42 protein-coding genes and 1 pseudogene (1 of these 43 running past the window's edge) are annotated in these 44796 nt (G+C 59.5%); 21 read left to right on the top strand and 22 right to left on the bottom strand.

Annotated elements, in window-relative coordinates:
- Together ACR0CG_RS11735 and ACR0CG_RS11730 are read left to right on the top strand one after the other, a co-directional pair.
- Window positions 1-80 (top strand): EF-Tu C-terminal domain-related protein (locus ACR0CG_RS11735; protein ID WP_480525033.1); only part of this gene is annotated, 80 nt, incomplete at its 5' end.
- A gap of 238 nt (window positions 81-318) precedes the next feature.
- Complete coding sequence (locus ACR0CG_RS11730) at window positions 319-2031, top strand: amidohydrolase (RefSeq protein ID WP_480525018.1); 1713 nt, start codon at window positions 319-321, stop codon at window positions 2029-2031.
- 218 nt (window positions 2032-2249) lie between these two features.
- Here the strand turns inward: ACR0CG_RS11730 and ACR0CG_RS11725 are convergent, their stop codons facing one another.
- Window positions 2250-3506 carry a surface lipoprotein assembly modifier gene (locus tag ACR0CG_RS11725; protein WP_480525016.1) on the bottom strand — a complete coding sequence of 419 codons (1257 nt, stop codon included), beginning with the start codon at window positions 3504-3506 and terminating at the stop codon, window positions 2250-2252.
- Window positions 3507-3743: 237 nt separating this feature from the next.
- Here ACR0CG_RS11725 and ACR0CG_RS11720 point away from each other — a divergent pair, with 237 nt between their 5' ends.
- Window positions 3744-4682: a transferrin-binding protein-like solute binding protein gene (locus ACR0CG_RS11720; protein WP_480525013.1), complete on the top strand. Its 939-nt coding sequence runs from the start codon at window positions 3744-3746 to the stop codon at window positions 4680-4682.
- 131 nt (window positions 4683-4813) lie between these two features.
- Here the strand turns inward: ACR0CG_RS11720 and rpe are convergent, their stop codons facing one another.
- A complete protein-coding gene (rpe, locus tag ACR0CG_RS11715; RefSeq protein ID WP_480525011.1) occupies window positions 4814-5500 on the bottom strand; it encodes a ribulose-phosphate 3-epimerase in 687 nt (228 codons plus the stop codon).
- Window positions 5501-5707: 207 nt separating this feature from the next.
- Between rpe and phnC the strand changes: the two genes are divergently transcribed.
- From phnC to ACR0CG_RS11690, 5 genes and pseudogenes are all read left to right on the top strand, one after another.
- Window positions 5708-6529, top strand: a complete 822-nt coding sequence (gene phnC, locus ACR0CG_RS11710; RefSeq protein WP_480525009.1) for a phosphonate ABC transporter ATP-binding protein — start codon at window positions 5708-5710, stop codon at window positions 6527-6529.
- Window positions 6530-6592: 63 nt separating this feature from the next.
- Window positions 6593-7495 carry a phosphonate ABC transporter substrate-binding protein gene (phnD, locus tag ACR0CG_RS11705; protein ID WP_480525007.1) on the top strand — a complete coding sequence of 301 codons (903 nt, stop codon included), beginning with the start codon at window positions 6593-6595 and terminating at the stop codon, window positions 7493-7495.
- A 66-nt stretch (window positions 7496-7561) separates the two neighbouring features.
- Window positions 7562-8443: a phosphonate ABC transporter, permease protein PhnE gene (gene phnE / locus ACR0CG_RS11700; protein ID WP_480525005.1), complete on the top strand. Its 882-nt coding sequence runs from the start codon at window positions 7562-7564 to the stop codon at window positions 8441-8443.
- Window positions 8440-9807, top strand: a complete 1368-nt coding sequence (phnE, locus tag ACR0CG_RS11695; protein WP_480525003.1) for a phosphonate ABC transporter, permease protein PhnE — start codon at window positions 8440-8442, stop codon at window positions 9805-9807. Before phnE (ACR0CG_RS11700) ends, phnE (ACR0CG_RS11695) begins: the two co-directional genes overlap by 4 nt.
- A 23-nt stretch (window positions 9808-9830) precedes the next feature.
- Window positions 9831-10142, top strand: a pseudogene (locus ACR0CG_RS11690) (LbetaH domain-containing protein); the annotation flags it as partial.
- Between the two features lie 156 nt (window positions 10143-10298).
- Here ACR0CG_RS11690 and phnF read toward each other — a convergent pair.
- A complete protein-coding gene (gene phnF / locus ACR0CG_RS11685) occupies window positions 10299-11009 on the bottom strand; it encodes a phosphonate metabolism transcriptional regulator PhnF (protein WP_480525001.1) in 711 nt (236 codons plus the stop codon).
- A 103-nt stretch (window positions 11010-11112) separates the two neighbouring features.
- On the opposite strand from phnF, the gene phnG reads away from it, so the two are divergent.
- From phnG to phnN, 8 genes are all read left to right on the top strand, one after another.
- Entirely contained in the window at window positions 11113-11574 is a 462-nt protein-coding gene (gene phnG, locus ACR0CG_RS11680) for a phosphonate C-P lyase system protein PhnG (RefSeq protein WP_480524999.1), read from the top strand.
- The gene (gene phnH / locus ACR0CG_RS11675) at window positions 11571-12146 is read left to right on the top strand and encodes a phosphonate C-P lyase system protein PhnH (protein ID WP_480524997.1); all 576 of its coding nucleotides are present in this window, start codon (window positions 11571-11573) and stop codon (window positions 12144-12146) included. The genes phnG and phnH overlap by 4 nt, the downstream gene beginning before the upstream one ends.
- A 3-nt stretch (window positions 12147-12149) precedes the next feature.
- A complete protein-coding gene (locus tag ACR0CG_RS11670) occupies window positions 12150-13241 on the top strand; it encodes a carbon-phosphorus lyase complex subunit (protein WP_480524995.1) in 1092 nt (363 codons plus the stop codon).
- The gene (locus ACR0CG_RS11665) at window positions 13238-13834 is read left to right on the top strand and encodes an HAD family hydrolase (protein WP_480524993.1); all 597 of its coding nucleotides are present in this window, start codon (window positions 13238-13240) and stop codon (window positions 13832-13834) included. The genes ACR0CG_RS11670 and ACR0CG_RS11665 overlap by 4 nt, the downstream gene beginning before the upstream one ends.
- 262 nt (window positions 13835-14096) lie before the next feature.
- On the top strand, window positions 14097-14957 hold the full coding sequence (locus tag ACR0CG_RS11660; RefSeq protein ID WP_480524991.1) for an alpha-D-ribose 1-methylphosphonate 5-phosphate C-P-lyase PhnJ: 861 nt from the start codon (window positions 14097-14099) through the stop codon (window positions 14955-14957).
- Entirely contained in the window at window positions 14954-15724 is a 771-nt protein-coding gene (gene phnK / locus ACR0CG_RS11655; protein WP_480524990.1) for a phosphonate C-P lyase system protein PhnK, read from the top strand. The genes ACR0CG_RS11660 and phnK overlap by 4 nt, the downstream gene beginning before the upstream one ends.
- 24 nt (window positions 15725-15748) lie before the next feature.
- Complete coding sequence (gene phnL, locus ACR0CG_RS11650) at window positions 15749-16432, top strand: phosphonate C-P lyase system protein PhnL (RefSeq protein WP_480524988.1); 684 nt, start codon at window positions 15749-15751, stop codon at window positions 16430-16432.
- Window positions 16429-16977, top strand: a complete 549-nt coding sequence (phnN, locus tag ACR0CG_RS11645) for a phosphonate metabolism protein/1,5-bisphosphokinase (PRPP-forming) PhnN (RefSeq protein ID WP_480524986.1) — start codon at window positions 16429-16431, stop codon at window positions 16975-16977. The genes phnL and phnN overlap by 4 nt, the downstream gene beginning before the upstream one ends.
- Here phnN and ACR0CG_RS11640 read toward each other — a convergent pair.
- Window positions 16959-17642: a DUF1045 domain-containing protein gene (locus ACR0CG_RS11640; RefSeq protein ID WP_480524984.1), complete on the bottom strand. Its 684-nt coding sequence runs from the start codon at window positions 17640-17642 to the stop codon at window positions 16959-16961. The genes phnN and ACR0CG_RS11640 overlap by 19 nt on opposite strands.
- Before the next feature lie 53 nt (window positions 17643-17695).
- On the opposite strand from ACR0CG_RS11640, the gene ACR0CG_RS11635 reads away from it, so the two are divergent.
- Complete coding sequence (locus ACR0CG_RS11635; protein WP_480524983.1) at window positions 17696-18838, top strand: alpha-D-ribose 1-methylphosphonate 5-triphosphate diphosphatase; 1143 nt, start codon at window positions 17696-17698, stop codon at window positions 18836-18838.
- 20 nt (window positions 18839-18858) lie between these two features.
- Here ACR0CG_RS11635 and ACR0CG_RS11630 read toward each other — a convergent pair whose 3' ends face one another.
- From ACR0CG_RS11630 to ACR0CG_RS11600, 7 genes are read right to left on the bottom strand one after another with little or no spacing between them, the layout of a single operon-like run.
- Window positions 18859-19335, bottom strand: a complete 477-nt coding sequence (locus ACR0CG_RS11630; RefSeq protein WP_170678362.1) for a class I SAM-dependent methyltransferase — start codon at window positions 19333-19335, stop codon at window positions 18859-18861.
- Entirely contained in the window at window positions 19322-20107 is a 786-nt protein-coding gene (locus ACR0CG_RS11625; RefSeq protein WP_480524981.1) for a polysaccharide deacetylase family protein, read from the bottom strand. The genes ACR0CG_RS11630 and ACR0CG_RS11625 overlap by 14 nt, the downstream gene beginning before the upstream one ends.
- Window positions 20104-21246: a glycosyltransferase family protein gene (locus tag ACR0CG_RS11620; RefSeq protein WP_480524979.1), complete on the bottom strand. Its 1143-nt coding sequence runs from the start codon at window positions 21244-21246 to the stop codon at window positions 20104-20106. The genes ACR0CG_RS11625 and ACR0CG_RS11620 overlap by 4 nt, the downstream gene beginning before the upstream one ends.
- On the bottom strand, window positions 21243-21827 hold the full coding sequence (locus tag ACR0CG_RS11615; protein ID WP_480524976.1) for a histidine phosphatase family protein: 585 nt from the start codon (window positions 21825-21827) through the stop codon (window positions 21243-21245). Before ACR0CG_RS11615 ends, ACR0CG_RS11620 begins: the two co-directional genes overlap by 4 nt.
- Complete coding sequence (locus tag ACR0CG_RS11610) at window positions 21824-22900, bottom strand: glycosyltransferase family 4 protein (RefSeq protein WP_480524974.1); 1077 nt, start codon at window positions 22898-22900, stop codon at window positions 21824-21826. Before ACR0CG_RS11610 ends, ACR0CG_RS11615 begins: the two co-directional genes overlap by 4 nt.
- Complete coding sequence (locus tag ACR0CG_RS11605) at window positions 22900-24147, bottom strand: glycosyltransferase family 4 protein (protein ID WP_480524972.1); 1248 nt, start codon at window positions 24145-24147, stop codon at window positions 22900-22902. The genes ACR0CG_RS11610 and ACR0CG_RS11605 overlap by 1 nt, the downstream gene beginning before the upstream one ends.
- Window positions 24144-25358 (bottom strand): glycosyltransferase family protein, encoded by a 1215-nt coding sequence (locus tag ACR0CG_RS11600; protein ID WP_480524971.1) that lies wholly within the window; start codon window positions 25356-25358, stop codon window positions 24144-24146. The genes ACR0CG_RS11605 and ACR0CG_RS11600 overlap by 4 nt, the downstream gene beginning before the upstream one ends.
- Before the next feature lie 371 nt (window positions 25359-25729).
- Here ACR0CG_RS11600 and ACR0CG_RS11595 point away from each other — a divergent pair, with 371 nt between their 5' ends.
- Complete coding sequence (locus ACR0CG_RS11595) at window positions 25730-28111, top strand: mechanosensitive ion channel domain-containing protein (RefSeq protein WP_480524969.1); 2382 nt, start codon at window positions 25730-25732, stop codon at window positions 28109-28111.
- Window positions 28112-28300: 189 nt separating this feature from the next.
- On the opposite strand, the gene ACR0CG_RS11590 is transcribed toward ACR0CG_RS11595, so the two are convergent.
- Genes ACR0CG_RS11590 through ACR0CG_RS11570 form a run of 5 tightly spaced genes read right to left on the bottom strand, consistent with a single transcriptional unit; the run spans window position 28301 to window position 35524 of the window.
- A complete protein-coding gene (locus ACR0CG_RS11590) occupies window positions 28301-29656 on the bottom strand; it encodes a CoA transferase (protein ID WP_480524967.1) in 1356 nt (451 codons plus the stop codon).
- Window positions 29653-30807, bottom strand: coding sequence for an ABC transporter permease (locus tag ACR0CG_RS11585; RefSeq protein WP_170678343.1), 1155 nt, complete (start codon window positions 30805-30807; stop codon window positions 29653-29655). The genes ACR0CG_RS11590 and ACR0CG_RS11585 overlap by 4 nt, the downstream gene beginning before the upstream one ends.
- A complete protein-coding gene (locus tag ACR0CG_RS11580; protein WP_480524965.1) occupies window positions 30804-31832 on the bottom strand; it encodes an ABC transporter permease in 1029 nt (342 codons plus the stop codon). The genes ACR0CG_RS11585 and ACR0CG_RS11580 overlap by 4 nt, the downstream gene beginning before the upstream one ends.
- 13 nt (window positions 31833-31845) lie before the next feature.
- The gene (locus ACR0CG_RS11575; protein ID WP_480524963.1) at window positions 31846-33759 is read right to left on the bottom strand and encodes an ABC transporter substrate-binding protein; all 1914 of its coding nucleotides are present in this window, start codon (window positions 33757-33759) and stop codon (window positions 31846-31848) included.
- Complete coding sequence (locus ACR0CG_RS11570; RefSeq protein ID WP_480524962.1) at window positions 33752-35524, bottom strand: ABC transporter ATP-binding protein; 1773 nt, start codon at window positions 35522-35524, stop codon at window positions 33752-33754. Before ACR0CG_RS11570 ends, ACR0CG_RS11575 begins: the two co-directional genes overlap by 8 nt.
- Window positions 35525-35757: 233 nt before the next feature.
- On the opposite strand from ACR0CG_RS11570, the gene ACR0CG_RS11565 reads away from it, so the two are divergent.
- Window positions 35758-36255, top strand: coding sequence for a class I SAM-dependent methyltransferase (locus ACR0CG_RS11565; protein WP_480524960.1), 498 nt, complete (start codon window positions 35758-35760; stop codon window positions 36253-36255).
- Between the two features lie 24 nt (window positions 36256-36279).
- Window positions 36280-36909: a glutathione S-transferase family protein gene (locus ACR0CG_RS11560; RefSeq protein WP_480524958.1), complete on the top strand. Its 630-nt coding sequence runs from the start codon at window positions 36280-36282 to the stop codon at window positions 36907-36909.
- A 10-nt stretch (window positions 36910-36919) separates the two neighbouring features.
- Here the strand turns inward: ACR0CG_RS11560 and ACR0CG_RS11555 are convergent, their stop codons facing one another.
- Window positions 36920-37309, bottom strand: coding sequence for a DUF3307 domain-containing protein (locus ACR0CG_RS11555; protein ID WP_480524956.1), 390 nt, complete (start codon window positions 37307-37309; stop codon window positions 36920-36922).
- Between the two features lie 214 nt (window positions 37310-37523).
- On the opposite strand from ACR0CG_RS11555, the gene ACR0CG_RS11550 reads away from it, so the two are divergent.
- On the top strand, window positions 37524-40520 hold the full coding sequence (locus ACR0CG_RS11550) for a cyclic nucleotide-binding domain-containing protein (RefSeq protein ID WP_480525031.1): 2997 nt from the start codon (window positions 37524-37526) through the stop codon (window positions 40518-40520).
- On the opposite strand, the gene ACR0CG_RS11545 is transcribed toward ACR0CG_RS11550, so the two are convergent.
- The 5 genes from ACR0CG_RS11545 to ACR0CG_RS11525 form a co-directional block, all read right to left on the bottom strand.
- On the bottom strand, window positions 40517-40810 hold the full coding sequence (locus ACR0CG_RS11545; protein WP_480525030.1) for an ArsR/SmtB family transcription factor: 294 nt from the start codon (window positions 40808-40810) through the stop codon (window positions 40517-40519). The genes ACR0CG_RS11550 and ACR0CG_RS11545 overlap by 4 nt on opposite strands.
- Before the next feature lie 112 nt (window positions 40811-40922).
- Window positions 40923-42155 (bottom strand): mandelate racemase/muconate lactonizing enzyme family protein, encoded by a 1233-nt coding sequence (locus tag ACR0CG_RS11540; RefSeq protein ID WP_480524955.1) that lies wholly within the window; start codon window positions 42153-42155, stop codon window positions 40923-40925.
- A gap of 24 nt (window positions 42156-42179) precedes the next feature.
- Complete coding sequence (locus ACR0CG_RS11535) at window positions 42180-43274, bottom strand: Zn-dependent alcohol dehydrogenase (protein ID WP_480524953.1); 1095 nt, start codon at window positions 43272-43274, stop codon at window positions 42180-42182.
- Between the two features lie 81 nt (window positions 43275-43355).
- Window positions 43356-44555 carry a TCR/Tet family MFS transporter gene (locus ACR0CG_RS11530; protein ID WP_480524951.1) on the bottom strand — a complete coding sequence of 400 codons (1200 nt, stop codon included), beginning with the start codon at window positions 44553-44555 and terminating at the stop codon, window positions 43356-43358.
- A 96-nt stretch (window positions 44556-44651) separates the two neighbouring features.
- On the bottom strand, window positions 44652-44796 hold the 3' portion of the coding sequence (locus ACR0CG_RS11525) for an alpha/beta fold hydrolase (RefSeq protein WP_480524949.1). 569 nt of this gene lie beyond the right edge of the window; 145 of the gene's 714 nt are visible here — the last part of the coding sequence; its start codon lies beyond the right edge, outside the window — the gene reads right to left on this strand; it ends in the stop codon at window positions 44652-44654.

Below are 44796 nucleotides of genomic sequence, written 5' to 3'. Positions count from 1 at the left end.
TGGAGAACGGTCTGCGTTTCGCCATCCGCGAAGGCGGCCGCACCGTCGGCGCCGGCGTTGTGTCGAAGATCATCGAGTAATTCGCATCTGCAAAAAGCTACGGAAAGGGCGTCCCACGGGACGCCCTTTTTTTTGTTTTTGCTAAGCCTTCTGTAATGCTAACTTCTTTCGTATTGAGACATTGCAATTAGAAAGAGTCATAAGATGCATTTTTCGGCGCGTTCATTTTGTCTTGTCATAGCAGTTGTTTTCTCATCTACCTCAGCGTCTTCACAACAGATTGCGGATAAGATCTATCACGGAGGGCCCATCGTAACGATGAACGATACGGCTCCGTCCGCCGAAGCTGTCGCAGTTAAAGATGGGCGCATTCTTGCCGTTGGGTCGCTGTCTGACTTGTCGGCGCATCAGGGTGAAGAAACCGAAACCTATGATCTGGAAGGGCGCGCGATGCTTCCAGGTTTCGTAGACAGCCACGGGCATGTCGTTTTGGGGGGGGTGCAGGCTTTGTCCGCCAACCTTCTTGCGCCACCGGACGGGGAGGTCACTGATATCGCCAGTCTGCAATCCACACTGACAGACTGGGCCGAGGAGAATGCGCAGGCTGTTGAAAAGGTCAAAATGATCATCGGCTTTGGTTACGACAATGCGCAACTAAAGGAACTGCGCCACCCTACGCGGCAGGAGTTGGACGTGGTGTCCGAGGACCTGCCGGTCGTCATTATTCATCAGTCTGGGCACCTGGGTGTGGCAAACTCGAAAGCCCTGGAGTTGGCAGGCATCACAGCCGCCTCAGAGGCTCCTCCGGGTGGGGTCATTCAACGCGATGAGGCCGGGGAACCAAATGGTGTTCTGGAAGAATACGCGTTCTTTTCGGTTCTGGTGCCGATTTTGGGGAATCTGGGCGAGGAAGGTCTGGCGGCTTTTGCCCGAGCCGGAACCAAACTTTGGGCAAAGTTTGGATACACGACCGGGCAAGAAGGCCGGTCATCGGGTGAAATAGTCGAAGCTCTCAAGAAAGTTGCCGCAGAAGAAGGGCTTCCTATCGACGTTGTCGCGTTTCCAGATGTTCTCGAGTCGAGGGAGTATATTGGCGCAAACACCTCGGCGGATTATGACAACCGGGTTCGGGTAGGTGGCTGCAAGTTGACAATTGACGGATCGCCGCAGGGCTTTACAGCTTTGCGGGATCGACCCTATTACGATCCGGTTGGAAACTATGCCGCCGGGTATGCAGGATACTCCGCCATCACAATGGAGCAACTCCAGGATGCCGTGAACTGGTGTTTCGAGAACGGTTTCCAGATCCTCGTACACTCCAACGGTGAAGGGGCATCGGACATGCTGATTGCGGCCCTCGAAGAGGCGCAGATCAAGTATGGGGATCCGGGCAATCGGCCTGTTCTGGTTCACGGTCAATTTCTGCGAGAGGATCAGGTCGCCAGCATCAAACGGTTAGGAGTGTTCCCGACGCTTTTCCCTATGCACACATTCTACTGGGGTGATTGGCACCGGGAACACACAGTCGGTCCAGTGAATGCCGACAATATCTCTCCAACAGGGTGGCTGCATGAGCGGGACATGATGTTCGGCACGCATCACGATGCCCCGGTCGCCTTTCCGGACAGTATGCGTGTCCTTGCGGCGACGGTTACACGTCGAACACGGTCTGGTGACATTCTTGGGCCGCACCAGAGGGTTGATGTGATGACTGCGTTGAAAGCCATGACAATTTGGCCCGCCTGGCAACATTTCGAAGAAGATCAGAAGGGCTCAATCGAAGTTGGAAAAGTCGCCGATTTCGTCATTTTGTCCGACGATCCAACTGCTGTTGATCCCGAGAAGCTGGCCGAACTTGAAGTACTTGTGACCATAAAGGGGGACGAGGTTGTCTATGAGGCCGAAGACGGTATCAGGGAAGGCAATCTGCAATTCTCGCCGTTTTCGAAGGATCCAGTAATCGCGCATCTTTTTCTGCATGCGGTTTATCAAGGGATGAAGGTCGAAACCCCATGGCTCGTGCGGAATTAACATGAGTTTTTTCGCGGAAAGCTGAGGCGTTTTGTCGAAGATCATCGAGTAAATCGCATCTGCAAAAAGCTACGGAAAGGGCGTCCCGCAGGACGCCCTTTTTTGCTTCGTGCACGGCCGAGACTACTTCGCGAATGATCTCGGGGTGCGGACTCTGCTGAACATAAGGCCGTTCCACTCCTGCAAGCGGTTTGCCCTGCGGACGTGACCGCCCATTTTCAGAAACGCCGCTCGAAGCCCAGCTCAAACTCGGTTTCCGTATAGCTGTAGGCCCGGATATCAGACTGAGTTCGGTTGTATTCCAGTTGCAGGAACGGCGAGAAGCCGTTGCCGAAAAACAGATCGTTTTTTTCGACCCTGACTGCCGTACCCCATGACGTCTCGTCCGGTGAAGCGGTGAGGATCGGGCTAGGGGTCTGGAATGTCTTGTTTTCAAGATAGACGGACGGACGAAACGTGAAGCCGCCGCGAGTGTCAACCTGACCAAACAGGGTCAATCGCTTGCGCAAGTAATTATCCAGATCGCCTTCGACTGACTTGTCCTGGATCAGTGCGCTCAACCCGATGGATCCCCGCCCGCCGATGGACCGGCGAACACCAAGTTCGGCCTGAAATTCATGACCGTCCAGCGCGCTGTTTGTCGGGTTGTGCAGGCGCGACGCAGACAGCAGACCAAAGACAGATCCCCCGAGCAGGTTTCTGCGTTCGAATGCGGTTTCCAACGCGATGCGGTTTTCGAACACATTGCCGCCGACCAGTCGGGTCGAGAGGGCCGGCCCGAAAGACACGGTGGTCAACGGGGCGAGGGTGCGCAGACCGAACCTTCCAACGAAAATGTAGTCATCGTAGTTCGAGGTTCGCGCCTCGGTCACGTCAAACGCCAATGATGCAAATGCAACGGTATCGAGGTTGGAAAAGGAAAGGTCGACCGGTTTGCGAAAATTCGCCGCTCCGGTGATGCGCAGGCCGAGTTCAGTCGAGGTGTCGCGGTCCAACGTGAACGGCAGATTCAGCCCGAACAGGTTCAGTGTGATCTGGTCCGTGTCGTATTTGCGCGGATTGCCGACGGTGGTCAGGCCGAGGCTGAGATCCCAGTCGAACCCCCGGTGGGCGTCGATCTGCCGGATGTAGCTGAGAACACGGGCGCGCACAGGGTCCGGCAGATCGCCAGAAAGAACGACAAAGAACTCGTTTCGTGACCGGTCCCACTGACGGGCCAGAAAGAATGCGCGGGCCAATTCCAGCCTGACCCGCACGAGATATGGATTGGCCGCGAGTATCGAGGAGAACTTTTCGATTGCAGCTTGCGGTTGTCCGCGTTGCAGATCCGCAAGGCCGCTTAGAAACAAAGCTTCGATTTCCGTTTCGTCGACGAACGCAGCAACTGGTACTTTGTTTTCTGACTGGGCGCGGACGTCGGTATTGGGTAACAGGACAAACAGTAAGCTGAAGGCGGTAAGCAGAATACGGGTCAAGAACAAGCCTTTTTGAACGTCATCCGGCGCCAGAACGAAATTGAGTGGCGCGGTCTATTTTTGTTGTTGTGGGAAATCATTTTTGCCTTGAAAACAATATTGTGCGTCAATCCGGCCCACAGTGCCTATCGCATTTTCAGCAACAAAAACATTTCCTATAGATTGCACGGGCGGCATCACTTGCGCCGTATGGGTGAGTAACTAATGTGCCGTTTCAGATTTGACTATGGAGCAGTTATGAATTCCCAAACACGTTGCCTGATTGCAGCATTCATCCCCGTATTATTCCTTGGCGCATGCGGCGGAGCCGCCGGTCTTGATTTTGATGGCGGCGGCGGCGGTGAGTCGTCCTCTGGTGGTGGAAATTCCGCCGAAGGGCCGATTTCAACAACACCGGCCCAGAAAATCAATCTGCCGCAGGATGGCACCGCAACTTTGAACGGCAGGGCAGTCGTGCAGGCGTATTCGTCAAATCAGGCCAATGGTCAGGTCATCGTTCAAAACCAGACTGGCCCCATTCCATCGGATCTGACGCTGATTACAAGCGGCGGAAACATCGTTGCGGCGACGGCTGTTTCGGGGGGGTCCAGTTTCAATCTGGACAGCCGCAATGGTGACAGGATTGATCAAGGTACGGCGGCGGTCACCTTCAACTCTCCGGATTTGAATTCCGGTGCAACCATTCTGGACCCAACCCGGACACGGTTTGAGTATCAGACCTTTGGAGCGTGGTTGCATGACCGGAACCAGCCGTCCGGTACTGCGGGCGCCGGGTCCTATGGCTCGGTTACGCCGACCGCCGACATGCCGCGCGGGCAGACCGCCAGCTATCAGGGTGCAAGCACCGGGATTGCACGGCGCGCCGATGGAACCCACTATCAGACGGTTTCCGAAGTCAATGTGTCGACAGATTTCTCCACCGTTTCGATGAGCAGCACCAATACCGTGGCAGACAGCCTGCTGGTCGGAGGGAGCACCGGTCTCGCCCCAGAGTTGGATTTCGCAGGTACCGGCAGCGTTTCGAACTCAGGCTTCGTGGCGAATGTCGCCGGTTCGGGAACCAGCGGTCAGGCTCATGGTGTATTCTACGGCCCCAATGCAGAAGAAGTTGGCGGGACCTTTCAGACCACTGGCGCGAACGGAGTGTCATATATCGGGGCGTTCGGCGCAGATTGATCACCCTGCAAGAGCCTTTCTGTGTAAAGGCTCTTGCTGTCAGGGCTGAATGCAGGTGTCCCAAGCCTGTTACTTATGGGCTTGGGTTTCGTTGCCAAGAGTTCCTCGTGTTTATCTGGCCGCCATGACGCCTAGAGTGCGGAGTTTGCGGCCGACCGGACTGCCTGAATGTTTGCACCGTATACTTCGGGTCTGGAGACCGAGCCGCCCTTGAATACGGCGGAACCGGCGACCAGTACGTCCGCCCCGGCGGCAGCGACCAGCGGTGCCGTCTGGGGATCAACGCCCCCGTCAATCTCGATGTGAACCGGGCGATCACCGATCATCTGCCGCAGGTGGCGGATCTTTGCGGTCATATCGATGAATTTCTGGCCACCAAATCCAGGGTTCACCGTCATGACGCAAACGAGGTCCGTCAGGTCCAGCAGATGCTCGACCGCCTCGGCAGGGGTTCCCGGGTTCAGCGCAACGCCAGCCTTCATCCCGGCGGCCCGGATTGCCTGCAAGGTGCGGTGCGTATGTGGGCCCGCCTCGACATGGGCGGTCAGGATGTCGGCACCCGCATCGGCATAGGCCTGAATGTAGGGATCGACCGGCGTGATCATCAGGTGCACGTCCATCACGGTCTTCACATGCGGGCGGAATGCCTTCACCGCTGGCGGACCAAAGGTCAGGTTCGGCACAAAATGACCATCCATGACATCGACATGCACCCAGTCGGCGCCCTGGGCCTCGATCGCCTGAATCTCTTGTCCGAAATTGGCGAAATCGGCGGACAGGATGGATGGGGCAATCTTGATGGAACGGTCAAAGCTCATGGCTGGCCTCGTGCTCAGGTAACGTGTTGCCCGCGCATATAGCCGCGATTGATGCCAATGGGTAGGCCCAATCCCGCGTTTGCGGGGCTTGGAGCCGAGTGGCCGATACTTGCAGCACGGATCGCAGTTACAAAACCTTCATCGAACCGACACATCCCCGTTGAGTGCCGTCTGTAGCTGGCCACCAACACGTTTTGGGGGTGGCAAGTGCTGCGTATCGAAAAACTGACCAAGCGATTTGGTGACAACGTTGCTGTCGATGCGGCAATGCTGGATGTGGACAAACCTTGCATGATCGGGATCATCGGACGGTCCGGGGCGGGTAAATCGACGCTGTTGCGAATGCTCAACCGGTTAACCGATTCCAGCGATGGCCGCATCCTGTACAAAGACCGCGATGTTACCCGACTGAAAGGCCGGGAAAAACGGTCCTGGCAGGCCGAGTGCGCAATGATTTTCCAGCAGTTCAATCTGGTGCCGCGCATGGATGTAGTGTCGAACGTGCTGCACGGGACGCTGAACCGACACTCGACACTGGCGACGATATTCAACCTGTTTCCGATGGAGGATATCCATCGCGCTATCGACATACTGGATCGTCTTGGCATTGCCGAACATGCGCCAAAGCGGGCTGAGGCCCTGTCGGGGGGGCAGCAGCAACGCGTCGCCATCGCACGTGCCCTGATGCAGGACCCCAGGATCATACTGGCGGACGAACCCATCGCCTCGCTGGACCCGATGAATGCGCAGGTCGTGATGCAGGCCCTGCGCCGTATCCACGAAGAGGACGGCCGCACCGTCATCGCAAACCTTCACACGCTGGATACTGCGCGCCGCTATTGCGACCGCGTGGTTGGTATGCGCGACGGGCGCATCGTGTTTGACGGGTTGCCCGAGCAGCTGACCACCGGGGTTGCCCGCGAAATCTATGGCGCCGACGCCAGCTTCTCTGAAGAGGCGACATCGACCGAGATCGAAACGCTCGACGCCACCCAGAAGGCCCTGATGGAAGCCGAGGCCACCATCTGAGCCCCCCACCTTTCATCGCCCGGCCCGATGAGAGGTCGGGGTAATCAAACTGGAGAGAGACAGATGAAAAAACTAATGGCTGCCCTTGTTGCGACCACTGCCATGGCCGCACCTGCAATGGCTCAGGACATCAGCGAATTCCGCATCGGTATTCTGGGCGGCGAAAACGCTCAGGACCGTCTGAACAACAACGAGTGCCTGCGGGAATACACCGAAGAAGCGCTGGGCGTTGAGACCAAGCTGTTTGCCCCTGCCGACTATAACGGCGTTATTCAGGGTCTGCTGGGCGGTACCATCGACATGGCATGGTTGGGCGCGTCGGGCTACGCAAAAACCTATCTGAGCGATCCTGAGGCGGTTGAGCCGGTTCTGGTCAAAGTGAATGTCGATGGTGGTTACGGCTACTATTCGATCGGGTTTGCACGCAAGGACAGCGGCATCAACTCGCTGGACGACATGAAGGGCAAGACCTTTGGTTTTGGTGACCCGAACTCGACCTCGGGCTATCTGATCCCGTCGATCGAAATCCCGCAGGCTACGGGTGCGACCATGGATTCGGGCGACTATTTTGGTGAAGTGAAGTTCACCGGCGGTCACGAGCAGACCATCGTTGCGGTCAACAATGGCGACGTTGACGGTGGCGTTACCTGGGCTGACGGTCTGGGCAATTGGGAAGACGGCTACAATTCGGGCGCCCTGCGCCGCGCTGTTGATTCCGGTCTGGTCGACATGAATGACATGGTCGAAATCTGGAAATCCAAGCCGATCCCGGAAGGTCCGGTTGTTCTGCGCAACGCGCTGCCTGCGGATGTCAAAGAAAAGATGACTGCCCTGATGGCTGGCCTGCATGAGAAAGACCGCGAATGCTTTTACGGTGTTGCCGCGGGTGAGGCAAAAGCGTTCGAGCCGATCACGCATGACGCCTACGAAATCATCATCGAAGCACGCAAGCTGAAGTCCAACTAAGCCTGCCTATCCAATGATCGGGGTCTGGTATTGAACCGGACCCCGTATTCCCCTCAGGAGCATTCCATGACAGACCTGACTGCAGGGTCCCAAAGCGTCGATCAGATCCGCGACGAATATACAGTGATGACGCGACGCAAGAGGGTCTATGGTGGTATCCTTCTGATCCTGTTCGTGGCTTTGATGGCTGCGGGATTCCGCACCGCCGACAGCCGCAATGCGGGGAGCTTCACCGACGGCTGGCATCGCATTCTGGACTATCCGGCCGAGGTGTTGTCGGAAGCCTGGGAAAAGATCGGCGCTATGCCGGCGAATCTTGTCGAGTTTTTCCCAGCATTGATCGAGACGCTGAACATCGCGGCGGCGGCGACTTTGGTCGGTACGATCGGTGGAACGTTTCTGGCACTGATGTCGACGCGGGGCATGGCGCTTTGGCCATCACTGATCCCGGTCTTCCGCCGTATCTCGGATATCTTCCGCGCCATACCCGAGATCGTGATTGCGCTGGTTCTGATCTTCATTCTGGGTGGTGGCCCGATCCCGGCGATGATCGCCATTGCCATTCACACGGCGGGTGCGCTGGGCAAGCTGTTCTCGGAGGTCAATGAAAACGCCTCGCTCAAACCGGTTGAAGGGTTGCAGTCAGTCGGGGCCAACTGGTCGCAGCGCATGTATCTGGGCGTGATCCCGCAGGTCGGGCCGAACTATGTCAGCTATGCGCTATTGCGGTTCGAGATCAACATCCGCGCCTCGGCTATTCTGGGCTTCGTCGGTGCGGGTGGTCTGGGCTATGAGCTACGTAATGCCATGTCCTGGGGACAGGGGCGTTACGATGAGGCCGCGGCCATCTTCATCCTGCTTTTCGTCACCATCGTTATCGTTGATCAGCTGTCCGGGCTGCTGCGCGACCGCCTGACCCACGGGTCGGAAAAAGGAGCCACGGCATGAGTACCTTTCCCACCGACCTGTCGATAGATGACCTCAAGGCCGAGGCTGACCGCCTGTTCAGCCGCAAACGTATCGTGAACTTTGGATTGCCCGGTCTGGTTGTCCTGTACCTGATCTATGTCTTCTTTGCCTTTGACGTGCCTGGGCTGGCCGAACGCGCCAATTGGGAAAACGGCAAGACGCTGGTTTCGGACAGCTACAGCTACAAGACCCATGTCGAACGCGACAACCGCAATGGTGAAGTCTCGGTTGCCATCGAGGGCGAGCGTAAGGGTGCCTATCCCGAGGGGACCGCGCCGGATTGGGTCGCGTTGGGTGAGACGACCGTGATCGATCTGGAAGACGGACACTTTGTGCGCTTTGGTCCCGAGACGGTCGAATACGACATCCCAGGTTATGGAAGGGTACGCGCGACACCCAGCCGATCCGCTGGCGTGCAGGCGGAATTGCCGTCAGGGGATGTGCCTGAATGGATCAATGTCTCGAAGAACCGTTTGGCGATCACGACGGATGCGGGCCGTCTGACGGTCACCCGAAACCGATCAGAAGTATTCCGCTATTTCACCGGTTGGGAGCTGTTCTGGTTCACACTGGACAGCCCGTATTACGGAAAATCCTTCTCGGAGTTGATGGGGCGTGCCGCATCAGGTGAGGCCGGTGCGATATTCAATGACTTCTGGACCAACAAGATGTGGCGGCATCAGGATGTGGCCTGGGCGATCTTTGAGACCATCCTGATGGCCTTTCTGGGAACCCTTGGGGCTGGCCTGATTGCATTGCCGCTGGCCTTCATGGCGACGCGCAATTTCAATCCGTTGCGGTCGGTACGCTTTTTCACGCGCCGGGTGTTCGATTTTGTCCGTGGCGTGGATGCGCTGATCTGGACGGTTGTTCTGGCCCGGGCCTTTGGTCCGGGTCCGCTGACAGGGGCGCTGGCCATTCTGGTGACGGACACCGGCACATTCGGCAAAATTTTCTCTGAGGCGCTGGAAAATGTGGATCAGAAGCAGATCGAAGGTGTGCAATCTACCGGAGCGAACGCGCCACAGCGCTATCGCTTTGGGGTGATCCCGCAGATCACTCCGGTGTTGTTGAGCCAGTTGCTTTATTTCCTCGAATCCAACACCCGCAGTGCCACGGTGATCGGTGCGATCACCGGCGGCGGGATCGGTCTGCTGCTGACGCAGGCCATCATCACGCAAAAAGACTGGGAAGAGGTCGCCTACTATATCGTCCTGATCATCCTGATGGTGATGCTGATGGATTGGTTCTCGGGCTGGCTGCGCCGACGTCTGATCCAGGGTGAAACCGGAAAGACACGCAAGCCGCGGGATCGCAAGGGCATGCCGTTCCTGTTGCCGTGACCTGAGAACAAGGACAAAAAGACCATGGCGCGGGGCGCACGGCGTTTATCGGCCATGACACGTGGATTGGTCATGCCGCGATCATCAAGCCCGAGGTTACCATAGGCCATGGCGCGGTCGTCGCCTCTGGAGCGATTGTCACCAAGGATGTAGCGCCCTACTCTATTGTTGCTGGTGTGACTGCACAGCCGGTGCGTCGTCGCTTTCCCACGGATATTGCAGATCGCATGATGGCACTGGCCTGGTGGGATTGGGACAACAGCAGGATTCGTACTGCCCTGCCAGATTTCCGTGCCTTGTCTGCCGAAGCATTTCTGGAAAGACACGAGGCGTGATCAAGTCAGCCAAGTCAGCTCCCGCGCCCGCAGGGACATCGGCTGCGCCGACGCCCCTTGGCGGCCTTGGGCCCGGCGCCGCGCATTGCGCGGCGCTATGCCCAACGGGATGAGGCCTCCGTCAGGAGGCTGAAGACGGGCGGGAGCAATCCCGTTTTATTCTTCGCTTAGGGTTAGTGTTACGCGCTCACCCGCGAATACGGTCTTGCCATATTCAACGGGCTGTCCGTCAGGATCAGCGTTTATCCCCAGCGAATGCAACACGGGGGCGCCTTCGGTCAAATGCAAATGCAGTGCCTGCGTTGCGCTGGCGGATCGCGCGGTCAGGCGGGTCGAAATGCGGGTGTAATCCGGCACACCGCAGGTTTGCAGGGCCTTTGTCACCGATGCGTTTTCGGACAGGGCGTCCAGCAGGTCGGGAAATCGCTCTGCCGGAAAGACGCTCTGAAACAGACCCACAGGTTGCCCGTCAGCCAGAGACAAGCCGTCATAGACATGAACCGGGTCACCTGTTTGCAGGCCGAGCGCTTCGGCCTCTGCCTCATCAGACGCGCGGGTTGTCAGGGCCAGCACCCGTTTGCCCGGAATCTTGCCGCTGGCCGAAATGTTTTTGTGGTATCTGACACGTTTGCCAATCGGGTAGTCGGTGGGGCGGGCCGAAACAAACACGCCTGCACCGCGCCGGGCGTGGACCAGCCCGCGCTCGGCCAGATCGGACAGCGCCCTTCGGACGGTATGCCGGTTTACACCATGGGTGGCGGCTAGTTGCGCTTCGGTGGGCAGGCGGTCGCCGGTGTTGTAGCGGCCCTCGGCAATGTCCGAGGTCAGGGTCAGAGCGATGCTTTTCCAGATCGGTGTTTTGCTCATGTCATAAAAACTTCACGGCTCAGGAGATTGCGACTCGAGATCGACAGGTGTAATATTTGTCTAGTTGTATAGTAAAAATAGACAAGCTGGCCAAGAGGCTTTGATGGTGGAACAGACAGATAAATCAGCCCAAGCGCGGCAAGCATGGATGGGTGTGCTGGCCCGGGCGCCGCAGGATGCCCTGATGGCACTATGGGACGGCCTGCAGCTGAACCCGACATATGAATGGCTGCGTGCGCCCGAAATCGGTGGCGTCATGGTGCGCGGTCGCACGGGTGGCACGGGTGCCCCGTTTAATCTGGGTGAGATGACAGTGACGCGATGCTCACTGGTGCTGGAGGATGGCACGGTCGGGCACGGCTATGTTCAGGGCCGATCCCGGGATAAGGCCCGAACGGCGGCTCTGGTCGATGCGCTGATGCAGACCGGGTCTGCCGACATGGTCCGGGCAAAAGTGATTGATCCGCTTGCACGGGAGATGCAGGCCACCAAGACGGCACGTGCGGCCAAGGCAGCGGCCACCAAAGTCGAGTTCTTCACCATGGTACGCGGAGAAGATCAATGAGCGCGCAAACCCAATTCTCGGGTGGGTTCCTAAATGCGCCGATTGATGCCGCACATGCCTTTCGTGCGGCAATGACCGTCATGGCGCGACCTGGAGAGATTCGTGACCTGACTGGTGCTGAACCCCCCGTGCCTTTGTCCATTGCGGCGGGTACATTGCTGTTGACGCTGTGTGATCCTGAAACCCGCGTTCATCTTGCCGGGGAGGCTGATACCGAAACGGTGCGGAAATGGCTGACCTTCCATACCGGCGCGCCGATTGTTCCGGCGGTCGAGGCCGATTTCTCGGTTGGCCGCTGGGAGGATCTCATGCCGCTGAACACCTACCGGATTGGCACGCCGGAATATCCCGACCGGTCTGCCACGCTGATCGTGGAATGCGACGCGCTCAAACAGCAGGGCGCGGCATTCAGCGGGCCGGGGATCAAGGAGGTGGCGCATCTTTCGCTGCCGGATATCGCTGTCCTGCAAGGCAATGCAGCGCTCTACCCACTGGGATGCGACTTCTTTTTCACCAGCGGAACGCAAGTCGCGGCATTGCCGCGCAGCACGCAGATCAGGGCAGAGGGTTAAGCGATGTATGTTGCTGTCAAAGGTGGCGAGAAGGCCATCGAAAACGCCCATTCCTGGCTGGCCGAGGAACGGCGCGGATCAACGGATGTTACCGAGTTGAGCCTTGCGCAGATCCGAGAACAACTGAGCCTCGCCGTGAACCGCGTGATGGCCGAAGGGTCCCTGTTCGATCCTGATCTTGCGGCGCTGGCGATCAAACAGGCGCGCGGTGATCTGATCGAGGGGATTTTCCTGATCCGGGCCTATCGCACGACACTGCCGCGGTTTGGTTATTCCAATCCGGTTGAGACGGGTGGCATGGCATGTGATCGCCGCATCTCGGCCACCTTCAAGGATGCGCCGGGCGGGCAGGTGCTGGGCCCGACTTTTGATTACACGCACCGTCTGTTGGATTTCAAACTGGCCGCTGACGGAGAGGTGGCTGCTGCGCCCGAAGGTTCTGCCAGGCAGGAACCAACACCGCATATCACCGAATTCTTGAAGGGTGAGGATATCATTCAGGACGAACCGCCCAGCGACGTGACACCGGGAGACCTGACACGCGAGCCGATGGAGTTCCCGTCGAACCGGCCACTGCGCCTTCAATCCCTAACGCGCGGGGATGAGGGGTTTGTGCTGGGCATGGCTTACTCGACCCAGCGTGGCTATGCCCGCAATCATGCGTTCGTGGGAGAGTTGCGGATTGGCAAGGTCGCGGTCGAGATGGACATTCCAGAGTTGGGCTTTTCCATCGAGATTGGCGAGGTCGAACTGACCGAATGCGAAACGGTGAACCAGTTCAAAGGGTCCAAAACTGAACCGCCGCAGTTTACGCGCGGCTATGGTCTGGTCTTCGGCCAGTCCGAGCGAAAGTCCATCGCAATGGCTCTGGTTGACCGTGCCCTGCGCTGGAAAGAACTGGGCGAGGACGATCTGGGCGCCCCGGCCCAGGACGAGGAGTTTGTTCTGAGCCACGCGGACAACATTCAGGCCACGGGCTTTCTCGAGCATATCAAGTTGCCGCACTACGTGGATTTCCAGTCTGAACTGGAATTGGTGCGGAAACTGCGCCGGGAAGCCGAAGAACGGATTATTGGGAAGGAGGCGGCAGAATGAAAGCGGTTGTTTTTGATATTGGCGGTGTACTGGTTGACTGGAAACCGCATCTGGCCTGGGTCGAGGCGCTTGGGTCGGAAGACGCCGCACATGCGTTTATCGAACGCACGGATTTCCTGGCGCGCAATGCGCGTGGAGACAATGGCGAGCGATTTGCCGATCTGGCACAGGAACTTGACGATCCGCAGGACCAGCGCCTTTTTGCGGCATATGTAGGATTGTACACGCGTACCGTTGAAAACGCGATCCATGGAACCTGGGATGTTCTGGACCGGCTCAGGGCGCAGGGTACGCCGGTTCATGCCATCACCAACTGGTCAGCCGAAACCTGGCCAGAAGGACTGAAGGTGCACCCGCGTCTGGGCGAGGTGTTCGGAACATTGGTCGTTTCGGGGCAGGAGGGCGTGATGAAGCCCGACGCGCGAATTTTCGAACTGCTTTGCGCGCGTGCTGGTATTGCGCCCGCGGAGTGTGTGTTCATCGATGACGGTCTGCACAATGTCGAAGGCGCGCGTGCAGTTGGCATGGATGGCATTCACTTTACGACGCCGCGGGCGCTGGAGGCAGAACTGAGCGAAAGGGGTTTCCTGTGACGGGGTTCAGGATTGTCTGTCCGGGGCGAAGTGAGCTGGGGAACGCTCCGGTGTATCCGCGCGGGCTGGCGGATTTTTGCCGAGAGAGGTCTGCGTCGGCGCGCCGATCGCGCTCCATTCGTCCGTTGGGTCGCGTTGTTGCGCCTCGTGTCGCCGTTTTGCGTGGCGGGTGTGCCAAAGCAAATAGAAGAAAACGATCAATAAGAACGAACCAATTAACATTACGTCCACAAAAACACCAAAAAACAAAACGATACGCCAAATGACTGAGTATAACTTCGCATATCTGGACGAACAAACCAAGCGAATGATACGCCGGGCCATCCTCAAAGGCCTTGCCATTCCGGGCTATCAGGTGCCGTTTGCCAGCCGCGAAATGCCGATGCCTTACGGCTGGGGCACCGGTGGTGTGCAGGTTTCAGCGGCGACGCTGACGCCGGATGACACGTTCAAAGTGATCGATCAGGGCGCGGATGACACGACGAATGCGGTGTCGATCCGCAAGTTCTTCGAGAATATTGCGGGCGTCGCGACAACCGAAGAGACGGCCAAGGCCACAGTCATTCAGACCCGCCACCGCATCCCCGAGGCGAAGCTGACCGAAGATCAGATACTTGTCTATCAGGTGCCGATCCCGGAACCGCTGCGTTTTCTGGAGCCGCGCGAGACAGAGACGCGCAAAATGCACAGCCTTGAGGAGTACGGGCTTATGCATGTGAAGCTATACGAGGATATCAGCCAGCACGGCGCGATTTCGACCGCGTATGCCTATCCGGTCAAGGTGTCGGGCCGCTATGTCATGGACCCGTCGCCGATCCCGAAATTCGACAATCCCAAGCTTGAAATGGATGCGATCCAGCTGTTTGGCGCGGGCCGGGAGCAGCGGATTTACGCGGTCCCGCCGCACACCAAAGTCGTGAGCCTCGATTTCGAAGACCATCCGTTTGAAGCGACGAAGGCCGACCATCCGTGCAATCTGTGCGGGGCCGAGGACAGCTATCTGGACGAGGTGATCATGGATGATGCGGGCAACCGGATGTTTGTTTGTTCTGACACTGACTATTGCCGGTCACGCCGTGAGGCAGGCCATGTGGGCCGATTGGCTGAGGAGAGCGCGGCATGACCCCTTTGTTGCAGGTCAAAGGCATCGGGAAACGCTATGGCGCGCGGATCGGGTGCACGGATGTAAGCTTCGACCTCTACCCCGGCGAGGTGATGGGGATCGTGGGCGAAAGCGGGTCGGGCAAGTCGACCCTTCTGAACTGCCTGGCGGGGCATCTGGAACCGGATGCGGGTCAGGTGATCTTTGAAACTCGGGCGAATGGACCGGTTGACACCGTTACCATGTCGGAACCCGAACGTCGGATGCTTGGCCGTACCGACTGGGCTTTTGTGCATCAGCATGCGCGGGATGGTTTGCGCATGTCGGTCAGTGCCGGCGGCAATATCGGCGAGCGGCTGATGGCGGTCGGCGATCGTCACTACGGCAATATCCGCCACAAGGCCATCGACTGGCTGGACCGGGTCGAAATCGAGGCAGAGCGTGTCGATGACCGCCCAACCGCGTTTTCGGGCGGGATGCAGCAGCGGTTGCAGATCGCGCGGAATCTGGTGACCGGACCGCGGCTGGTGTTCATGGATGAGCCGACCGGCGGGCTGGATGTCTCGGTTCAGGCGCGTCTGCTGGATCTGCTGCGTGGGCTTGTGCGTGAAATGGCGCTCAGCGCCATTATCGTCACCCATGATCTGGCCGTGGTGCGCCTGTTGGCGGACCGGTTGATGGTGATGAAGGATGGTCGCGTGGTCGAAGCCGGGTTGACGGATCAGGTGCTGGACGACCCGCAACACGTCTACACGCAGCTGCTTGTGTCAAGCGTTCTGCAGGTTTGAGTATTTGGGAAAAGATGAAGTGCGATGATCGAGTTAGTCAACGTGAGCAAGAGCTTCACCCTGCACAATCAGGGGGGCGCGGTGATCCCGGTGATGGAAGGCGCCTGTCTGCAAGTCGGACCGGGTGAATGCGTGGCCCTGACCGGAGCCTCCGGAGCGGGCAAGTCGACCCTGATGCGGCTGATCTACGGAAATTATCTGGCCGCCTCGGGTCAGGTGCGGGTCGGCGGGGTGGATGTGGCGCGGGCTGAACCGCGCGAGATTTTGGCGTTACGGCGAGAGACGTTGGGCTATGTCAGCCAGTTCCTGCGCGTGGTGCCCCGGGTGCCGACGCTTGAGGTAGTGGCCGAGCCGTTGTTGGCGGTTGGCTGCGACAAGCAGGCGGCCTTGGACCGCGCGGCCCGGTTGCTGCGGCGTCTGAATATTCCCGAACCCCTTTGGACACTCAGCCCGACGACATTTTCGGGCGGCGAACAGCAGCGGGTGAACATCGCGCGTGGTTTTGCGCATGAATATCCTGCCTTGCTGCTGGACGAGCCCACAGCCAGCCTGGATGCGCAAAATCGTGAAACCGTCCTGTCGCTGATCCAGGAGGCGAAGGGGCGCGGCGCCGCGATTGTTGGAATCTTCCACGATGTCCAGGCGCGGGAGCGGGTGTGCGATCGCGAGGTCAACGTCTCGGATTTCACGCCGGGTGTGGCTGCATGACCCTGGCCCCTGTCATAGCGATTGTCGGCCCTTCGGGTGTGGGCAAGGACAGTGTGATGGAGGCGCTGGAGGCGCGGGTGGACGGCATTCAGCGGGTGCGGCGGGTGATCACGCGACCCGAAGGCGAAGGCGGCGAAGATTTCGAACGTGTTCCGGTCGGGATGTTCCGACAGATGGCACAGGATGGCGCGTTTGCGCTGCATTGGCGCGCCCATGGGTTGCAGTACGGAATTCCGGGCGGGGTCGCGGATCAGCGCCGCAGGGCCGAGGCGTTGCTGGTCAACCTGTCGCGTGCGGTTCTGTTGCAGGCGCAGGATGTGTTTGGTGAGCTGATTGTCGTGTCGCTGACCGCGGATCCGGACGTTCTGGCACAACGCCTATCGGCGCGCGGACGTGAAAGTGCCGCGGAACAGGCGCGTCGCCTGGGTCGGGCGGAGGCTCCGCTGCCCGAAGGTTTGAACCGGGTGATCGAAATCGACAACTCGGGTCCACTCGATGCCACAGTGGATGAGATTCTGTCCCGGCTTCAGCCGGAAAGAGCGTAGCGATGGATCAGATGGAACCGACCGTCTTCAGCCTCGCCCACCAATGCCAAGTCGTCGATCCGAAACGGGGTTGGCAGCATCGGGCCAAGGTGTGTTGCAAGTGCCGCCTGAACGCTGCGAAGCGTGGGTTTGTCCAGTTTGCCACTAAGCGTGATGTGAAATCGGAACGAATCCAACACGTAAGGGTAGCCCCAATTGACCAGATTGGCGTCCTGTTCCGGCGTCAGGCCGTTGCCGCGACGGCGGGCCAGATCCGCGTCGGTCGCAGGGGCGCGGAACGTATCGAGATCGCGAACACATGCGGCGGCCAGTTCGCCAAGTTTCGCGGTGTCTCCCAAGGGGCACAGGGCGAGGAAGCGGCCGAACCGCGCAATCTCCAGACCCTCCAACGTGACCGGAGCGTAGGATGCCGCCAGTCGTATGCAGGCGTCCTGCAGTTCTGCGGCTGTTCGGGTTTTGTGCAGGCGGAAGGGCGGTTTCATCGTCGCATGCAGGCCGTATTTGAGCGGAACCTCGGTCACGGCGGCTACGTCTACGCCGTCGACGTCGGGATGCGCCGCCACCGAGCCCGTTTCCATGTTCCAACCCAGCCAGCTTGTTGCGAACCTTGTCCAGTCCGCGTCGCCGGATGGCGCAAAATAGATCGCGTATCGCGTGAATGTCACATTGGCCTCCTACCTGTGTGGCCGATCCATAGCCCAAACTGCGTGAAGTTCAGATGACAGAAGAATTGATCCTTGCCAATGCGACGCTTGTTTTGCCCGATGAAACGGTTACGGGCAGCATTCGCATCCTCGGCGAAACCATTGCTCAGGTCGATACTGGGGTGGCGGTCCCCAAGGGGGCGACGGATTGCGAAGGCGATTACATCAGCCCCGGTCTTGTCGAATTGCATACCGACAATCTGGAGCGTCACATTCAGCCGCGTCCAAACGTACACTGGCCGCACGCCGCGGCCATCATTGCCCATGATGCGGAACTTGCCAGCACCGGCATTACGACCGTCTTCGATGCCATGCGCGTGGGTTCCATCCCTTCGGGCGCGGGGCGTTATGGGAAATATGCCCGGGGTTTGTCGCGTGAGCTGTGGCAATTGCGCGAGCAGGACGCATTGAAGATCAGCCATTTTCTGCATTTGCGGGCCGAGGTCTGTTCAGAAACTCTGATCGAGGAACTGGCCGAATTCGGCCCCGAAGATCGTGTCGGGCTGGTCTCGCTGATGGATCATACGCCGGGGCAGCGGCAGTTCCGGGACATGAACAAGCTCGAAGCCTATCTGAAGGGCAAATACGCGATGGATGACGCGATGTTCACGCGTCACGTGGCCCAGCTTAGGGGGCTGCGGGAACGCAATGGTGAAAAACACGAAACCGAGGCGGTCAAGGCTGCGCGCCGGTTTGGTGCGGTTCTTGCCAGCCATGACGACACCACAGCAGATCAGGTTCGTATCTCAGCCGGTCACGGCATTCGTCTGGCCGAGTTTCCCACAACGGTCGAGGCGGCGCAGGCCTGCCATGCGCATGACATCAAGGTCATGATGGGCGCGCCGAACGTGATCCGGGGTGGGTCGCATTCGGGCAATGTGGCCGCCCGTGATCTGGCCGAACTTGGACATCTGGATATTCTGTCTTCGGACTACGTGCCGTCGGCGCTGCTGCTGTCCGCCACGATGCTAGGTGAGATGTGGGGCAACATGGCGCAGGGCCTGAAGACAGTGACACAGACCCCCGCGCAGGCCGCCGGTCTGGCCGATCGGGGTGAACTGCGCGCAGGTCTTCGTGCTGATCTGATCCGCTTTCGCCTGCGCGATGGTATTCCCGCGCTGAGCGCGGCCTGGTCACGGGGGCGCCGCGTCGCTTAGAGCGGCAGGATAAAGGCTGCTCAGGTCCTGTAGAACAGATAGCGGTCCGGGGCTATGGTCTCGGGTCCGGCAAATTGCTTGAATCCCACCAGGGGCTGGCCGGAGATCAGCAATCCGCCCGGCAGCATGACCCGTGCGATCAGCGGGCTGAGGCGGGCGGCCTCGGCAACATCCTCTTCCTTGATGCCGCGTCCGAAATCATAGTGGGCCATGGCGATGCAGGGGCCGTTTTCTGCCAGCTTTTCCAGCATCGGCTCTGCCTCGCCCTGCAGAAAATCTTCGGCCGGGGGTGTGCTGGAGGGGTGGCATTGCAACACGCGATCCATGACCCAGATGCGCCGGTCGGGCAGGATCTCCCGCAAATGGTCATAGGTCCGGCCATTGCCAAGTCCCATATCCAGAATATCCCCAGGTGTTTCGGCGATCCGGGCTGCAGCCCAGTTCAGACCGTCGCGTTGCGCGGTCAGGCGGCGCAGCATGGAATCAAGTCGGCTCATCGGGTACTCCGTGGGTGTTTCGAATGTGGGGCGCGACCCAGATCTCCGTGGGTCCGTCCAGCAATCTGGCCAGCAGGGTTTCGGTAAATCGCCAGATGTCCGGATCATGCACCAGGTGGTGGGTCAGCACGCCAAATGGCTCGGTATTGTCCGCGCAACCTTCGCGCCGGTCCCGCAGGAGGCCTGCGGTTCGGGTAATAAGTATGTCCGGGTCAACAAGTCCCCGTGTCCCACGCCAGTCGATGGGGTCCAGATGGGTGTTCACCCGTTCCAGCCCAGGCGCGGCCAGCCTTGATGCACGTGGCGTTGCCGTTGACAGAATGCGATAGCCGAGATCGGGTAAAACCTGCGCCACTTCGGGGGCGATGCGGTTCCATGGCGGAACGAAAACGGGCCTGAGCCGGTCGCCCAACAGTTTGTGCAGAGTCGAAATTCCAGCCCCCGCGTCCTGCGCAATTTGCGCGATTGGACGGTGCAGGCGGAATTCAGCTTTTTTCTCGGTGGCGGGAGCGTGGTTTTGATGGAACAACCCGTGCACCACCGGGACCAGTTCGGAATGCTGCGCGACATAATCGACCAGGGCTTCGTCTGCGTTGCGGGGGATTACGGCAAGATGTACGGGCAGGCCGATGCGGCAAGACAGTGCCGACAGGGTTTCCAACTGCGGCGTCACGGTTACCGCATCGTCGTCCCGCCACCAAAGCGGCAGGGTCAACTCTGCATCCGACCAGAGTTTCAGTTCGTGTGTCAGAGGATTCCAGTTTGCGGTCATCGGCACCGCTCCAGCAGCGTTTTCGTGATCTCGACCGCTTCCCGCGCCCCGTCGAACCCCTGTGTTGGAACCTCGCGTGCACCGTCTGACAATACTGTGCCGACAGCCTTGGCCAGAGCAGTGCCGCTTAACCGGGCGCTGGGCAGCACCCCGATGCCCGGAAGATCTGCAAGGCTTTGAGCGCGCAAACCCTGTTCGACCTCATTGCCGTCGTCAAAGGGTATGAAAACCGCCGGCGTGCCGCTTTGCAGAATATCCAGCGCAGTGTTGTAACCGCACATGCTGACCGAAGCGGCGGCAATTGGAAGCATTTCACGAAAATCCGGCCGGACCGGTTCCAGCGTGATGTTGGTGCCTTTGGCCTGTTTCGACAGATCAGCGATGCGCGCGCTTGCGTCTCGTCCGCCGACCAGCAGGCGCCAGCGCCTTTCTGGCATCTTTTGGGCGGCCTCGATGGCCGCGCGAAAGATCGGCTGGCCCACCGATCCGCCACCGGCGCTGACGATGACCTCGTCCCGGCCGACGCCGTCCGCGTGCGGTTGTGGTGCCGGTGGGGCAACAAAACCGGTGTAGTGCAACCGCTCGGACAGCTCCGCCGTGACGGGCCAGCTGACATCCAGTTTCGTGAATTTTGGGTCCGAGTGGACAAAGATGCCGTCATAGTACCGCATCACCATCGCAAGTGCGCGATGAGCTTTTTCCGGTTTGGAGGGCGGCGCAAGGATGTCGCGGATCGACCCCAGAATCAGCGGGCGGCGCGGCAGGCCATGCGCTGCTTCAAGGGCAGCCGTGAACTCTCGGGCCAGCGAGCGCCGACCAAACGGAAACAGTTCGGTGATCAGCACATCCGGCTGAAAACGCTGAACGGCCTGCGTCAGCGCGACGATCCGGGCTGACAGATATGTGTCGTCCGCAACAGAGCCTGTTTCGGTCAGAAGTCGCGTGAAGTCCGTTCCATCCGACCGCAGGGGCGGCAGCCCGAAAAGCGTCAGCCCCGCACTGTTCAGTTGCGGTGCGGGCATCCCGCCAGATACGACCAACACCTCAGCCCCGTCCCGCGCATAGGCGCGCCCAAGTGTCAGGGCACGGCTGAGATGACCAGTGCCCAACAGGTGCGTGACTACGATCAGAACCTTCATGAATTGGCCTCCGGGCGCAGCAGGCGAACCGGTTCGGGATCAGGGTGCATGTTTCTCATGTCGACGATATACAGCCGGTTGCGCTTGATTTTGAAGGGTGCGGGGCCGTTAAAGTCCCACCCCCAGGCCTGCGCCAGAATGACCCGCATGATACCGATATGGCAGACGGCAATTGTGTCCCTTTGCAGGCCTGACAGCCAAGGGGCCAGACGGGCTCGGACGTCGGACGGGCTTTCTCCGTTTGGGGGGCGGAAATCCCATCCCCAGTCCTCGATATGACGGTAACCGCTGCTGGCATCTGCGATCAGGTCAACGCCACGCTTACCCTCCCAGGCGCCCCAATTCATTTCGATCAGGGCGTCTGACGTCTTTGGCGCGCGTCCTGACACCAGTTGCGCCGTTTCGCTTGCACGCATCAGCGGGCTGGACCACAGCTCGGCCGTGTCCCACGGGGAAGGGAGGGCGGAACCCGAAAGCTCGGCTTGCGCGTCGTCATCCAGTGCAATATCGCTGCGCCCCTGAATGCGCCCCGCACGGTTCCAATGCGTGTGGCCATGTCGAAGAAGGGCAAGCCGGGTCATGTAGGTGCCCCCGATAACGGGCGGGCGTGTTGCCAGAAGCGCCTGGTGGCTTCGGGCATCAGGTTGCGCGCCGCCACATGCGCGCGCGCGTTTTCTCCCAGCGTGCGGCGCAGGACCGGGTCATTCAGCAACAGCTGCATCCGGTCGGCCAGGCCTTGGGCGCCTGCTTCGACAGTCGGATGGTCCGAGGGGGCCAGAACATCGCGCACACCGGGTCTGTCCTGCGCAACAACCGGAAGGCCACAGGCCTGAGCCTCAAGATAGATCATACCATAGGCTTCGTTCACGCCGGGCCAGACAAGAAAGGACGACTTTAGGTAGGCAGCTTGGACCCTGGCCCGGTCCAGCAGACCCAGAATACGCACCTTCCCGTCAAACCGGGCCATCAAGGCTTCGACTTCCGGCCGGGCGGGCCCATCGCCAACGATATTCAAGGCCCATTCCCCGTTTAACCGCGCCAGTGCGTCGGCAAGAACCCGGTACGAGGCAAGCTTGTCGCCATGCCGCATCATGCCGACCGCCAGCATGGGCCCGTTGCGTTCCGAAACGGCGGGCAGATCTGCAATGGGCAGAAACGGCGGCAACTCGGCCAGGATTTGATCGCCAAATCGGTCCCGCTCCAGCGTGATCAGGTCGTTGGCGGTGTGATAATAGATCACCCGCGCCGCATCACTGGCCCGATGCGCAGCACTGGCAAAATCGGCCCAAGGGCCGTTCAGCCGGCTGGAAGCGCGGGTGCTTTCCAATTGCACATACGGAATTCCCCGGGCCTTGCAGACCTGTGGCCCCAGCAGATCAGGGGCCTTGTAATAATTATGATAGGTCACCCACAGAGCCGTTTCGGCTGGCATCGTGTCCAGAACGCGTTCCACTTCGACCCGTGCCGCGGCATGCAGCGCCTGCTGGATTCCGGTATCTCCGGTCTTGTCATAGATGCGGAGCGTGGAAACGAGATCGACCTTGTCCCCCTGTGCGCCGATCGCCTTCATCAGATTGCGCGCCATTTCGCGGTCGCCCGAGGGAACCGGGCTGTCCGGAGATTTCATCGGAGCATAAAAGGCAACCCTTGCCATCAGGCAGGTTCCAGACACAAGGCGTTCAGGCGGGCGGACAGCCGGGCAATGCCGGGATCCATTTGGAATTGGGTGATCAGGCGCTTGTAAGCCGCCGCAGCCATTCTGGCCGCCTCTTCCGGATCGGCGGCAACACCGGACATTGCGGATGCAAGCGCTGCGGGATCATCGTCCGCCAGAATACCGTGCACGCCGGTCTCGATGAACTCGGGAATGGCGGAAACCGGGGTGGACAGGATTGGCAACTGCTGAGAGGCCGCTTCCATCAACACGTTGGGCAAACCATCACGGTCGCCGTCCACCGCAATCCGGCTGGGCAGAACAAACAGGTCGGCACGCCGCATCGCCTCGATCACTTCGGGCTGATCGCAGGCACCTTTCCAGCTGATCCGGTCCGCCAAACCCGCAGCGACGGCCCGTTCCTGCAGCTGTTTGTTCAATGAACCGCCCCCGATATGGGTCCAGTGCCAGTCCAGTGCATCCGGTAACAGGGCGAATGCGTCGATCAGTCGGTCAAACCCTTTTTTTTCGACCAACCGGCCGACGGACAGCATGTGAAACGGGTCGTTTGCGGCCCGGATCATACGGTCAGGAGGGGACGGGAAGCGCGACAGATCCAGCCCGTGATAGATCAGTTCAATCCGCGCGGGATCATCAGAAAGCCCACGCAGGTGTTTTGCGCCAATGGCGGTGCAAGTGGCCCCAAACGCGGCACCAAACGTGTCGGACCGCAGTTTTTCCCGCTTCTCCCATTCTGGTGAGGTCCAGATGTCCTTGGCGTGGGCGGAAAAGCTCCACGGCAATCCCCGCATGATCGCGGCATATCGCGCGACTGAGGAGGGCGTGTGCATGAAATGCGCATAAAGCGCCAGCGTTTGCTCCGGCAGTTCGGCGGCCAGAACGCAGGCCTGCCCGAAGCGCCGGATGCGATTGTGACTAGGGTCGCGGCGAAGATCATCGCGCCAGACCCGGTAAGCCTGGTTGTAGCCGGGCAAAGCCCGCGCCACATGACGGGCAACCCAGACACGGCCGGGTTCTTCGTACAAGTACTCGGGCAGATAATGGACCCGACCCCGAAAACGGTCGTGCAGAGGGTGGCGTTTGACATCCGTTGGGTGGCGCAGGGACCAGATGTCAAAGCGGTGGCCAGCCTCTTGCAGGGCCACCAGTTCCTGGGCGATGAACGTCTCGGACAGGCGCGGCCAACCTTTGACCAGCACCGCCAGTTTCGGCAGGTCTGCGGTCATCCGGTGGCCCGTTCCCGTTTGCGGCCCAGCAAAACCTCTATACGATCGGTCACGTAATCCAGCCCGCCCAACAATCCGCCCCGGATGGCTTCTGACGGCAGCGGTTGGTGCGGAATATTACGAATGGCCTGGATCATTGCTTCGGTTGTCAACCCTTCCCGGCGTTCGTCCAGCATGCGGATCAGGCCCAGGTTTTCGGCCCGGGAAGCCCGGATCCACTGTTCCAGGCGCGGTGTCGTGCGCGGTACGATGACCGCGCGTTTGTCAAAGGACAGAACCTCGCAAAAGGTGTTGTAACCACCCATGCAGACAACTCCGGTGGCGCCGGCAAACAGGGTTTCAATCTGCGATTCAAATCCTACCGCGGTAACACGCCCATCAAGCGCGGCAACGCGCGTTTCGAACTCTTCCCGCAATTCGCCCGACAGGAACGGTCCGTAGACCAGCACCGCCCTTGGCGACAGGTCGGGGTCGCTTTCGTAAGCGGACAGCACCAGATTGACGAGCGCTTTGCCGTCTCCGCCGCCGCCGGGCGTGATCAGCACGTAAGGCTGCTTGGGTGGTTCACCAACGGGGCCAAGATCGCGCCGAAGATAACCTGTCCAGTGAATACGGGACTGCGCCGCCGGGCTTAGCGGCAGCCCCTTGGTCGGATCGTAGACCGAGCGCAACCCGTACACCCATATTTCGTCGTAAAACCGCTCCGTCGCGGCCACTGCGTCCTTTCTGGCCCACTCGGCGGCCAGAACCTCGGGCTCGTCCAGAACATCCCGCAGACCCAGCACAAGCCGCGTCCGGCGCGAACGTTCAAGGGATTCCAGTGTACGCAGCAACTCGCCCCGAAACCCTGTCGGCTCTTTGTCCACGACAAAGACGTCGGGATCGTACTGCTCGACTGCGGTCTGAATCAGACGGGCGCGCAGCTCCGTGACTTCTTCGATGCCCATGCCAATGGTCTGCGAGGCATATGAACCGTCGGCCCGCTTGGTGACGCCGGGCAGGCGCACATGGTCGACGCGGCGTGGAAACGTAAACCGCCCCGCCACGGGGGAGCCCGTCAGGATCAGCGCGGACGCCGTCGGATCTGCCTGGGTGATCGCGGCGGCCAGTGCACGGGAACGGCGCAAATGGCCCAACCCGAACGTATCGTGGCTGTAAAACAAAATGCGCGGCGCGCGGCCGGATATCTCACTATGTCGTTCTAGGCTCATGCCTTCGCCCGTTTTTTGTCATTTCGGTGCAGTATCCGCGCAAATGCACCCGTATCTTATTATTTCAGTCTCTGCCCGCCAAACGAGCGCTGCCGACCTGCAAATGCGCCATGCATTGCGATTTGGCAACATCAATTCCAGGGCAGAACAGGCGCGTGGCACCGGATTGTCCCGCCCGAACCGGTCTGACGGTGTTCACTTGTTACAGGATTGGTCATATTCAGTTTTTGTCAGGTTGAAAACAGCCTTGTCCAAAACTGTGCGCCAGGAACACGGCTGGACACTTTATCGAGATGGGAAGGTTGGATAATTTGAACACCTGTAAACGCTTGAGTATTCTGTGCGGCAACATGCGAACTGGACACAAACCCATGCACTTCAAACTGTTTGCCGCGCTGGTTTTCACTTTCTGGGCAGTGCTTGCTGCCGGAACGGGGGCCGTCGCTCAGACATCCTTGATTCCGGGATACCCGACTGCTGGCGACACCAGTGCCGAGACGACCGCCGACGGAGACATAGCCGCAGCCATCCGCGCCGCGACCGAAGCTGGCGCAAGCGTGATTGTGATCGATAGCGCCGGGCAGGTCGCAACTGCCGGAACCACCGGAACCGCAGGTGCGGCTACGGGCGACGAGAACGACCCGATGGGTGAAGGCTCGCAACTGATGAAGGCGCAGGAGAGGTTCAGGACTTTCCGGGGGTCGGTTCAGTCGCGGCTGGAGGCGTTGCCCTATTCGATCTTCGAAGTGCAGTACATTCTGCGCCAGACCAGCCCGGACGGGCGGATCATGACCTATGTCGAGGTTCTGGCCTGGAATATCCTGTTCCTGCTGCTGGGACGGTGGCTGTCCATCGAGATCTACGGCAAGCGCATCGCGCGGCGTATCGTGGTGGCGCGATCCAAGGACAACCCCCAGGGGTACCGTGAGAAGATGCCGTTCCTGGTGTTCCGGTTCCTGATGGGGATTGGGGCCACCGTGTTTGCCATGTTGCTGGCGCTGATCGTGGGGTATCTGTTTCTTGGCGAGGCCGAGGACATCTCGATCCAGTTCACGGTCACAGCCATCTTCACGGCGTTCTTCCTGTCGCGGACAGTGTCGGATCTGTGGCGGATGGTCCTGTCGCCCTACCTGAGCCAATACCGACTGCCACCCTTTTCCGACAGGGACGCAAAGCGCTTGTACATCTGGGCTTCGGCCATCGCGACCTATGATATTTCGGTCGTTCTGTTTTCCACCTGGGTTGCCGATTTCGGGCTGAACTACAACGTCTACGCGATGGTCTACGGAAGTCTGACGATGCTGGGTGCTGTCGCCAATGTCTTCATGATCCTGTTCAATGCCCGTGCGATCTCGAACGCCATTTGCGGCGGACGCGCGCCGGATCAGGTGTCGTGGATATTGCGGTTCATCTCGTTCGCCTGGGCCCCTGTGCTGATCGTGTATCTGGTGTTCAGCTGGCTGAAACTGGCCGTGGACCTGCTGCTGGAAAATCAGAACTCCATACCGATTGTCGCCAGCAGCTATCTCATTTTCATGTCCGTCGTGATTGCTTACGGCGCCATGAATTATCTGTTGGAGCGGTATTTCGACCGCAACCGTCAGATCGAGGAAATGAACGCCCGCGCGGAAGAGGCCGAAACCGAAGAGGGGCAGGGCGCAGCGGAAACACCTGAAGCTGAGCAGAGAAAGCACACCATCCTGACCTACGAGGATCTGGCCCGGCGTGTTGCGGGCATTCTGGCCTTCGTGGTTGGTGCCTACGCACTGGTGGTGATCTGGAACCCGGACGCCAACTGGAGCGAGGATCTTCCGATCGAGCGGGTGCTCGATGTGATGGTGATCATCTTCATGGGCTATATCCTGTTCCATTTCTTCCGCATCTGGATCGATTCCAAAATCGCCGAAGAAGAGGTCGATGTCGGCGAAGCGGAACTGGGCGATGAAGGCGGCGAAGGGGGGCAAAGCCGTCTGGCCACCCTGCTGCCGCTGTTCCGCGGTGCGATCCTTGCAGTTGTCGTCGTGACCATCATTCTGATTGTGCTGATGGAGCTGGGCATCAACGTCAGTCCGCTGTTCGCGGGTGCCGGTGTTGTTGGTCTGGCCGTTGGGTTCGGCTCGCAAACGCTGGTGCGGGACATCTTCTCGGGCGCGTTTTTCCTGATGGATGATGCCTTCCGCAAAGGCGAATATATCGATATCGGCGACGTGAAGGGGACAGTTGAGAAAATCTCGGTCCGGTCCTTCCAGCTGCGCCACCATCTTGGGGCGCTCAACACCATTCCGTTTGGCGAGATCAAGGTGCTGACCAACTACTCGCGCGACTGGGTGATCATGAAGCTGCCGCTGCGTGTGACCTATGACACCGATGTCGAGCAAGTGCGCAAGCTGATCAAGAAGCTGGGCCAGCAGTTGCTGAGCGATCCGGTGATCGGCGAGAACTTCATTCAGCCATTGAAATCGCAAGGCGTGATTGAAATGCAGGATTCAGCGATGATCATCCGGGTCAAGTTCATGACCAAGCCGGGCGACCAGTGGTTGGTGCGCAAGAAGGTCTATCAGGAAATCCGCGAACTGTTCGCGCGCGAGGGCATTCGTTTCGCCCACCGCGAGGTCACCGTGCGTCTGGCCGATGACAAGAATGCCGAGGACTTGACGCCCAAGCAGCGCGAGGCCGTAACCGGCGCTGTGCAGGCTGCGATTGATGAAGACTATCTTGACGATATCGGCCCGGGCGGCGGTGATGACAGATAGCGCATCCTCCCGCCCCTTTGACCGGCGTCTCTGACGAGACGCCAGCAAAGTGTTGGGCCGGGCCGCGCGTCCCGCGCGGCGGTGGCTCTTTGGATGAGTGGGATAAACTGACACGCCTTTGAGCCACGGCGGGCCGAGAACGTGCAGAGCGGTTGGGATTTTTGCGAGCGAGGGTCTGTCGAAAAAGCGTCAGGCAGACAGACCAGCCCACTGTGGCGGGGAGGTGCCAAGCCTTGATGCGGGTAGCGGCCAGTGCATCCTGGCCGTCCCGACGCTCAGCGCGGGTTTCAGGCGGTGGCCTGGTCCCCAGCCCGAAACCTCGGTAGCCTGGGCATAGTCCTGCGGGGTGGCACCCTGCATCTCAACCTCGGGGTCGGATTTGCTGAGTGCCACCAGCAACTCTGCGGTGCGTGCAAGTGACAGTTTGGCGTGCATCACCGGGTTCCCCCGCGCGGCCTGCGCAAGTGCCGACAGGATTGATGCGGCCATCAGGTAACCGGTGGCGTGATCCAGCGCCTGCACGGGCAGGGGGGTAGGCTTGTCCGCCTGCGCCCAGATGCGCCCGGCGTCGGCGATCCCGGCGCTCATCTGGACAAGGCTGTCAAACCCGCGTCGGGTCGACCAGGGGCCTTGCCACCCATAGGCGTCCAGTGTCACCTCAACCCGGTTCGGGGCCAGTTCATCCCGTTTGGTTTTGGTCAATCCAAGCGCGTCCAGTGCGCCGGGACGATAGCCGTGAACAAAGACGTCCGCCTCGGCCAGCAGGTCATGCAACTTTTGAACCCCGGCAGGAGATTTCAAGTTCAGATAGGTGCATCGTTTGCCCAGCGAGATGTCGGGAATGACACCGGGTTCGTCCCAGCCGGGGGGATCGATCCGCAGCACTTCAGCGCCGAATCCGGCGAGGGTTCGTGTGGAAACCGGGCCAGCCAGAACGCGGGTCAGATCAAGGACCCGCAAGCCAGCCAGCGGCCGTTCTGCTGTGGCATTTGGCCGGTCGCGCAGGGTGACCATTCGCGGGTTTTCCCAGGTAATCAGCGGGTCGCGCGACACGGCACGGCCCTGAGGATGTTCAAGCCATTCCACCCGGCTGCGCATGGCGGCCGCAACACCGCCTTCGGCGATAATCGCGCTTTCAAGTTCCGAAATCGCCCACTGCCTGACCGCCTGGGATACGGCGTCCCGATCTGCGGGTGTATCCAGAACCTTGAGGGCCGCGCTGCGGTGATGCGGCAGGTTGGTGTGCAACCGGATCCAACCGTCCGATGCCCTGTAGTTGCCGGCAACCGCATCCCACAGGTCCGGCATCTGCCAGCCATCGGGTTTGAACGAAAACCCGAACCAGAGCGATGCCAGGCGGTGATCGACGGTGATTTCCGGTAGCTTCGCGGACAGGTTCAGGGCTGAAGTCAATGAAGCAAGCTCTTGCCCGACGGCGGCAAAGCTGGCCGTGGCCAGCTCTGACACCGCAAACACGCTTGAAAGTGCGCCGTTCCCGGTAGTCCGATAGCTGTCTGCGGCGGGAAGGGACGACAGCAGGCTCATTGCTGATAGGGGTCCAGACTGTCGCGCAGCCCGTCGCCAAGGAAGTTGAAGGCCAGCACGACGACGATGATCGGCAACATCGGGATGGCGGTCCATGGGTAGATCTCGATCGAAGCGAGGTTCTGTGCGTCGTTGAGCATCACGCCCCAGCTGACCGCCGGTGCCCGCAGGCCAAGGCCGAGGAAACTGAGCGCCGTTTCCCCGAGGATCATTGCCGGGATCGACAGTGTGGCCGAGGCGATCAGATGTGACATGAAGTTCGGCAACAGGTGCTTGCGGATCACCCGCCCCGAGCTCGCGCCCATCATTTCCGCCGCGCGTACGTATTCCTCTTCGCGCAGGGACAGGAACTTGGCGCGAACGGATCGGGCGAGGCCGGGCCAGTCGAGAATGCCGAGAATGATCGAGATGATGAAGAACACCGCCACCGGGCTCCAGTTCGACGGGACCGCAGCGGACAAGGCCAGCCACAGAGGCAGTTCCGGCAGCGAGCGCAGGATTTCGATCACCCGGTTGATGGTCCAGTCGATCCTGCCGCCGAAATACCCCGCCATCGACCCGAACAGGATACCCAGAAAGAACGACACCGAAATACCGATGAGGCCCACGGTCAGCGACAGTTGCGCGCCGTAAAGGATGCGGCTGAACACGTCCCGGCCCAGCCGATCCGAGCCCCAAAGGAACAGCGTGGCGCCCTCGGGGGCGCAGAACAGGTGCCTGTTTGTTTTGATCAGTCCTGCCAGCTTGTATTCGGACCCTTCACAGAAGAACCGGATCGGGCGTGGGTCTTCGGTGTCGGGGACGAATTTCCACTGAAAGGTCTCAAGATCAGCTTCGGCTATGATGGGATAGACGTAAGGCCCGACAAATTCACCTTCGTGGAACCAGTTGACGCTTTGGGGCGGGGCATAGAGGTGTTCACCATTGCGGTCGTTCGGCCCGTAAGGCGCAATGAACCCGGCGAAGGGCAGCATCAGATAGCATAGCAGCAGGAAGATACCCGAAATCAGGCCCAGCTTATGGGTCCGGAACTTGCGCCAGACCAGAACCCAGTTCGGTGCGTCCAGATCCGCGCGTTCGAGTTGTTGGATCGAGGCTTCGGGATCGAACGGGGCGTCGTCGACATAGCGGCCGTCAGGAAGTTTGCTCATGCTTCACGGCCCTCGTATCGGATGCGCGGGTCCAGCATGACCAGCAGGATGTCGGAGATCATCGTCCCGATCAGGGTCAGCAGGGCGACGAACATCAGGATGAAGGCCGACAGGAACTGATCCTGTGTCTTAAGCGCGGTCAGCAGGGTCGGGCCAATGGTTTGCAGACCCAGAACGACCGACACAAGTACCGATCCCGATACCATCGAGGGCAGCAGGTTGCCGATGTCCGCCACAAACGGGTTGAAGGCAACGCGCAATGGGTATTTCGTCAGCACCCGCGACGGGGCCATGCCCTTGGCGATGGCGGTTTCGACATAAGGCTTGCCCAACTCGTCCAGCATATTGGCCCGCAAACGCTGCATCATTGCGGATGCCCCGGAGGTGCCGATGACAAAGGTCGGAACAATCAGGTGGACAAGAATGGACTTCAGCTTGTCCCAACTCATCGGCTGGCCTTCGAAGGATGGGTCCATCAGCCCGCCGATGGGCAGGTTGAAATAGCGGTGGCCGTAATAGAACAGGATCAGCGCCAGAAGAAAGTTTGGCGTGGCGAGACCAAGATAGCCAACAAAGGCCGAGGTGTAGTCGATCCAGGTTCGTGACTTTGCAGCAGCCAAAACACCCAGCGGCAGGGCCACTGCATAGACGAAAAGGATCGCGGCCAGGTTGACCACGACCGTCAGCCACAGCGTGTCACCCACGATTTCGGACACGGGGCGGTCGAATTCAAAGGACCAGCCGTAATTGCCCTGCAACAATCCTTCGAACCCGTGGGGACCGGGCCAGAATCCCATCCAGATCAGGTATTGCTCCGGCATCGACCGGTCCAGCGCGTATTCCTTGCGCAGAAACTCGGCCTTGGCCACGCCGGCCGACTGACCCGAGGCCTGCAATTCGGCAATCTGGTTGCTGAGATAGTCGCCGGGCGGCAGGTTGATGATCACGAAGATCAGAACCGACACCACCAGCAGTGTCAGCAGCATCGTGAAAAAGCGGTACACCGCGTAGCGCAGCATGATCATTTAGCTGCTCCTGTCAGTCGGCGAAAAAGAACTCGTCTGGCCGGTGGACGCCGAAATGCGCACCGGGTTCCCACGCCCACATGGCTTGCTGAGGTACATTGCGCAGACGGTTCGAAACCACGATCGGTTGCGGTGCGCCGTTCAGTATACCGATGGCGTAAAGCTGGTCAGCATGAATTTTCAGCATTTCGGTCCAGACGGCCTGACGCTCTTCGTCGGTTGTGGCGATTTCCCATTTGTGGGCCAGTTCCATCAACCGCTCTGCCTCAGGCATGTCTGGTGACTCGCCCGCTTCGCCACCTGTCTGATGATACTGCCCCCATTTCGGCCACGCCAGAAACACCTGATCGGTCGGGGCCAGATAGGCGGGGGAAGTGTGATTTTGCGGGATACCGTCATCCCAGCCAAACCAGACGGATGCCATCGTATTACCCGAGAAGACGCGGTTGCGCAGGATGTCCCGGTCCAGCGGACGCATGACCAGCTTGACGCCAACCTCGCGCCAGGTGTCGGTGACGATCTGCAATGCGTTTTCAACCTCTTGACGTTCGCCGGCGGTTTCGATCACCAGCTCCATCGGTCGGCCATCGGGCAGCAAGCGGATGCCATTGTTATCTCGTTTGTCCAGCCCGGCCTCATCCAGCAGAGCATTGGCCTGTTCGATGTCGAATTGCGCCCAAGCCTGTGCGTTTTCTTCGTTGTAGAAAGGTGAGGCAGGCAGCACCGACATCGCACCGGGCTGGGCCAGTTTGAAGTAAAGCGCCTGGTTGATCGTCTGGCGGTCAATTGCGAGTGAAAGGGCGCGGCGCACGCGCACATCGCGCAACACTTCGCGCCAGCCATCATCCGAGTAATTCAGGTTCGGGTAGATTGCGATCTGTGACGCCACCCCGGTTTTCCAAAGCAGTGTCTTGTAGTTTCCCTTCTCCTCACCCTTTTTCAGGATTGATGCGTCACGGAAAGCCAGCCCGCGCCCCTGCAAATCGGTCTCACCCGCGTTGGTCTTGGCTGCAACAAGGCCGGGGGCGACGATCTCCATCTCGACCACATCGATATAGGGCAGTTGCACACCCTTGGAGTCGATGCGGTGATAGTAAGGGTTTCGGACAAAGTTGTGCCGGATCTTCTTGCCAGAGCTTGCATTCAGCCAGGGCTGCAGGGTAGGCAGTTCGTGATTGTCGAATTTATAGAGGTTATCCAGCTTGTTGTGCAGCGCGGCCCAGCTTTTGACCCTTGCATCGTCAACCTGAAAGGCCAGATCTTCGGCGTCTGCAAACTTCTCATGGTATTGCTTGAGGAAGGCGGACGGGCGGTAAATGAAGGGGGGGCGGGCCTGCGCCAAAGATTGAAGGAAATTCGGGTTCGGATCGTCCCATTCGTACATGATTGTCTGCTCGTCCGGGAAAGTCACGGTCGGCAACTTGCCTTCGACTTGCAGGAAATCCGGCGGACCGGAGGGGCTGAGGAGTTCATTGTTGGCCACATCCTCCCACCAGTAGCGAAAATCTTCCGAGGTGAAGGGAGAGCCGTCGGACCATTTGTGCCCTTCGCGCAGATGCAGCGTGAACTTGCGGTTGTCTTCGTTGTCGAATGAGGCCAGCAGGTCCGGGACAATTTCATAATTCTGGTCGAAACCGACCAGGCGGGCATACCCATAGACGACCATCTGGCGGATGTCCTTGGATCGCGTCACCATCGTGCGCAAAGTTCCGCCGGGCGTGCCGAATTCACGCCCCTTTGCGGCCAGATCAACGATCAGGGGGTCCTTTGGCAAACGCTCCTGAACCGGGGGCAGGTTGCCTGCGTTGACTTCAGTGGCCCAGAATTCGCTTTCCTGTGGTGTCGGAACGGTCTCTGCCGTGGCGGGCAGCATCCAGGTCAGGGCCAGCGACGCGGCCAGAAACAGGGGACGAGTGGTTTTAAACATGGCAACGTACCTTATGGCCGGGCTCCAGCTCTATCAATGAGGGTACCACGGTGTCAGAGAAACGAAAGGCTTCTTCCCAGCTGCTCGGTGCCCCCGCGCCCAAAGCGACCAGTTTCAGGTCGATGGGACGGTTGATGTCAGGTTCCGGTTGAGCGGCAATCAGCGCTTTGGTGTAAGGGTGGCGGGGATTGTAAAACAGGGTCTCAGGCGGGGCTTGTTCGACGATCAGTCCCCGTCGCATCACGGCGACCTCATCAGCGATGCGTGCCACGACGGCAAGGTCGTGGGAGATGAAGAAATAGGACAGGTTCAGACTGTCCTGTAGATTCTCCAGCAATGTCAGGATCTGTTCCTGCACCGACACGTCCAGTGCCGAGGTCGGCTCGTCACAGACGATCAGCAACGGGTCCAGCATCATGGCGCGGGCAATCGACAGGCGCTGGCGCTGGCCACCGGAAAACGCATGCGGGTAGCGTTTGAGCATGTCCGCATTCAAGCCCACCCGTTTCAGCATCTCGGCCGCCTTGTCCCGCTGTTCGGAAACAGACCCGATGCGGTGGATTTCCAACGGCTCGGTCATGGCGTCCTGAATGCGCATGCGCGGGCTAAGCGAACTGTAGGGATCCTGAAACACCATCTGCGCATTGCGTTGAAACGCGGTGCGCTGGGCGCGTGTCATCTTGTGGACGGTGATCGGATCGGCATCTGCGGAAGTTCGGAACAGCACTTCGCCGCCCGGATCAGGTAGCTCGGCTCCCAAGGCGATGCGGGCGGCGGTGGTCTTGCCAGACCCGCTTTCGCCTACAACGGCCAGTGTTTTGCCCCGGGCCAGCTGCAGATCGACACCCTGACAGGCGAAGATTTTCTTGTCGTCCTGCCAACCCTTGCTTGAACGCATGGTGTAGGTCTTGCTGACGTCCTTCATCTGCAGGATCAGATCATCCTGCGGCATCGGCAGGCCGACGGCATCCTTGTCCGGGATTTCCGGTGCGGCATCAAACAGTTGCCGCGTGTATGGGTGCGCGGGCGCATTCAGCATCGGCTCGGCCGGACCGGCCTCCATCACGCGACCCTTGTGCATGACGACAACCTGCTCGGCCATGTTGGCGACAACGCCCAAGTCATGCGTGACCAGGATCAGCGCCATACCGGTTTCTTTTTGTAGGTCCTTGATCAGCCCCAGAACCTGCGCCTGCGTCGTCACGTCCAGCGCGGTGGTCGGTTCATCTGCGATCAGCAGCTCGGGTTTCGAGACCATCGCCATGGCGATCATCGCCCGCTGCCGCATGCCGCCGGACAATTCAAAAGGGTAAGAATCATACGCCCGCTGAGGGTCGGGGAACCCGACGCGCTCGAACTGGGTCAGAACCTCTTTGCGAGCCTGCGCCTCGGACGCGCCACGATGCAGCCAGAGAACCTCGCTGACCTGATTGCCGATCTTGTGCAATGGAGAGAGGGATCGCATCGGCTCCTGAAAAATCATCGAAACGCGATTGCCGCGAATATCGCGCATCTGGCGTTCGTTGATTCGGGTCAGTTCCACCAGACCCTTGGAATCATTCAAGGTAATTGTTCCGCTGCGGATCTGGGCCGTGCGCGGCAGAATGCGCAACGCTGCCCGGCAGGAAATGGTTTTGCCCGATCCGGATTCTCCGACCAAAGCAAGCGTTTGCCCCGCCTCGACGTCAAAATTCACGCCTTTGACAACAGATTCCGCACTGCCAAAGCCAATGCTGAGGTCTTGGACAGACAACAACGCATTCATGCAGGTTTACCACCTGTTTGACCGTAGGTCGGCATCGGCTTGTTCAACTCCCTGTGTTTTTTGGCTCAGTTTCGCGCGGTTAGTGCCGCATAGTCAAACCGTTCTTGGGCCCAAACGTCGCGGAAACGTGAAACCGGGGGCAATTTATCTACACAAAGTCTTGAGTTCTTGTCATCTAGGGCAGTGTCGGCCACATCTTGTCTGTCGACTGCCATCAAGGAGAGATTTGCCCCGTGTCCGACAATCAAAGCCGTCTGGATCTGTTCATCGACCGCATGGTGTCACAGCGTGCCTGCCTGGATTTTGCCATTGCGCAAACCCGCGGCATGCCGGGTCCCGTGTTTGAGCTCGGGCTGGGCAACGGGCGAACCTATCATCACATGATCGGTCGTATTCAGGATCGCCCGGTTTATGTTTTTGAACGGGCGGTTGCGTCGCACCCGGAGTCCACGCCGCTCGACGATCGGGTGATCCTTGGCGACGTGCGGGAAACTCTGCCCGCGTCGGTCGACCGTTTTGGCGCATCGGCCAGCTTGATACATGCGGATCTGGGCGGGCATAACAGGGCCAAGAACGATGCGTTCGCCCGATTTGTATCGCCTCTGATCGAACCGCTGCTGGCCGAGGGCGGACTGATGGTGTCCAGTGACCGTATGTATTTCGAGGCCCTGACTGAAGTGCCGCTGCCGGCAGGTGCTGTGGAAGGCCGCTGTTTCATTTATCGCCGCTGATCCGGGCCACAGGAAAGATCGCCAATGCTGTTTTATGACTGCTCAACCGCCCCCAACCCGCGCCGGTCCCGCATGTTCATCGCTGAAAAAGGGCTTGATATTGAAACCCGGCACATCTCGATCGCTGATCGAGAGCAGTTGAGCGACGATTTCAAAGCGGTAAATCCATGGGCAACGGTGCCGGTTCTGGTGACGGATGACGGCACAGTCCTGACCGAAAACCTTGGAATCGCTGCCTATCTTGAAGCGCGCTTTCCCAATCCGCCTTTGTTGGGCCGTGATCCGGACGAAAAGGGCCTTGTTCTGATGTGGAACAGTATTGTCGAGCAACAGGGCGGCGCCCCGATTGCCGAAGTGCTGCGAAACACCAATCCCTTCTTTCAGGACCGGGCGATCCCGGGACCGGTCAATTACGCGCAGATCCCCGAACTGGCGCAGCGCGGCGCCGACCGCGTGGCACGGTTTTTCGATCTTCTGGAGCAGCGCTTGCGAAACAGCGCATTCTTGGCCGGGGCAGAGTTTTCACTGGCGGATATTTCGGCTTTTGTTTTTGTCGATTTTGCGCGTGTCATCAGAACGCGCATACCTCAGGAAAACACGGCGACGCTGGCATGGTTCGAGGGGATCAAGGAACGACCCAGCGCCAACCTTTGAAGCCAAGGTTTCAGGAAGCGTAGACCACCCAGGCCCAGACCATGGCGACGTAAGTCAGGTTGTGCATGAACTGATCCAGCCCGGCAGCCCGCCAGAATGCCGCCTGATTGGGTTGCAGTTGCCGCTTGTCCGAGTACAGGGCCTTGGCAAAGTCTATGTTGAAATGCACGAACCATTCCAGAACGGCGATAACAAGGATGAAAGCTATCGCGGTCCCGAACAGCAGAAACACAATAGCAGAACCCGCCGCATGCACCGCTGCATGCTGCGCGCGTCCCAAATGCATATATTCCCCGCGGCCCGACAGCATTTTTGCTGTCTGGAGATAAAAATCCGCGAACATATGTTTGACCTGCAATAAGCAGATCATCAGCAACACCGCGCCAAGTGTAGCAGTCAAAATCGCCTTCCCCATATCAGTCTGTCTCAAACTCTAGGTGCTAAATTGGGCTCGCGCAAATGAACTAGTTCACACAAGGGGGGAATTTTCGATCAATTGGAAACTATTTGCGTCTTTTGTTGGGATTGCGGTAAATTCGTACTGCTGAATTTAAAGATTACCATGACGTACGGGTCGATGACCTGAAGTAGGGGCGGGTTCAATAGAAAGAACGATTTTCCGGTTTATTTGGAAGTACTCCAAACGCGATCAGCTGGTGCTGCTGGCCGTGACGGCGACGCTGTTTCCATTGCTTTACCTGACGCTGGAACTGCCCAAGCGCATCATCAATGACGCCATCGGCGCAACCAGCAGCGTGGTCGAGGTCTGGGGCTACAGTCTGACGCAGACCAATTTCCTGATCATCCTGTGCTTTGCATTTCTGGCCTCGGTTCTGGCGCATGGTTTGATGAAGATGCGCATCAACACGATGAAGGGGATCCTTAGCGAACGGATGTTGCGCCGGTTCCGCTATCAGTTGATCAACAGCGCGCTGCGTTTTCCACAACCCTATTTCGAGCGGGTCAGCCAGGGTGAACTGGTCTCGATGGTGACAGCCGAAAGCGAGCCGATGGGCGGGTTGATGGGCGATGCGATCAGCCAGCCGGTGTTGCAGGCCGGACAGATGATCACGATCCTGTCGTTCCTGTTTCTGCAAAGCGTCTGGTTCGGATTGGCAGCAGTGGCGCTGATCCCCTTGCAGGCCTGGCTTATCCCGCGCCTGCAGCAGCAGATCAACCTGCTGAACAAGAAACGCATTCAGGAAGTGCGCGTGCTTGCGGCCCAGATTGGTGAAAACGCGGCGGGCGCATCGACATTGCGGTCAAACGGCGGCTGGCGGTATCGTCGCGCGATGGTCTCGGATCAGCTGGGGCGGCTGTTCGGCATCCGGTTAGAGATCTACCAAAAGAAGTTTTTTATGAAATTCATAAACAACTTCATCTCGCAGCTGACGCCGTTCATGTTCTATCTGGTTGGCGGGCTTCTGGTGCTTCAGGGGTCGGTCTCGCTGGGGGCGCTGGTCGCGGCCTTGGCTGCCTACAAGGACCTGAGTTCCCCGTGGAAGGAACTTCTGACCTATTACAACCAGACACAGGACATGTCCCTGCGCTGGGACGTGGTGGTCGAACGCTTTGCGCCCTCGGGAATGCTGGATGAAAATCTATTCGATGGCGAACCTGAAACACGTCCGCATCTGAACGGCGATATCCACCTGAACCATGTCTCGGTGCGCGATATGGATGGGAATCAGGTGCTGGACGATCTGAACCTGACGTTTCCGGGTGGAAAGACGGTTGGTATTTCCGCCCCCAGCGAGGAAGACCGGCGCGCATTGGCGGAACTGCTGACACGGGAAATCCTGCCAAGTGCCGGGCGCGTTGAAATCGGGGGGCAGAACCTGGCCGAAATGCATCAGGGGGTTGTGGCGGCTCGGATCGGGTATGCCACGTCGCGGCCCGTGATGTTTCAGGGAACGCTGGGCGACAACGTCATGATGCCGATGCGGTTCAAGCCATTGTCGGAAGGGCCGGCCGATCCCGGATTCGCCGAAACCCAGCGTGCCGGAAACAGCCCGGACCCGTTCCGGGCAGATTGGCTGGATCCGTCACTGGCCGGTCTGGACAATGCGCAGGCACTGCGTGCGTGGTGGCTGCAACTGGTCGAGGGGATGGGCTCGGGCGCGGCCCTGTTCCAGCGGGGTAGCGAGCAGACATTCGATGCAGCCGAGCACCCCGAGCTGGCGGCAAAACTGGTCGAACTGCGCCCGGTGGTGCAGCAGGCTGTTCAGCAGAATGGGCTGGAACAGCAAGCGCTGATTTTCCGTCGAGATACCTATAACCCGGCATTGCCCGTGGCGGAAAACCTGCTGTTTGCCACCCCGCGCGTCCGGGTCACGCAGGATCTTCTGGCGCGCCAATCCGTGTTTCTTGGGCAATTGCGCGAACTGGGGCTGGATGAAACGCTGGTCAGTCTGACCCGGGACGTGATCGACATGCTGCGCCAGATCTTTGGGCTGGATGGAACCGATCACCCTCTGTTCCGCAAACTTGGCCTTGAAGCCCAGACCTATGAGGCCGCAGTCGAGCTGATCGACCGCACCCGGGACGAAGGCGCGACAGGGCTGAACGATGAACAGTTGGCAAACCTGCTGGCGGTGCCATTGGTGATCTCGGCCGAACAGATCGGGCCGGCCTTTACCAGTGAACTGAAGGACCGGATTCTCGAGTTGCGTCACAGTCACTCTGACAAGCTGCTTGAGACATTGCATGACGTCTTCGTGCCGCTGGATGAGGGCGAGTTTGCACCGGGGCTGACCGTGATGGAGAACGCCCTTTTTGGCAAGGTCAGCCAGGTTGGAGGGGCCCGGTCCGACGAGTTGCGCAAGGTGATTGTCGATGTGCTGTCCGAAAACGGCGCGCGCCCACTGGTGATCGAACTGATCTACAACGTTCCGGTTGCCCTCGGCGGGCAAAACCTTCCGGCGGTTTTTGCCGAACCATTGGCCTTTACCCGTGCAACGATCAAGAAGCCGGACGTTCTGGTCCTTGAGAACGCGCTGGCCAGTTATGACATGAAAACCAAAGTGGCGGTTTACAAGAACCTGCGCGAGTTGCTGCCGGACACCACGGTTGTATACCTGAACGATCAGTTCCAGAATCCGGATGCATTCGACATGCATGTGGAAATCAGGCAAGGTCGTGTCGTTTCAGGGGAGGGACCGATCGACGTGGAGGAAGACAGCGCCGCCTCAGCCGACCTTGCGCGCAAACTGCGGGCATTGGAACAGACGCCATTGTTCTCGGGTCTGAACCGCAGACAACTGCGCCTGCTGGCATTTGGTGCGCGCTGGTTCGAGGCCGCCAAAGGCGAGGTAATCTTTCTGAAAGACGACCAGCCGACGGATGGGGCATACGTTGTTCTTGAGGGCGAGGCGGGTTTGTATCTGCCGCAAAAGGACGAACCGGATCAGCTGATCACCAAGGTCGGACCCGGCGCGCTGGTTGGTGAGCTTGGTCTGATCCGCAAAGAGCCGCGCGCGCTGAGCATGATTGCCGAAACCGACCTGTCCTGCCTGCGTATCGGTGAAGAAGAATTCCTTGCCGTCGTCGAAAACGATGCCGCAACCGCGTTCAAGCTGTTGCAGGTCATTGCCGGTTACGTTTCGAACTAGATGCCGCCCTCGGGGCTGCAGAACAGGTCATAGAGCAATGTGATGACCTGTGCGGTATTGCCGTCTTTCAGCGTGTAGTAGATTGTCTTGCCATCCCGGCGGGTCGAGACCAGGTTTTCCTCGCGCAAGCGGGCAAGCATCTGACTGACTGCCGCTTGCCTTAGCTGCAACAGCTCCTCCAGTTGCCCTACGGATTTTTCGCCATCGCCCAGATGGCACAGGATCATCAATCGGCCTTCATGGGCCAGCGTCTTGAGAAATGCTGCCGCGCGAGCGGCGCTTTCGCTCATATCCGCAGGTTTTTCAGGGCTCAGTTGTTGGGACTGCACTTCCTTGAACGTCACGCGCGACCTGTCTACTAGTCTGTATTGTCAGCATTATGCCTGATTACAGTCGTGATTGTCACCCCTCGACAGCCGGTGCGCCGCCCTGAAAGGCGTTGCCGTTGACGTAGTCACAAGGTGCCTCCTGCATCTGCAGGTGCAGGCCATCCCCGGTATAGGGGTGCGCGCGGGCCAGTTCTTCATTGACGTCGATCCCGAGGCCGGCAGCAGTGGGCGGGATCACGAATCCATTGTCCACCTGCAAACTGCCGTTGATCAACTGGTTGTGGAACGGGGTTTCAATGGTTTCCAGCAGCAACAAGTTGGGTATGGATGCGGCCAGATGGATATTCGCGGCCCATTCCACAGGCCCCGCGTATAGGTGCGGTGCCATCTGTGCGTTGAAGATCTCGGCCATGGCGGCGACTTTCTTCATCTCCCATATCCCACCTGCGCGTCCCAGCGCGGGTTGCAGGATTTCTGCCGCGCCAGCCCGCAAAACCGCCCCGAACTCGGCCTTTGTGGTCATTCGCTCGCCTGTGGCCACCGGAATGCGGACATTGCGGGCAACGCGCGCCATGTCTTCGATCATGTCCGGCGGTGTGGGTTCTTCGAACCAGAGCGGCGAGTACGGCTCGAGCGCCTGACCCAGTCGGATGGCCCCCGCCGTGTTGAACTGGCCGTGGGTGCCGAACAGCAGGTCGGCCTTGTCCCCGACGGCCTTGCGTATGGCTTTGCAGAACGCCACCGACATCGAGATATCGGACATCGCCGGCATATGGCCTCCGCGCATCGTGTAAGGACCAGCCGGGTCGAACTTGACCGCGGTGAAGCCGCGCCGGACCATTTCGGTCGCGCTTTCCGCCGCCTGATCGGGTGACGTCCAGAAATCGGTCAGATTGTGCCGGGGCAGGGGGTACAGATATGTATAGGCGCGAATGCGTTCATTCATCAGCCCGCCTAGCAGGGCGTAAACCGGGCGGCCCCGGTCCTTGCCCAAAATGTCCCAGCACGCGATTTCAAGCCCGGAAAACGCGCCCATGACCGTCAGGTCCGGACGCTGGGTGAAGCCGCTTGAATAGGCGCGGCGGAACATCAGCTCGATGTTTTCCGGGTTCTCGCCCAGCATATGTCGTTCGAACACGTCCCGGATGACATGTTTCATGGCCTCCGGGCCAACCGACGAGGCGTAGCATTCCCCCCAGCCGATGATCCCGGTATCGGTCGTGACCTTGACCAGTATCCAGTACCGCCCGCCCCAGCCGGGGGCCGGAGGGGCCGTGACAATAATGTCGAGATCCTGCAGTTTCATCAGCTGCCCTCCTGCCGGGTCGCGTTAGTTCTGGTCGAAGATAATGACGTTGCGTTTGGCCGAGCCGGTCTTCGTGTCGGCAATCGCCTCGTTGATCTGATCCAGCGTCCAGCGCCCCGAGATCAGTTCATCCAGTTTCAGCCGCCCCTGTTCGTACAGGTCGATCATCCAGGGGATATCGCGCTGAATGACCACGTCGCCCATTTTCGATCCGACCAGGCCCTGTCCCAATGCGGCAAGGATGACGGGTTCGTAGGTAGACTGATCGCCGGAATGCGGCATGCCGATCATGACGGCCTTGCCGCCGCGCCCAAGGTAACGCGGGGCCTGATCATAGGCCGGTATCGCGCCAACGGTAATCAGAACAGCATCCGCCCCGCGCCCGCCCAAAGCCTTGTATGCAGCCTTCCACGGCTCGTCCAGGCTGCCCAGCACGCCATGTGTTGCGCCAAACTCTTTGGCGATTTCCAGTTTTTCTTCGGTCATGTCTACAGCCACGATGCGCCGCGCCCCGGCAAGCCGTGCGCCCTGTATCGCGTTCAGGCCTACGCCCCCGGCGCCAATCACGACTACGTCCTGACCCGGGCGCAAACCGGCCGCGTTGACGGCTGCGCCAACGCCCGTGATCACGCCGCAGGACAACAGGCTGGCAACGTCCTTGGGCAGCGTTTCCGGGATCTTGACGATCTGCCTGTGGCTGACGACCACCTTTTCCGCAAAAGCGCCGCAGGCCATGGCCTGTTCAAGCGGACCGTTATCGGCTGTACGTAGCGGACCCTTGACCGTGTCGTAAGGGGTTTCACAGATCGTGGGTTTGCCACCTGCGCAGGACGGGCAGGACCCGCAGGCCCGGATCAGTGTGACAACGACCGGGTCGCCGACCTGGAACCCGCCTGCGTCCTTGCCCACCGCCGATATGATGCCAGCCGCCTCGTGCCCGTAAACGGCAGGCAGAAACCCGCCCCAGGCGCCACTGGCGTATGTTATGTCGGAATGACAGATCGCGACGGCGTGCAGGGTCACTTCGACCTCGCCATTGCCCGGAGCCGAAATCCGGACATCTTCAATAACAAGCGGTTCCCCGAACGCATGGCATACAGCGGCTTTGATGGTTTGCATTGTTGTTAACTCTCCCTTTCGCACACGGTGGCGTTATGGCGCGCAGGCTGCAAGGCGGAATCCGTCATTGGGATGTCGTTGTTACGCCACAAGCGGGCGCGCCCGGGAAAACAGCACGAAACCTGCAATCATCAGCACAAGGGCAAGAAGAAACGGCGCACCGGGCAAATAGATAGCTGTGTCCGGTCGCACGAAATGCGCGAATACGCCGGTCATCAGCAACGGAGAGATAATCATCGACAGAGCATGGAGTGAGGTCAGAACGCCCTGTAGTTCGCCCTGTTGGGAATCCGGTGTGGCCCGCGACATCATGGCCTGCAGGGCCGGGGTGATCACGGCGCCAAAGGCCGTGATCGGGATCAGGATCAGGGCGACAGTTCCGTTGGTCAGAAACGCCAACAGCAAGAAACTGATTATCTCGAATCCCATGCCGTAGATGATGGTTGCCCGCTCGCCCAGATATCGCGTGGCCGGGCGGATCAGACCGCCCTGCACGGCCGCCATGGCCATGCCGTAGACCCCAAGGGATAATCCGATCATCTGCGGTGACCAGCCAAAGCGCTCAGTCGTGAAATACGACCAGATTGCGGGGTAGACATAGATTGACACCGAATACAGGAAATAGACCCACAACAAGGGTCGAATTCCCGGCAGTCCGGCGATGGCGCGCAAAGAATTTGCGGTATTGGCACGTCGCCAGCTGAATGCTCGCCGGGTCTTGTCCGTGATCGTTTCCGGCATCACGAACAGACCGATGACGAAGGTCAGCGCAGACAATCCCGCCGCCGCCCAGAACGGCGCGCGGGTTCCGTATTCACTCAGCACACCGCCCAGAACCGGCCCAAGCACGAAGCCAACGCCAAAGGCCGCCCCGATCAGTCCGAAATTGGCGGCTTTCTCGTATGGCTTTGACACGTCCGCCATGAAAGCTGCCGCGGTTGCGTGGGTGGCGGCGGTAATGCCGCCCACGATGCGCCCGGCAAGAAGCAACCAGATACTACCTGCAACCGCCATGACCACGTAGTCCAGCGCCATGACAAACAGCGACACCAGAAGAACCGTGCGCCGACCATAAGCATCAGAGAGATTTCCCAGAATTGGACTGAACACAAACTGCATTGCAGCGAATGCGGTGCTGAGAATCCCGCCCCAGATCGCGGCACTGGCCAGCGTTCCTGCCTGAACTTCGAGGATCAGTTCGGGCATGATGGGCATCACCAGACCGATGCCCATGGCGTCGATCATCACGATGCTGAGAACAAACAGAAATGGCAGACGCATGATTACCGGTTTCAGAGGTTTCTGCGCGGACCCTAGCGACCGGCCGCAGGGAAGGGAACATCCCTGTACCATGTCGTGACGTCCGGTCAGCCGGGTTCAGAGCCCATGCTCGATCTCGCTCAGCAGTTTGGCCAGCTTTTCCGGCTGCGCGAAAAACGGTGAATGCGAACTGTCGATGGTGTGGCGCAGGTTCGGCGGCGCGCAGTGGCTCATCGTTTCCTGGTATTCGGTCGGTATCGTA

This window comes from Ruegeria sp. AB8, from assembly GCF_056542605.1.
The sequence above is the reverse complement of the archived record's forward strand: the minus strand, read 5'-3'. Positions and strand labels throughout refer to the sequence as shown.

What these genes read in the sequence shown, in the direction of transcription:
- ACR0CG_RS11730 (WP_480525018.1), top strand. Translation starts at nt 319, where the DNA reads ATGAACGATACGGCTCCGTCCGCCGAAGCTGTCGCAGTTAAAGATGGG.
- ACR0CG_RS11720 (WP_480525013.1), top strand. Translation starts at nt 3,744, where the DNA reads ATGAATTCCCAAACACGTTGCCTGATTGCAGCATTCATCCCCGTATTA.
- rpe (WP_480525011.1), bottom strand. Translation starts at nt 5,500, where the DNA reads ATGAGCTTTGACCGTTCCATCAAGATTGCCCCATCCATCCTGTCCGCC.
- phnD (WP_480525007.1), top strand. Translation starts at nt 6,593, where the DNA reads ATGAAAAAACTAATGGCTGCCCTTGTTGCGACCACTGCCATGGCCGCA.
- phnE (WP_480525005.1), top strand. Translation starts at nt 7,562, where the DNA reads ATGACAGACCTGACTGCAGGGTCCCAAAGCGTCGATCAGATCCGCGAC.
- phnE (WP_480525003.1), top strand. Translation starts at nt 8,440, where the DNA reads ATGAGTACCTTTCCCACCGACCTGTCGATAGATGACCTCAAGGCCGAG.
- phnF (WP_480525001.1), bottom strand. Translation starts at nt 11,009, where the DNA reads ATGAGCAAAACACCGATCTGGAAAAGCATCGCTCTGACCCTGACCTCG.
- phnG (WP_480524999.1), top strand. Translation starts at nt 11,113, where the DNA reads ATGGTGGAACAGACAGATAAATCAGCCCAAGCGCGGCAAGCATGGATG.
- phnH (WP_480524997.1), top strand. Translation starts at nt 11,571, where the DNA reads ATGAGCGCGCAAACCCAATTCTCGGGTGGGTTCCTAAATGCGCCGATT.
- ACR0CG_RS11670 (WP_480524995.1), top strand. Translation starts at nt 12,150, where the DNA reads ATGTATGTTGCTGTCAAAGGTGGCGAGAAGGCCATCGAAAACGCCCAT.
- ACR0CG_RS11665 (WP_480524993.1), top strand. Translation starts at nt 13,238, where the DNA reads ATGAAAGCGGTTGTTTTTGATATTGGCGGTGTACTGGTTGACTGGAAA.
- ACR0CG_RS11660 (WP_480524991.1), top strand. Translation starts at nt 14,097, where the DNA reads ATGACTGAGTATAACTTCGCATATCTGGACGAACAAACCAAGCGAATG.
- phnK (WP_480524990.1), top strand. Translation starts at nt 14,954, where the DNA reads ATGACCCCTTTGTTGCAGGTCAAAGGCATCGGGAAACGCTATGGCGCG.
- phnL (WP_480524988.1), top strand. Translation starts at nt 15,749, where the DNA reads ATGATCGAGTTAGTCAACGTGAGCAAGAGCTTCACCCTGCACAATCAG.
- phnN (WP_480524986.1), top strand. Translation starts at nt 16,429, where the DNA reads ATGACCCTGGCCCCTGTCATAGCGATTGTCGGCCCTTCGGGTGTGGGC.
- ACR0CG_RS11635 (WP_480524983.1), top strand. Translation starts at nt 17,696, where the DNA reads ATGACAGAAGAATTGATCCTTGCCAATGCGACGCTTGTTTTGCCCGAT.
- ACR0CG_RS11630 (WP_170678362.1), bottom strand. Translation starts at nt 19,335, where the DNA reads ATGAGCCGACTTGATTCCATGCTGCGCCGCCTGACCGCGCAACGCGAC.
- ACR0CG_RS11625 (WP_480524981.1), bottom strand. Translation starts at nt 20,107, where the DNA reads ATGACCGCAAACTGGAATCCTCTGACACACGAACTGAAACTCTGGTCG.
- ACR0CG_RS11620 (WP_480524979.1), bottom strand. Translation starts at nt 21,246, where the DNA reads ATGAAGGTTCTGATCGTAGTCACGCACCTGTTGGGCACTGGTCATCTC.
- ACR0CG_RS11615 (WP_480524976.1), bottom strand. Translation starts at nt 21,827, where the DNA reads ATGACCCGGCTTGCCCTTCTTCGACATGGCCACACGCATTGGAACCGT.
- ACR0CG_RS11610 (WP_480524974.1), bottom strand. Translation starts at nt 22,900, where the DNA reads ATGGCAAGGGTTGCCTTTTATGCTCCGATGAAATCTCCGGACAGCCCG.
- ACR0CG_RS11605 (WP_480524972.1), bottom strand. Translation starts at nt 24,147, where the DNA reads ATGACCGCAGACCTGCCGAAACTGGCGGTGCTGGTCAAAGGTTGGCCG.
- ACR0CG_RS11600 (WP_480524971.1), bottom strand. Translation starts at nt 25,358, where the DNA reads ATGAGCCTAGAACGACATAGTGAGATATCCGGCCGCGCGCCGCGCATT.
- ACR0CG_RS11595 (WP_480524969.1), top strand. Translation starts at nt 25,730, where the DNA reads ATGCACTTCAAACTGTTTGCCGCGCTGGTTTTCACTTTCTGGGCAGTG.
- ACR0CG_RS11590 (WP_480524967.1), bottom strand. Translation starts at nt 29,656, where the DNA reads ATGAGCCTGCTGTCGTCCCTTCCCGCCGCAGACAGCTATCGGACTACC.
- ACR0CG_RS11585 (WP_170678343.1), bottom strand. Translation starts at nt 30,807, where the DNA reads ATGAGCAAACTTCCTGACGGCCGCTATGTCGACGACGCCCCGTTCGAT.
- ACR0CG_RS11580 (WP_480524965.1), bottom strand. Translation starts at nt 31,832, where the DNA reads ATGATCATGCTGCGCTACGCGGTGTACCGCTTTTTCACGATGCTGCTG.
- ACR0CG_RS11575 (WP_480524963.1), bottom strand. Translation starts at nt 33,759, where the DNA reads ATGTTTAAAACCACTCGTCCCCTGTTTCTGGCCGCGTCGCTGGCCCTG.
- ACR0CG_RS11570 (WP_480524962.1), bottom strand. Translation starts at nt 35,524, where the DNA reads ATGAATGCGTTGTTGTCTGTCCAAGACCTCAGCATTGGCTTTGGCAGT.
- ACR0CG_RS11560 (WP_480524958.1), top strand. Translation starts at nt 36,280, where the DNA reads ATGCTGTTTTATGACTGCTCAACCGCCCCCAACCCGCGCCGGTCCCGC.
- ACR0CG_RS11545 (WP_480525030.1), bottom strand. Translation starts at nt 40,810, where the DNA reads ATGAGCGAAAGCGCCGCTCGCGCGGCAGCATTTCTCAAGACGCTGGCC.
- ACR0CG_RS11540 (WP_480524955.1), bottom strand. Translation starts at nt 42,155, where the DNA reads ATGAAACTGCAGGATCTCGACATTATTGTCACGGCCCCTCCGGCCCCC.
- ACR0CG_RS11535 (WP_480524953.1), bottom strand. Translation starts at nt 43,274, where the DNA reads ATGCAAACCATCAAAGCCGCTGTATGCCATGCGTTCGGGGAACCGCTT.
- ACR0CG_RS11530 (WP_480524951.1), bottom strand. Translation starts at nt 44,555, where the DNA reads ATGCGTCTGCCATTTCTGTTTGTTCTCAGCATCGTGATGATCGACGCC.